Genomic DNA, 55779 nt, shown 5'->3' on the forward strand with positions numbered 1-55779 from the left:
TACTGGTCGGACGTGTGGATGAAGAAGCCCTTCAGCGCCGTCTACTGGGGCGGCCGTCCGGTCGAGGATCAGATGTTCTCCACCGCCTACCAGACGGGCGCGGCGTGGAACGATACCTTCTGGTCGAATGAGCGCTTCGACGAACTGCTGATCGCGGCCCGCGCCGAGCTGGACGAGGCGAAGCGCCGGGAGATGTATTACGAGATGCAGGCGATCTTGAATCAGGATGGCGGCGCCATCATCCCGATGTTCGCCTCCTATGTCTTCGCCACCTCCGACAAGGTCGGCCATGGCGACTTCGCCTCGAACTGGGACCTGGACGGCGAGCGCTGGATGGAGCGCTGGTGGTTCAAGTGATCTGACCGTCTCCGGACGACAGAGACACACGCGCGGGCCGCGCCGGTAACCGGGGCGGCCCGTTGGGTTCCGGCGCTTGACCTGCGTCAAGGCTGGCCTGCGCCATGTGTGTCACCTATCTGTCGGCACACAGGCATCCGGAGGGCCGCATTTCGTGTCGGAACCCGAAACGCAGGACGAGGCGCGCCGTCTCCTGGCCGACCCGGCGACCCACGGCGGCGGCACGGTCGAAGTCGTCGAAACCCACGCCAACCTGATCTTTCTGGGTCCCGAACTGGCCTTCAAGATGAAGAAGGCCGTCCGCTACCCCTATCTGGATTACGGCACGCCGGAACGGCGGCGGCGCTTCTGCGAAGCGGAGGTCGAGATCAACCGCCGCACCGCACCGGAGATCTATCTCGACGCCGTTCCGTTGACGCGGGAGCCCGGCGGGGCGCTGGCGCTGGACGGCGCCGGCGAACCGGTTGAGTGGGTCGTGCGCATGAAGCGCTTCGACGATGACATGCTGCTCGACCGCCTGGCGCGGCGGGGCGAACTGACCGACCGGATCTGCCGGGACACGGCGGATGTCATCTTTGACTTCCATCAGCAGACCGAGACGCGCGGCGGGCGCGACGCCGCCGCCGACATGACCGCGGTGGCGGACGGCAATATCGCCGAGCTCCGGCGTCACGGCGCGGCGGTATTCGAGGATCGCGCGATCGACCTGCTCGAAGAACGCACCCGGCAGGCCATCGAATCCGGGCGGAGCCTGCTGCATCAACGGGCAGCGGAGGATGCGGTGCGCCACGTCCATGGCGACCTGCACCTGCGCAACATCGTCCTGCTCGACGGACGCCCGACGCTGTTCGACGCCATCGAGTTCGACCCGGGCCTCAGCGACATCGACGTCCTCTACGACCTGGCCTTCCTGCTCATGGACCTGCTGCACCGCGATCTGAAACGGGAAGCCAATCTGGTGATGAACCGATACCTGGCGCGCAGCGGCGACTATCGCGGCGTGGGCCTGCTCCCCCTCTACCTGTCGCTCAGGGCCGGAATTCGGGCGCACACCACCGCCTCGGCGGCCAAGGGGCCCGGGGACCGGGAGAAGGCCGGGGAGGCGCAGGCCTATCTCGACCTCGCGCTGGCGATGCTGGCGCCCGACCGGCCGCGCGCGGTCGCCATCGGCGGGGCCAGCGGCACGGGCAAGTCGACGGCCGCGGCCATGCTCGCCCCGCTGCTGGGGAAGGCCGCGGGCGCGGTGCATCTGCGCAGCGACGTCATCCGCAAGCGCCTGAAAGGCCGAAGGCCCGAGGAGAAACTGGGCGAGAGCGCCTACAGCTCCGCCGTTTCGCGCCGCGTCTTCCACACCCTGGCCGAAGAGGCGCAGACAGTCGCCAGGGCGGGCCGACCGGTGGTCGTGGACGCGGTCTTCGGCCACGCCAGGAACATAGATCCCCTGCGCGCGGCTCTGGCGGTTGAGGGCGTGAGCCTGGAAGGCTTCTGGCTCGACGCGGACCCGGCGATCCTGCGCGAACGCGTCGGCGGTCGCCGCGACGATGCCTCCGACGCCGACGAACGGGTTCTGGCGAAGCAGCTGGGCAATCTGGAACGGCCTTCGGGCTGGCGGCTCATCGACGCGTCGGGAAGCCCGGAGGACACTGTCGCGCTGATCCGCGCCGCGCTGAACGAAGACAGTTCCGGCGCCCCACAGGGCCGAACCCGGCTATGACGCTCCGACCGGCGCGCCGATGCAGCGGGCGGCATGTATGGCCAGCATCTTCTCCTCGTCCGTCGGCAGGCGGAGCAGCCTGATCCGGCTGCCGTCGGCGTCGAAACGCTCCGCGCCTGCAGCGTTCGCGGCCTCGTCTGCGACGGCGCCAAGCAGGCCGAGCCGGCTGCAGATGTCGGCGCGAATCGCCGGCGCGTTCTCCCCCACCCCAGCGGTGAAGACCAGCCCGTCCAGACCGCCGAGGCTGACCGCCAGCGCGCCGATCTCGCGGGCGACGCGATAGCAGAAGTACTCGATCGCGAAGGCCGCCGCGGGCGTGCCGGCTGCCTGCAGTTCACGCATGTCGCCGCTCAGCCCCGACAGTCCCTTCAGGCCGCTGTCGCGGTAGAGCATGCGCTCCACCTCGGCCAGCGGGCGGCCTTCCCGCCACAGATGCAGGACCACGCCCGGATCGAGTTGGCCGGTGCGCGTCGCCATGGGCAGGCCGTCCAGGGCGGTGAAACCCATGGTGCTGTCGACGCTGCGTCCGTCGCGCATGGCGCAGAGGCTGGCGCCGGCGCCGAGATGGGCCACGATGACCCGTCCGGAGGCGAGTTCAGGATCCAGATTGCGGAGCCGCCGGGCGATGTATTCATAGGATAGGCCGTGAAAGCCGTAGCGACGGACACCGGCTTCGGTCATTTCGCGGGGCAGGGCATAGACCTCGGCCACCTTCGGATGGTCACGGTGAAACGCGGTATCGAAGCAGGCAACCTGCGGCGTTCCCGGCAGCGCCCGGGCCAGCGCCACCATGCCGGCCAGGTTATGCGGCTGGTGAAGCGGCGCCAGCGGAATGAAGGCCTCCAGTTCGCGCACCACCGCCCCGTCCGCCAGCAGCGGCCAGACATGGTCGGGTCCGCCGTGGACGATGCGGTGGGAACAGGCGGCGATCTTCGCCCCGCCCAGCGCCTCGCCGATCCAGGCCACCAGCGCAGCCATGGCGCGCTCGTGGTCCGCGCCCGGCAGTTCCTGCGAATGGGGCTCGCCCGCTGCTTCGGCGCGGAAGGCGCAATCGTCGGATCCCAGCGCATCGACATGGCCGAAGGCAACCCGCGCCAGCGACGGCAGGCGGAACGCCCCGAACTTGATCGTCGAGGAACCGGCATTGACCGCGAGGATCAGGTCGTCCGCCATCCGTCCTCCCCGATCACCGCCGCGGCCGCCGCGAGGCGCCGCGCATGGGCGATGACCGCTGCCACGGCGGCGGAGGCGAGGCGCGCGGTCGCGTCGTCGGAGCGGCTTGTCAGGATGATCGGCGCGCGTGCCCCCATCACCACGCCGGCAGCACGCGCTTTGGCGAAGAAGGTGAGCTGCTTGGCGATCATGTTGCCCGCCTCCATGTCCGGCGCGACCAGGATATCGGCGCGGCCCGCGACGGGCGAGCGGATGCCCTTGATCCTGGCTGCCTCCACGCTGACGGCGTTGTCGAAGGCCAGCGGCCCGTCCAGGTCCGCCCCCGTGATCTGACCGCGGTCGGCCATCTTGCAGAGCGCGGCGGCGTCCACCGTGGAGGGGATCTTCGGCGTGACCGTCTCGACGGCCGACAGGATCGCGACCTTGGGCCGTTCGATCCCCAGCGCGTGCACGCATTCGATGGCGTTCCGGACGATGTCGGCCTTGGCCAGTAGATCAGGATAGATGTTGATGGCCGCATCGGTGATGAAGTGCAGGCGGTCCTGACCCGGGATCTCCAGGGCGAAGACATGGCTGAGACGCTTTTCCGTGCGCAGGCCGGTCTCCTTGGCAAGCACCGCATGGAGCAGTTCGTCGGTGTGCAGACTGCCCTTCATCAGCGCCTCGGCACGGCCCTGACGGACGGCCGCAACCGCCATCTCCGCGGACTCGTGGCTGTGGCGGGTGTCGATCCGGGGCCAGGCCGAGATGTCGAGACCGAGCTCCGCGGCGGCGGCGTCGATGCGGTGCCGAGGCCCCACGAGCAGAGGCTCGATGAGGCCCGCACGGGCCGCGTCCGCGGCGCCCTGCAGCGAGGGCGCGTCACAGGGATGAACGACCGCCGTGGGCGCGGACGGATAGGCGGCGGCGCGCGCCACCAGTGCGGAGAAGATTTCGGTCATTGTTCCGGTTCGCCCGATCTGTTGCTGCCCTGGGCAGCCTGACCGCCACATGCTGCAACAGCATTGCGCCAGATCAAGACCGCCGGGGCCAGTGTGGTGCGCACAATTGAGCCAGATCAAGATCGCCGGGCGCCGCCGCCGCTATGCTCGCGTCATTCTGGGAACAACGCATGGAGGGGCGTCAATGGCCTCGATCTCGACCATCGTGAAGAAGCACGTCGAAGCCGCCGTCGCCGAGGCCGCGGAAACCGGCTATTCCCGCGAGGAAGTCGCGCGCTCGATGATGTCCTTCGTCATGCAGATCTACCGCGAGAACCGGCCGATCGAGGAGATCGCCGAGGAACTGCGCTACATCATCGACAATCTCGACCCCGACGAGCAATACGCCTTCATGCGGCCCTGACCGCGGCCTGCGCGGCGCAGAAGGTCTTCGTCGTCGACGGCTGAGGCTCTACGCTGGCGCCCGGAACGCCGCGAAAGGAGCCGCATCATGGAAGACCTGTTGCCGTCGGGCGTCCGCTCCGGGCGCGTGGACAATCTGAACGGGCTGGAGATGTTCTACCTGGAGGCCGGTTCACCCGACGCGCCGGTCCTGCTGCTGCTCCACGGCTTTCCGGAGCTCGCCTTCTCCTGGCGCAGGGTGATGACGCCGCTGGCCGCCGCCGGCTACCGGGTCATTGCGCCCGATCAGCGCGGCTATGGCCGGACCACAGGCTGGGACCCCGGTTTCGAGGACCCGGAGCGGGCCTGCCGCATGCTGAACCTGGCGACCGACGCGCTGGGGCTGCTCAAGGCCCTCGACATCGGAGAGGTCGCGGCCGTCGTCGGACACGATTTCGGCTCGCCGGTGGCGGCGCACTGCGCTCTGATCCGGCCAGACGTCTTCCGGCGCGCGGCGCTGATGAGCGCGCCGTTCGGCGGCCCGCCGCCGTTGGCGCCGAGGGCCGGCAGCGGCGATATCCACGCCGACCTCGCCGCTCTCGCCCGCCCGCGCAAGCATTACCAATGGTACTACGTCACGCTCGAAGCCAACCGCGACATGCTGAATGCGCCGCAGGGCCTGCACGACTTCCTGCGTGCCTACTACCACGCGAAGAGCGGCGACTGGCCGGGCAACCGGCCATATGAACTGGCGGCGTGGAGCGCGGAGGAACTGGCGAAACTGCCGACCTACTACGTCATGGACCGCGATGCCGGCATGGCGGAGACCGTGGCGCCCGACATGCCGACGCCGGAAGAAATCGCCGCCTGCGGCTGGCTGACCGACGCGGAGCTGGCGGTCTATGTGGAGGCCTACCGCAGCACGGGATTCCAGTGCGCGCTCAACTGGTACCGCAACATGACCGACCCCGCCTATCTGGCCGACATGCGGGTCTTCGCCGGCCGGCGGCTGGACGTGCCCGCCTGTTTCATCGCCGGGGCGCGGGACTGGGGCATCCATCAGCGCCCGGGCGCGCTGCAGGCGATGGCCGAGCGCGCCTGCGCCGACTGGCGCGGGACGACGCTGATCGACGGCGCAGGCCACTGGGTCCAGCAGGAACGGCCCGAGGCGGTTGTCGGTGCGCTTCTCGACTTCCTGGCGGACTAACCGTTGAGCACCAGCGCCATGATCACGGCGCCTGCGAGACCGCCCATCACGGCGGCGCCCGCCGTGAGCCAGGCCGTACGCTTGCGCCGCTTCGCGGTGACGTCGAGGGTCTCCGAGGCCAACACGGGCAACGCCGAAAGGCGATCGATGGCGATTTCCGTCCGCGCCAGCAGTCTGGGCACCCGGTCGATCATGTCCAGCGCCGTGCCGAGACCGTCGACGACGCGCGCCTCCAGCCCCAGATTCTCCTCGGCCCAGCCTTCCACGACCGGCTGCGCCGCCTCCCAGAAGTTGATCTCCGGGTCCAGATCACGGGCCACGCCTTCCACCGTGACCATCGTCTTCTGCAGCAGCAGCAGCTCAGTCCGGGTCTCCATGTCGAAGGTCTTTGTGATGCGGAAGAGCTGCGCCAGCAGCCGGCCGACGGAAATCTCGCTCACCGGCTTGCCGCGGATCGGCGCGCCGATGGAGCGGCAGGCCTGTGCGAAGGCGTCGACCGACTTGTGACGCGGCACGTAGCCGGCGGCGAAATGCACCTCCGCCGCCCGGCGGTAATCGCCGGCAATGAAGGCGCCCAGCATCTCCGCCATGAACATGCGGGTTGGCCGGTCCAACCGGCCCATGATGCCGAAATCGACCGCGACGATGACACCGTCGGGCTTCACGAACAGGTTCCCCTGATGCATGTCGGCGTGAAACAGCCCCTCGTTCATCGCCTGCCGCAGGAAGATGCGGATGACGCGGACCGCGACGTCCTTCAGGTCGATGCCCGCCGCCTCCAGCGCCGCGCGGTCGCCCATGGAGATGCCGCGCACCCGCTCCATGGTCAGCACCGACTCGCCGGTGCGTTCCCAATCGACCGCTGGCGCCTCGAAATCGGGATCGCTTTCGAACATCTCCCCGATTTCGTCGGCGGCCGCCGCCTCCAGCCGGAAGTCCATTTCCAGCTCGACGGTTTCCTGCAGGGTGCGCACGACCTCCGTCGGCTTCAGCCGCCGAAGCTCGGGCTCGGCCCGCTCGGCCATCGCGGCCAGCCAGTAGAACAGCCCCAGGTCGCGTTCCATCATTTCCGCGATGCCGGGCCGGACGACCTTGACCGCAACCTCCCGGATCGTCTCGCCGTCGCGCACGGTCGCGAAATGAACCTGGGCGATGGAAGCGGCCGCGACCGGTTCTTCGTCGAAGCTCTCGAACAGCTCTTCCAACGGGCGGCCGAGCTGATCCTCGATCTTTCCCTTCGCCTTCTCGAACGGGAAGGGCGGCAGCCGGTCGCGCAGACGGTCCAGATCGTGGGCAATGTCCTCGCCCAGCAGATCGGCGCGCACCGACAGCGCCTGCCCAAGCTTGATGAAGGAGGGGCCCAGATCCTCGAAGGCCGCGGCCAGCCGTTCGCCGGGGCGGCGTTCGCGGTTCTTCCGGCTGCGCAGCGCGAACAGCCGCGCCAGGCGAACGACCAATGGCGGGGCGTCGAACTGCTGCAGCGGGAACAGGGCGTCGTGACGCGCCAGGGTGCGCGCGATGACGATCAGCCGACCGAGATAGCGGAGCTTGCGGAACATGGCGACCGACCCGATCATGGCCGGCCGGCGCCGCGGGCGCGAAGCGATCGGTACCCGGAAGCCATCCGGGTCAGATCCGCCAGCCGTGGTGAATGGCGGCGACGCCGCCGGTCAGATCCTCGTGGGCCACGCGGCGGAAGCCGGCCTCCTCGATCATCGCGGCGAAGGCCCGCTGATCGGGAAAGCGGCGGATGCTCTCGGCAAGATAGCGGTAGGCGGCCTCGTCACCGGCCACGAGTCGGCCCAGGCGCGGCAGCACCTGGAAGGAATAGACGTCGTAGGCCGGACGCAACGCCGCACGCACACTGGAGAATTCGAGGCAGTAGAAACGCCCGCCCGGCTTCAGCACGCGCCGCATCTCCGTCAGCGCCTTCGGGATGCGGGTGACGTTGCGGATGCCGAAGGCGATGGTCACGGCGTCGAAGCGGTGATCGGGAAAGGGCAGCGCCTCGGCGTCGCCCACGACCCAGTCGATGCCGCGGACTACGCCCCGGTCGATAAGCCGGTCGCGCCCGGCCGCCACCATGGCCTCGTTGATGTCGCAGAGCGTGACCTTCGCCGCGCCGCCGGTGCGTTCCAGGATGCGCCGCGCGATATCCCCGGTCCCGCCGGCCAGGTCGAGGACCCGCTCCCCGGGCCGGGGCCGGAGGGAAGCGACAAAGCGTTCCTTCCAGAGGCGGTGGACGCCCCCGGACATCAGGTCGTTCATCAGGTCGTAGCGGCCGGCGACCGAGCGGAAGACCTCGCCCACGCGCGCGGATTTCTCCGCCGCGGGAACCTCCGAAAAGCCGAAGCTTGCCTTCTCTTCATCGCTGTCCGTCATGGCGGGATGGACCATAGCGGAGGCCCGAGGGCCGCGCTACATTGCGGCCCATGCCGGAACTGCCCGAAGTCGAGACCGTTCGTCGCGGACTGGAGCGCCGCCTGAAGGGGCGCGTGTTCTCGCGTGTCGAGGTGCGCCGGCCGGACCTGCGCTTCCCCCTGCCCGAGAACATGGCCGAACGCCTGACCGGCCGCCGTGTCGAGGCCCTGCGCCGCCGCGCCAAGTACCTGCTGTTCGATCTCGACGACCGCCAGACCCTGATCGGGCATTTGGGCATGTCGGGACGGATGCACATCCACGACGCCCTGCCGAACGCGCAACGCCCGCACGAGCACATCGTCTTCGTAGCCGACGACGGCACGGCGGTCATTTTTCAGGATCACCGCCGTTTCGGCTTCTTCGACCTGGCCAAGACCAGCGCGCTGGAAAGCCACCGCTTCTTCGCCTCGCTGGGTCCGGAACCGCTGGACGCCGCCTTCGACGGCGCCGAGCTGAGCCGTCGCCTCGCCGGCAAGCGGACGCCGATCAAGGCCGCGCTGCTGGATCAGCGGATCGTCGCCGGCCTCGGCAACATCTATGTCTGCGAAGCGCTGTTCCGCGCCGGCATCTCGCCGAAGCGGATCGCCGCCACCGTCGCCGGCCGGCGTGCGGAGCGGCTGGTCCCGGAAATCAAGGCGGTGCTGGAGGAAGCCATCGCCGCCGGCGGCTCGACGCTGCGCGATTATGTCCAGGCCTCCGGCGAACTGGGTTATTTCCAGCACGACTTCCGGGTCTATGGCCGGGAGGGCGAGCCGTGCCGGAAGCCCGGCTGCAAGGGCGCGGTGGGGCGACTGGTGCAGTCCGGCCGGTCGACGTTCCATTGCGGGGTCTGCCAGCGATGAGGCGCCTGGCCGCCATCGCCGCACTCTGCCTCGCGCCACTGCTGGCGCGGGCCGACGGCTGGATCGAGACCCTGGACATTCCGCTGATGCCGGGCCTGGTGGTCAACGCTGACAGCGAGACCGTGTTCGAGACTGCCGAGGGCCGTGTCGTCGTGGTACGCGCAGCCGGACCTGTTGCGCGCGAGGCCGTTGAAAGTTACTACGCCTCGGCCCTGCCCGGTCTCGGCTGGAACGCCGGACCGGGTGGCGAGCTCCTGCGCGACGGGGAGCGCATGGAACTGGAAATCAGGGGCCAGGGCGGCGAGACCGCCGTGACCTTCAGGCTGGCGCCGCGCTGAACAGCGGCGACCGACATACGGGGAGACCGGACATGGCCTATGAATGCATCCTCACCGACACGCGGGGACCCGTCGGGCTGATCACACTCAACCGACCGGACGCGCTCAATGCGCTGAACAAGCAGCTCATGGACGAGCTGACCGACGCACTGATGAAGTATGAGGCCGACGACGCCATCGGCGCCATGGTCATCACCGGCTCGTCCAAGGCCTTCGCGGCCGGCGCCGACATCAAGGAGATGCAGCCCAAGTCCTACATGGACGTCTACATGGAGGACTTCATCACCGCCAACTGGGAAACCGCGAGCAAGGTGCGCAAGCCGGTCATCGCCGCGGTGGCGGGCTATGCGCTGGGCGGCGGCTGCGAACTGGCCATGATGTGCGACTTCATTCTGGCCGGCGAGAACGCCAAGTTCGGCCAGCCCGAGATCAACCTGGGCGTCATTCCGGGCGCAGGCGGCACCCAGCGCCTGACCCGCTTCGTCGGCAAGTCCAAGGCGATGGAAATGGTGCTCACCGCGCGCATGATGGACGCCGAGGAGGCCGAGCGCTCCGGACTGGTGAGCCGCATCGTGCCCGTCGACGACCTGGTCGAGGAGGCCGTCAGCACGGCCACGAAGATCGCCGAGCTCTCGCGCCCGTCGGTGATGATCGCCAAGGAATCGGTCAACAAGGCCTACGAAACCATGCTGCGCGACGGCATCATGTTCGAGCGCCGCGTCTTCCACTCGCTGTTCGCGACCGAGGACCAGAACGAGGGCATGGCCGCCTTCGCCGAGAAGCGCAAGCCCGCCTTCAAGAACAGGTAGAAAGTAGCAGAATTCCGCCGATACGTTCTCCCTCCCCCATCGAAGGGGGAGGAAACATGGCGGCGCTTGAACTCAATCCAGGTAAGGCTGCAGGCGCTCCATGGCCTGGGACAGGGCGGCTTCGGAGCTGGCGAAGCAGAGCCTGAGATAGCCCTCGCCGCCCGGACCGAACGCGCTGCCGGGCGCGAGGCCGACGCCGGCCTCGTCGCGCAGCCTGCGGCAGAAGGCGAGGCTGCCCTCGGCCATCCCCTCGACGGCAAAGAAGGCGTAGAAGGCCGCGTCGGGCGGCGTGTAGCGCACGCGCGAGAAGCGGCCGAGAGACTGGGTGATCAGGTCCCGGCGGCGGTGCAGCCGCTCGGCCAGCCCGTCGACATAGGGATCGCCATCGTGCAGCGCGGCGACGCCGGCGTGCTGCACGAATGTCGTCGGCGCCGCCATGTTGTATTCGTTCAGCTTGGCCAGCGCCCCTCCGATGCTGGCTGGCGCCGTGATCCAGCCCAGCCGCCAGCCGGTCATCGACCAGCTCTTGGAGAAGCTGTTGATGGCGATCACCCGGTCATCGGGGTCCGCGACCTCGACGAAGGAGGGCGCGTGGTGGCGGTCATAGACCAGGCGGGCGTAGACGTCGTCCGCGATCAGCCAGATGCCTTTCCTGCGCGCCCATTCCATGATCGCGTCGCGCTCCGCCTCCGACATCATCCAGCCCGTCGGGTTGCCCGGCGAGTTGATGAAGACCGCCTTCGTGCGCTCGTCGGCGGCGTCGAACAACCGGTCGAGGTCCAGCGACCAGCGGCCGTCGCGCTCGTCCAGCAGCACGCGGCGCACCTCGCCGCTCAGGATCTTCACGGTCTCGGCGCAGTTGGGCCAGACCGGGCTGATCACCAGCACGTTGTCCCCCGGGTCCACCAGCGCCTGGAAGGCCAGCATGATCGCGTTCATGCCCGAGGCCGTGACCGTGAAGCGGTCGCGCGCGAAGTCGCGGCCGTAGATCCGCGTCATGTAGGCCTGGATCTCGGCGCGCAGCGGCCCGATGCCGGCATTGGGGGCGTAGAAGGTCTCCCCCGCGTCCAGCGCGGCCTTGGCGGCGTCGCGGATGAAGTCCGGCGTCTCCTCGTCCGACTCGCCGAACCAGAGCGCGATCAGGCCGGGCTTGCCGATATAATCCAGCGCCACCTCGCGGATCTGCGAATCGGGCAGGTCGCGGATCAGGTCGCGGACTTCGGGGGGCGTGCGGCTCATCGGTCGTCCTTCATGGCCAGTCGCAGGAGGTCGAGGGCCGCCTTTTCCACTGTCGCGTCCCCGGTCGTCAATGCCCTTGCCAGCCGCTCCACTTCGGCGCTGTCGACCGCCGAGAGACGCCGCGACGCCAGATCAAGCGCCGCACGCCGGAGCAGACGCCGGGCACGGGCCATGGGCGCGGCGTGGCGGCGCTCCCGCCCCAGCGCGTCCACCGCGGCAGCGAGTTCCGCCACCCCTTCCCCGTTCAGCGCCGTGGTCTTCAGCACTGCCGGCCGCGTCCCCTCGGGCCGCATGCTGGCCATCGTCTTCAGATGGCGGAGCGTCTGGGCCGCCAGCGGGTGGTCGCCCTTGTTGACCACAAGGATGTCGGCGATCTCGAGTATGCCGGCCTTGATCGCCTGCACGTCGTCGCCCAGGCCGGGCGCGGCGACCACCACCTTGACGTCCGCCACATCGGCGATCTCCACCTCCGACTGGCCGGCGCCGACCGTCTCGATGACGATGACGTCGCGGCCGCCGGCGTCCATGCAGTCCATCACGCGGACGGCGCTGCGCGACAGCCCGCCGAGGTGACCGCGGCTGGCCAGCGACCGCACGAACACCCCGTCATCGCCGGCATGGCCGGTCATGCGGATGCGGTCGCCCAGGATCGCGCCGCCGGAAATCGGACTGGAGGGGTCGACCGCGATGACGCCGACCGTGCGGCCGCGCTCGCGCTGTTCCCGGACGAAGGCGTTGACCAGGGTCGACTTGCCCGCGCCGGGCGGCCCGGTGAAGCCGACCGAAATGGCGCGGCCCAGGCGGCCCTGCATCGCCCGAAGCACCGCGGTCGCCTCGCGGTTCTCGTTCTCGACCGCCGTGATCGCGCGGCTCAGCGCGCGGCGCTCGCCAGCCAGCCAGTCGTCCAGCCAGTCGGGTGGCGCGTCGTCCGCGCCCGGCCTGTCAGCGGGGTTCTTCAAAACGGTCGGCGACCAGCCGGCCCAGCGCCGCCACCGCCTCCTCGGCGTCCTCGCCCTCGGCCGTGACCTGGATCGCGGTGCCCTTGGCCGCGGCCAGCAGCATCAGGCCCATGATGGAGTCGGCCTCGACGGCGACGCCGTCCTTTTCCACCGTGATACGGGCCCCCCACTGCTTGGCGCAGTGCACGAACTTGACCGCGGCGCGGGCGTGCAGGCCCTTTTCGTTGCAGATGGTGAGCGATTCCCGAATCACCGGCGGGGAGGACGCGCTCACTGGCTCCCGCTCGCCAGCACGGCGGACGCGATGTTGATGTATTTGCGCCCGTATTCCTGCGCCGTCTCGGCGGCCTCCTTCAGCGAACTGTGTTCGCGCACCGTCGCGAGCTTGATCAGCATGGGCAGGTTCATGCCGGCAATCACTTCCAGCCGCCCCTGGTCCATGATCGAAATCGCCAGGTTGGACGGCGTGCCGCCGAACATGTCCGTCAGAACGATCACGCCCTCGCCCTCGTCGACGTCGCCGACCGCATCCATGATGTCGGTCCGCCGCTGGTCCATGTCGTCATCGGGGCCGATGGAAATGGCGCGGACGTTCTGCTGGGCGCCGACGACGTGTTCGGTGGCGGCGATGAATTCCTCCGCCAGCCGGCCGTGGGTGACCAACACCATGCCGATCATTGTCGCGATGTCTCCGATTCCGTTTTCGTCAGGCCGGGGAGGGAATCACGCCCGGCCGGTCAAGGTCCCGGTGACGAACGGTCACATGATCGGCCAGTCCGCGCAAGCGTTGGCCGAACAGGCTCGCCGCATAGACGGAACGGTGCCGCCCGCCGGTGCAGCCGAAGGCGATCGTCAGGTAGGACTTCCCCTCCGAGCCGTATCGCGGCAACAGCAGCGCCAGCAGATCGGTGGTCTGTTGCAGAAAGGGCTCCCAGGCTTCGTCGGCGCGGATGTGGGCGCGGACGTCCTCGTCGAGGCCGGTTCCGGGCTTCAGCGCCGGCACATAGTGCGGGTTGCGCAGAAAGCGGACGTCGAACACCAGATCGGCGTCCCGCGGCAGGCCGTGGCGGTAGGAGAAGGACGTGACGAAGACCTGCAGCCCGGCCGGCCGTTCCGGGCTGTAGCGCGCGCCCAGCACCCGGCGCAGGTCAGGCAGGGCGAACTCCGAGGTGTCGATCATCTCGTCGGTCCGTTCCCGCAGCACCTCCAGCATGCGCCGCTCCATGCGGATGCCGTCCATCACGGCGCGGTCGGCGGCCAGCGGGTGGCGGCGGCGGGTCTCGGTGAAGCGCCGCTGCAGGACGTCCGGATCGGCATCCAGAAAGCAGAGTTCCACCGACCGGCGGGAACCGGTCCGCAGCGTCTTCAGCATGTCGACCAGATGGTCGGCGTCGAAGCCGCGGGTGCGGGTGTCAATCCCGACGGCGAGCGGCGGCGTCTCGTCTGCGGGAACATTCTCGGCCTCAAGCAGCCGCTCCAGCAGGTTGAGCGGCAGGTTGTCGACGACCTCCCAGCCCATGTCCTCGAGGATCTTCAGGGCCGAGCTCTTGCCCGCGCCGGACATGCCGCTCACCAGCAGCACCCGGCCGCTGTCGGCAATACGTTCTTCGTTCCCGTCGCTCATTCGATCAGCTTCTCCGGATCCGCGAGCGTGCGCAGGAACATGCGCAGCTTAGCGGTCGCCGATTCCTCGAATGGATATAGCTCCAGGAATGGCAGGTTGAAGCCGAGAACAGGCCTTTCGGCCGGATCGGGCATCCGTTTCACGAGAATGCGATTGGCGGTGAGTTCGACCAGCGCCCCCACAGGTGCTTCGGCGGCGCATTCGGATGGCTCCAGCCGCACTATTCCCAGGCCGCGCACCTCGAGAAATCCCCTGATAGGCTCCGGCGCACGCGCCGTCAGCCGTCCCCCGGCGGTCGACAGCGCCGTGCGGTCGTCCGCAACCAGCCGCGCCCCTTCCGCAACCAACCGCAGGGCGAGGTCGGACTTGCCACTGCCGGACGGCCCCTCGAACAGCACCCCGACACCATCCACCTCGACGCAGGTGGCGTGAAGGATCGAGACGCCGCTATCTTTTCGGGATGACGGCATAGACCACCGTGGCCTGGGCGGCGGGCTTCTCCGCTTGTCCGTCGGCGTGGAGCAGGCAGTCGCCGAACATGGTCGTCCGACCTTCCTTGACCACGCGCGCCTCGCAGATCAGGTCGGCGTCGGCCACCGCGCGGAAGAAACTGGTCGACTGCTGCACCGTGGCGATGTTCTCGCCGCCCGACAGGCAGGACCGAATGGCGAAGACCATGGCCGTGTCGGCGACGGCCATCATGGCCTGTCCCGACAGGATCCCGCCCACGCGGTTCAGCCGCTCGTTCTTCGGGATGCGCAGACGCACGCGGCCGCGCTCGATCTCCTCCACGACCAGGCCGAGATCCTTCACCCAGGGGGCGAACCACTCCTCGGCGCCACGGCGGGCTTCCGCCAGCGTCAGTTCCGATGCGCGCGCGTCCATGCCGGCTCCTCCCCCATTGCGGTTGCCTCCCGAACCCGGCGCACACATAAGCAGGGGGCGGCCGCCTTGCAAAGTCCTGAACGGCGAGCGGCCGCCGCCGCCCGCGCGCGCCGCTGGCCTCCAAAATACTTTAAGTATAAAATATCTCCCGCGATGGAGAATGGCCGATGAAGATCAACGTGATAGGCGGGGGGCCGGCCGGGCTCTATCTCGCGATCCTGCTGCGCAAGGCGCGCAGCGATCTGGACGTCACGGTGCATGAACGCAATCGTCCCGACGACACCTTCGGCTTCGGCGTCGTGTTTTCCGACGAGACGCTGGGCCATTTCCGCGACGCTGATCCTGTCAGCTACGAGCAGATCATCGAACGCTTCGCCTACTGGGAAGAGATCGACACCCACTATCGCGGCGAGGTCATCCGCTCGACCGGGCACGGTTTCTGCGGCATCAGCCGTCTGGAGCTGCTGACCATCCTGCGCCAGCGGGCCGAGGACCTGGGCGTCCGAACCATCTTCGAGTCCGATGTCACGGACGTGGAGGCTCTTCGCGACTGCGACCTGCTGGTCGGCGCCGACGGCGTCAACTCGACCGTGCGCTCGGCCTATGCCGGGAGCTTCCACCCGACGGTCGACCTGAAGCGCAACAGGTTCGCCTGGATGGGCTCCACCGCCCCGCTCAAGGCCTTCACCTTCCATTTCAAGGAGAACCGGCACGGCCACTGGATGATCCACGCCTACCGCTTCCGCGGCGAGGCGGCGACCTGGGTCGTCGAGACGACGCCGGAAACCTTCGAGGCAGCCGGTCTGCGCGAGGACGACGAGGAAGGCTCCGTCCGCTATCTGGAAACGCTGTTCCGCGAGGAACTGCAGGGCCACCCGCTGCTCACCAACCGTTCCGTCTGGCGCCGTTTCCCCGCCGTGAGCTGCGAGAGCTGGGTGCACGAGAACGTGGTCATACTGGGGGATGCGGCGCACACGGCGCATTTTTCCATCGGCTCCGGCACCAAGCTGGCCATGGAGGACGCCATCGCGCTGGCAGGATCGGTGCTCGGCCATGGCAATGACGTCAAGGCGGCGCTGGCCCACTACGACGCCACGCGCCGCGAGGAGGTGGAGAAGACCCAGCACGCCGCGAACGTCTCGCTGCAATGGTTCGAGAACGTGAAGCGGAACTTCCGTCTGCCGCCGCTGCAGTTCAACTTCTCCATGCTCTCGCGCTCCAAGCAGATCACCTACGACAACCTGATGATGCGCGACCCGGCCATGGTCGAGACCGCCGGGCGCTGGTTCGTCGACGACTGCCGCGCGAAGGGCCTGCCGGTGCCGGAAAACGAGACGCCGCCGCCGATGTTCACGCCCTTCCGGCTGCGCGGCATGACGCTCGCCAACCGGGTTGTCGTCTCGCCCATGTGCCAGTATTCGGCCAGCGACGGCGTGCCTGACGACTGGCATCTCGTGCATCTGGGCAGCCGCGCCATCGGCGGGGCCGGACTGATCTTCACGGAAATGACGGACGTCTCGGCGGACGCGCGAATCTCGCCCGGCTGCACCGGCCTGTGGAACGCCGAACAGGAGGCCGCGTGGAAGCGCGTCGTCGACTTCGTTCATGCGCGCTCGGCGGCGAAGATCGCCATGCAGCTGGGCCATGCGGGGCGCAAGGGTTCGACCCAGCTCGGCTGGGAGGAGATGGACCGGCCGCTCAGGGAAGGCAACTGGCCGATCGTCTCGGCCTCGCCCATCCCCTACTTCCCCGACAGCCAGGTGCCGAAGGAAATGACGGCCGGTGACATGGACCGGGTGGTCGAGGACTTCGCGGCGGCCGCACGACGGGCCGACCGTGCCGGCTTCGACATGCTGGAGATCCACATGGCGCACGGCTACCTGCTGGCGTCCTTTATCTCGCCGCTGACAAACAGGCGGACCGACGAACATGGCGGGTCCATCGAGAACCGCATGCGCTTTCCGCTGCAGGTGTTCCGCGCGGCCCGGGAGGCCTGGTCCGCGGACAAGCCCATGTCGGTACGCCTCTCGGCCACCGACTGGATGCCGGAGGGTCTGACCGAAGCGGATTTCCTCGCCGCGGCGGCGATGCTGAAGGACGCGGGCGTCGACCTGATCGACGTCTCGGCGGGCCAGACGACGCCTGACCAGCGGCCCGTCTACGGCCGCATGTTCCAGACGCCCTTCGCCGATGCGGTCCGCCAGGACCTCGGCATCCCCACCATGGCCGTCGGCAACATCACCACTGCCGATCAGGTGAACACGATCGTGCTCTCCGGGCGCGCCGATCTGGTGGCCCTGGCCCGCCCGCATCTCGCCGACCCGTACTTCACCCTCCATGCGGCGGCGCACTACGGCTACCGGCCGCAGGCATGGCCCAGCCCTTACCTCGCCGGGCGCGACCAGCTCTACGTCACCACCGCACGCGAGGGCGAGGAACTGGCGGAACTGCGGCGGCAGGCGCGGGCCACAAGGCCGGAAATGACCCGTCTGTCCGCCGACTGAAGCGAAAGGGCCGCTGCGGCTGAACCAGGAGGGTCCAACCGGCCCGGGCCGATGGTCACCGATTGGTCACCGCCCGGCGCGACGCAAGGCGAACGCGCGGCCACGCGACAACTCCCATGTAAAGACATTCATGTTTTCGCGCTACCATAATACTACATGAAGTATTTCTCTTCCCGATTCGACCTAGGCGTGGTACCAGCATGCTGGATCAACCTTGGATGGTAGCAAGATACTTCAAAAAATTACAGTGGGAGCGCAACAAGGAACAGTAATCGGCCTTGTCGGGAGAGCATAGAATTGTACTCTTCTCGCCCCATTTCAAACAAGAACCCATGGGAACAAGCGCGTTCACCGCGTCACCGCATCTACCCCAGTGCAGGAGCGAAGCATGCCGACCGGTTTGTTGACCAAGCAAGTGCGTTGAAAACTAAGTAACCTGCCAATATGTCGATATCAGCGCCAGGACGCATCGGAAAGACCACGCCATGAAAAGCAGAGTAGCGTTGTGAAAGAACATTCTCAGACACCGGGCGGGCGACGCCCCCGGGTGCCCGGCACGGCCGTCCACAAGAGGTCGGTCCGCATCGCCGGCCACCCGACCAGCATTTCCCTGGAAGACGCCTTCTGGGACGCGCTGCGCGAACTGGCGGAAGGCCGGCAGATCAAGTTGAGCGAACTGGTCGAGGAGATCGACGCGAACCGCGAAAGCCAGAACCTTTCGAGCGCCATCCGCGTCTATCTGCTGGAAACCTACAGGCAGGCCCAGGGCGCCGGTGGCAGCGCGCCGCGCACGGAAGCAGGCGGCAGCAGCGCCCACTGAGCGGACCCGCGTCCGGCCTCGCCGGTGTGGTCAGGGCGCGACGCTCAACCGGGGCGCATCCAGGGGCCCAGCAATGGACAGTGTCCCCGGGTCGGCCCCGCCCGCACCCTCCAGACCTCTCAACTCGAGATCGAGCCGCCAACGCGGCAGGTCGATGCTGCCGATTATCGTTGCCGCCCCCCCGGCGTCAGCGAACGGTCTGGTCGTGCGCAGCACCCCGCGGGTGGCCTCGAGCGTTCCTGCCAGGCCTTCCAGATCGGGCGAAGGCAACGTCTCGTCGACGGGATCGAAGGCCAGATCGGCGCGTGTGATCTCGATCCGTCCGGACAGCGCGCGGATCATGTCGAAGGCGGTCACGCCGCGCCCCTCAAGAGCGGCCTCGAAATCGGCATCGCCTTCCAGCGCGGGCAACTCGCCCAGCAGCGCCGCGAGCATCGGGGACAGTTGCACGCCGCGCCCCTGAACCTCGGCCTCGACGAAGGGCACGCCGTCGGCGCCGAACGTCATTCGGCCGCCGATTTCGCCTTCGCCGATGCCGCCGCGCAGGTCCTCCGCCACCATCCGGCCGTCGGAGATGGCGAGCGATGCATGGAACGGCGCCAGCGACAGGCCATCTGCCGTCAGCCGCTCCATGTCGACCGTGGCGTCCAGGCGGACGCCGCGCAGCCAGCTCGTGCCGATCGGAGAGAGCGACCACCGCCGTCCTCCGGTCTCGTTCTCCGCCGCGGATTTCGGCAGGTACGGGCCCAGATCCAGACGGCCGTCGGTCACGTTCGCGACCACTTCCGGCTTGCCGCGCCAGTCGATCCCGACCGCACCGCTCAGGCGATCGTCGCCGGCCCTCGCCTCCAGCTCCGCCAGGCGCAGGCCGAATGCCCCGCCCTCCGCCACAGCAGTCGCGTCCAGCGCCGCGCCGCCGGCCGCCGACGGCCTGTAGCCGCTCCAGAGGCTCTCCATCAGGGCGATGACATCACCATGACGCAGGCGGGCGTCGAAGCGGTAGGCCGTCTCGCCTTCCTCGTTCCCGCCGACCTCGCCGGTCAGGTCCAGCCGCGCCGCCATGGCGTCCATACGGCCTGCAATCCCCAGCCGCTCCGGCGATCCGGTCACCGTCCCTTCGACCGTTACCGGCCCCGCCAGCGCGAAAGGCAGCCGCCAATCCGGAAACGCCAGGCGGCGCAGCGCCGGCGCGCTGGGACTATCCAGACTCACCCTGAGGTCGAGTTGAGGCGCCGCCAACCAGTCGGCGACCGCACCCTCGATGCGTCCGTCCAGTTCCGCCGAACCGAACGCCACGGAGACCGCGGCCGAAGCGAAGCCGCCCTCCAGCCCGGCGTCCAGCGTCGCATCGCGCAAACGGCCGGCCATGCCGCCGCCTGTCGCGCCCAGCGCGCCCAGAAACGCGCCCATGTCCGGCGCCGTGACTTTCGCCTCCAGCGCGAACTGCGGGTTCTCCGGCGTGTCGACCCGGCCCGAAATCAGCACTTCCGCGCCCTGCAGCGCGCCGATACGCAGCGCCGTGAGAGTCAGGTTTCCGTCCAGCAGACCCGCCTCGAGCAGGACGTCCTCGGCCACCTCGGCGCCGGCGACCAGACGGTCGATGCGTATGATGGCGTTGGTATCGAAGCGGTCCAGCAGCGGCAGCCGGGGGGCCGCCGGATCCGGCGTCAGGACGCTCCATCGCCAGGCGCGCAGGCCGAACAGGCCCGCATAGGCGTCGGCATTGATCTGATCGACGGCGACGTCGAGGCTGAAGGACGGGCGCTCGACCAGGGCGATGGCGATCCCGCCGGTCAGCCGCGACTGGTCCAGACGCAGATCGATCCCGGTGATCTGGGCGACGTCGCTGGTAATGCCCACCGCAGCGGACAGGCTGAGATTGCGCAACCGGCCACGGGCATCCAGCGGCACCGTCGCCCCGCTCCATTCAAGCAGGCTGACCAGATTGTCGGAAACCATCTCGACCGAGCCCTCCAGCCGATAGGCGCCGGCCGCGAGACGCAGTTCGCCGGAGAACGCGAGATCCGAACCGCCCGGCAGCAGCGCCGAAACTCGGCCGATCGACAGCGCGCCATTGGCCAGCCGGGCGTCCAGAGTGAACTGGCGTACATAGCCGTCGCCGAACTCCACCAGGCCGACATCCAGACGGATGGCCGCGCCCAGTTCGGGCAGACGATCCAGCGCGCGCGCCGCCGTTGCGGCGCCGTCGGGCCAGTGCCGCAACGAGGCGAGCAGCGGCGGGCCGGCCAGCTTGTCGAAGGCCAGCGCCACATCCAGAGAGGGCGACGCGCCGAGGTCCGCGCTGAACCGGCCCCCGAAGGCGGCGTCGGCCAGCATGCCGCTGATACCGTCGAGCACCAGTTCCGATCCGTCCAGCCGCGCGCCGGCACGGAAGCGCAGCGGCACCGGTTCCTCGCCCGGCGGCACCAGCGCGAAGAGGTTCTCGAATGCGCGCAGATCGGCGATATCCGCCTCGAACTGGCCTTCGGCGACACCGGCGGCCGGATCGGCAAGGCGGCCCTGAAACCGCGCCATGGCGGTGTCGTCCAGATTCATTTCGACGAACAGCGACGGCCGCGCGCCCTGGCCGAGTCTGAAATTGACGTCGACGTCGCGGCCCTGCCAGACCCCGGCCAGATGACCGGTGACGCTTCCTGCGCTGCCGTCCAGGTTGATCTCGCCCGACAGGTCCGATGCGGACAGGGCGCGGCCGGCCGGCTGATCGCGGTAGTTCAGTACGCCGCCGGAAATGCCGAGTACGCTTATCGAGAGACCGTCCCCCTGGTCGGGAGCGCGAAGTCCGGCGTAGTTGGTGCGGCCGGTCAGGTCCGCGTGCAGCGTGATCACCGGCTCTACCAGTTCGATCCGCTCGGCCAGGAACTCGCCTGCCAGCAGACCGCCGAGCGACAGGCGCATCTCGGCGCGCCGCGCGGTCAGGATCGGATCGAGGTCGCGCGCCGAACCGCCCTCCACCACCACGCCGCCGGCGGTAAGCCGGGGCGTCGGCAGGATCCGGAACGCAAGCTCGCCCTCCAGCCGCACCGGCTGACCGAGCGCCCGCGACAGACCGGCCTGGACATCCCCGCGATAGTCCTCCGGATCGATCACCAGCGGCGCGGCGAACAGGACGCCGAAGACGAGCGCGACCAGGATCGCCAGAATGATCAGAAATGCACGCACCTGACGCCCTTGCCGGTTCCTCTGGATTGCCCTGTCGGGAAACGCGCGCCCGTTAAATCACGCACCGCCATGGGAGGCAATCGCAGTGACGGCGGACACCGCGGATGCCGCGGCGCTTGCGCCACCGCCATGATCGGCTAAGCTTCCCGGCATCAAGAGGGGTTGGGTCACGGTGGGCGATCTCTACGACATTGCATGGCCTGGGCGCGGCGCACGCCGTCGCCCGCTTCCCGCGAGGCGGTGAGCATGGCCGAGATCGTCAGCCTCAATCGCTTCCGGAAGACACGCGAACGCGCCAGGGCAGCAGCGCGCGCCGCCGAGAACCGCGTGCGTCACGGCCGTACCGGCGTCGAGAAGCGCCGCGACGCGGACGCGGCGGCAAGGCGTGAACGGCTGCTGGAGGGCGGCCGGTTGACGGACGACAGTGATGGGGACGGCGGCACCGCCGGCGCTCCGTCGAAGAAATAGGAAGCCTCGTCTCGAGGGGGGCAATGGAGGGAGTGCGATGAAAGCATCCGATCTTTTCGTGAAATGTCTGGAAGAAGAAGGCGTCGAAAGGATTTTCGGCGTTCCGGGCGAGGAAAACGCCGACACGATGATCTCGCTGATCGACAGCAAGATCGAATTCGTGCTCTGCCGTCATGAGCAGGCTGCGGCCTTCATGGCCGACGTCTATGGCCGCCTGACCGGCAAGTCGGGCGTCTGCCTGGCCACGCTGGGCCCGGGCGCGACCAATCTGGTCACCGGCATCGCCGACGCCAACATGGACCGCGCGCCGGTCGTCGGCATCATCGGGCAGGCCGGGACCTACCGACTGCACAAGGAAAGCCACCAGAACATGGACTCGATCGCCATGTTCCGCCCCATCACCAAGTGGGCGCAGACCATCTCCAATGCCGGCGCAATCCCCGAGATCGTGCGCAAGGCCTTCAAGACCGCCGAGGCCGAGAAGCCCGGCGCGGTGATGATCGAACTGCCCGAGGACCTGGCCAAGCACCAGGTCGAGGGACGCCCGCCGCTGAAGCCGGTCCGCACCCGACGCCCGGGCGCCGACCACAAGGCGGTCAAGGAAGCCGTCGACGTCATCCTGAAGGCCAAGCGGCCGATGATCCTCGCCGGCAACGGCGCCATCCGGAAGCGTGCCGCCAAGCAGCTCGAGATCATGGCCGAGAAGCTCGGCGTCGGCGTGATCAACACCTTCATGGGCAAGGGCGCGGTGCCGCGGTCGTCGAAGTACTGCCTGTTCACGATGGGCCTGCAGGGCAAGGACCACGCGAACGTCTACATCGACAAGTGCGACACCATCATTTCGGTCGGGTACGACCTGGTCGAGTACAGCCCCAGCCACTGGAACAAGACTCCCGGCAAGAAGATGGTCCATATCGACTTCTGGCCGGCGGAGATCGACAGCGACTACGACGTCACCGTCGACGTCCAGGGCGACATCGCCGACGCGCTCTGGCAGATCAACGAGGAGCTGGACTCCCGCGGCATCAAGGAGCCGCCGTTCAACATCGACGACGTGCAGCCGCTGCGCCAGACGATCCTGGACGACTTCGCCATGGAGAAGGACGACACATCCTTCCCGATGAAGCCGCAGAAGGTGCTGTGGGACGTGCGCGAGTTCCTCGGTCCCGATGACATCGTGCTTTCGGATGTCGGCGCCCACAAGATGTGGATCAGCCGCTACTACCAGTGCGACACGCCGAATACCTGTCTGATCTCCAACGGCTTCTGCACCATGGGCTTCGCGATGCCGGGCTCCATCGGCGCCAAGATCGCCAAGCCCGACAGCAAGGTTCTGGCGATCAACGGCGATGCCGGCTTCATGATGAACGTCCAGGACATGGAGACGGCGGCGCGGCTGGGCATCAACGTCGTCTGGATGGTCTGGTGCGACGGCGAGTACGGCCTGATCAAGTGGAAGCAGCAAAACCAGTTCGACGGCAAGCATTCGGCGCTGTCCTTCACCAACCCGGACTTCGCTGCCATGGCCGCCGCCTTCGGCATCTGGGGCAGGAACCTGAAATCCGCCGAGGAGCTGCCGGCGGCGCTGGAGGAGGCCTTCAAGCAGAAGGGTCCGGCACTGATCGCGCTGCCGATCGACTATGCGGAGAACGTGAAGATGACCCGGCGTCTGGGCGAGCTGGAAGCCGTCATCTGAAACTTCTCGGAACCGGTCAACGGAAGGGGCGGGCCCGCGCGGGTCCGCCCTTTTCCTTTGCGCGATGGACATTTGCGGACCCGCCGACCATCCTCGCCGGGCGCGATTCGGGGAGAAGCGAAACAGGTGCTGCGGCGTCTCTACAACTGGACGATGAGCCTCGCCGCCCATCGGCGGGCGAGCTGGGGCCTGGCGGGAGTGAGTTTCGCCGAATCCAGTTTCTTCCCCATCCCCCCCGATGTCGTTCTCATCCCCATGATCCTTGCGGACCGCCGCAAGGCCTTTCGCTACGCCGTCATCGCCACGGTCTTCTCCGTGCTGGGCGGGCTGCTGGGCTACGCCATCGGCGCCTTCCTGTTCGAGGCCGTGGGCAAGCCGCTGCTGGCGTTCTACGGCGCGCTCGACCAGTTCGCGGAGTTCAGCCTGCGCTACAACGAGGAGGGGGGCTGGATCGTCTTCTTCTTCGGCGTCACGCCCTTTCCCTACAAGGTGATCACCGTGGCTTCGGGCGCCACGGCGCTGAACCTGATTACCTTTGCCGCCGCCAGCATCGCCGCACGGGGCCTGCGGTTCTTCCTCGTCGCCGCCCTGCTGTGGTGGTTCGGCGAACCCATCCGCACCTTCATCGAGCGCTATCTCGGCATCCTCGTCCTGATCTTCACGGTCTGCCTGATCGGCGGCTTCGTCGCCGTGCGCTATTTTCTCTGATTGCCGGCGGGAAGCAGCCCGGCTAGAGGGTTGATCATGAGCCTTTTCGACCGCCTGGACGCCCGCCTGGGACTGGTGATCGCGGCGCTGGCGGCGCTGCCGTTGGCCGCGGCGTTGATCGCCCAGTACGTCTTCGGCCTGGCGCCCTGCCCGCTCTGCGTCTGGCAGCGCTGGCCCTATCTCGCCGCCCTCGTCCTGGGCGCAGCCGCCTGGGCGCTGGGCTGGCGGAGCGGCTGGCTGGCCGCGGCTGCGGCGCTCTGCTTCGCGGCCAGCGCGGGCGTCGGCGTGTTCCATGCCGGCGTCGAGGAAGGTCTCTGGCAGGGACTGGAGACCTGTACCGGCGCGGGCACGCCCGGCGACCTTGACGCCCTGCGCTCCCAGGTGCTGGGAACACAGCCGGCGCGCTGCGACCAGGTGCCCTTCGCGTTTCTCGGCCTTTCGATCGCGGGCTGGAACGTGGTCTATGGCGGGTTCGCGGCCATGCTTGCGCTGACCCTTGCGGTCCGGTCAAGCGGCAGGAGGAGCCGATGAGAAAACCGCTGCCCGGCGACACGCCGCTCGAGGAGCGCATCGCACGCATCATCCGCGTCGACCAGGCCGGCGAGTACGGCGCGAAACGCATCTATGACGGCCAGCTCGCCGTCCTCGGCGGTTCCAGGTCGGTCGAGACGATCCGGCAGATGGCGGACCAGGAACTCCACCACATGGAGACCTTCGACCGCATCATGAACGAGCGCCATGTCCGCCCCACCCTGCTGTCGCCGATCTGGCACGTGGCCGGTTTCGCGCTGGGCGCCGGCACCGCGTTGATGGGCGAGAAAGCGGCCATGGCCTGCACCGAGGCGGTGGAGGAAGTGATCGACGAGCACTACGCGGCCCAGGCCGCGGAGCTGGACGACGACGAGGCGGAATTGCGCGAGACCATCCAGCGGTTTCGCGCCGACGAACTGGAACACCGCGACACGGCGCGCGCCCACGACGCCGCCGGGGCGCCGGGCTACGATCTGCTGACCGCCGGTATCAAGGCCGGCTCGCGTCTCGCCATCTGGCTGTCGACCCGGATCTGAACCCGGAATCCGTGCGGTCCGGCGCACGCCATGTTTACCTTTTCGTTAACCCGCACCCCCTTAGGATGTAGGCTCCCTATGAAGCGGGATGCGTGATGGGTGAGGCGCTGGGTAGCATGACCCGACCGGACGACGCGATGTGGAGAGCGGCCTTCAAGCTGCTGGACGTACCGGCGGCGCTGACCGAGGGCAGCGGAGGCGGTATCCGCGTCGTGGTCGCCAACGCGATGTTCCGCGAACTTCTCCCCGATTCCGAGGCCGGGCGGCGCGATGTCCTCAGCGCAGCGGAAGGACGCAGGGACAGGAATCCCTTTCCCGGTCAGCCCGGCTGGCTGCTCCATGCCAAACCCGTTGGTGACGGACTGACCCTCTGGCAGGCCCAGCGCGAGACCGCCAAGACGGTGACCGACGGCGTCGCCGACTGGGTCGCCTCGGCCACGCTCGGCGACATGGCGATCCTGTTCTTCGACAGCGACGACCGGCTGCGCGCCTACAACGCCGCCATCCGCCACTATTTCCCGCCTTGCGCGGGCTTTCCGGCGCTCGGCGAGACCTTCGAGAGGCAGCTGGACGCGATCATCGAGAGCTACGGCTTCAGCCCGCCCGCCGGCACGGCCCAGGACTGGAAGAACGATCTGATGGCCGGCTTCCACGAACCCGGCAGGCCGAGGCTCGGCCTGACACCCTCGGGCCGCTGGGCGCTGTCCACGACCACTCGTATGGGCGACGGCTCATCGCTGCAGCTCCTGAACGACGTCACCGCCTTCCGCGAACGCGATCAGCAGATGAAGCTGTTCATGCGCAACGCCCGCGGGATCCTGTTCTCCCGCCGGGACCTGGAGAAGGGCGATCTGAAGGTCTGGGGCGATTCACGCGCGCTGGAACTGGCCGACAGCCGACCCTCCGGAAAAGGCGCGGGCGATCAGCTCTCCTGGTTCGATCTGATCGACGAACGCGACCGGGATCGCTATGTCGGCTTCATGAAGGCTCGACGGCCCGAGGACAAGCCCTACTCCATCGAGTTCCGCTTCCGTCACCCCGACAAGGACGAGTTCCGCTGGATCAGGGAGATCGGCTGGACGGTGGTCGACCGTGAAGGCCGGAACTACCTGGACGCCATCTATTTCGACATCACGGAGAACAAGCTGGCCTCCGAGGCGTTGAAGGAGAGCGAGAAGCGGTTCCGCGATCTGACCGAAATGGCCTCCGACTGGTATTTCGAAACCGACGCGGATCTGCGGCTGACCTATCTGTCGGGCCGCTACGAAAGCGTCGGCGGTGTGTCGCCGGAACAGTTCGTCGGCCGGCCCTGGGCGGAAATCGTGGAAATGCGCACGGCCGACCTGGAACCGGCGGACGCAGCCGCATGGTACGATCTGCTGGCGGTCTGGCGCCGTCACGAGGCCTACCGCGACTGGCAGATCAAGTTCTACAACGCCAATGGCGAGCTGAAATACGCGCGCATCAGCGCCGAACCCCAGTATGACGCGGACGGCGCCTTCAAGGGCTACCGCGGCATCGGCCGCGACGTGACCGCCCTGACCCAGGCGCAGAACCGGGCGCTGAAGTCGCTGGAGCGGGCCGAGCAGGCGAACGCCGCGAAGTCCGCCTTCATCGCCAATGTCAGCCACGAACTGCGGACGCCGCTCAACGCCATTCTCGGCTTTTCCGCCATCATGTCCGACCAGTTGCTCGGCCCCATCGGCAACGAGCGTTACCGCGGCTACGCCATCGACATCGCCGCCAGCGGCGAACACCTGCTGAGTCTGGTCAACGACCTGCTGGATATCTCCAAGGTCGAGGCCGGACGCTACACCATCGAGGACGAGAACGTCGACTTCAGGGCGGAGATCGAGCGCATCATCCATCTGCTGGGCGTCGATATCGAGAGCAAGGAACTGGTGCGCGCCTATGGCGAGGGGCCGTACATGGTCCGCGCCGACCGGCGGGCCGTGCGCCAGATGCTGATCAACCTGATCGGCAATGCGGTGAAATACACCGGCGACGACGGCCGCATCGCCATCGGCATCGGCGAGACCGACCGCGGACAGCCCTTTGTCGAGATCGCCGACAACGGCGTCGGCATTCCCCAGGACGATCTGCATCAGGTGCTCGAGCCTTTCGGCCGGGCGCGCTCGGAAATTGCGGCGGAAGGCACTGGCCTCGGCCTGCCGCTGACACGGCGGCTGATGGAACTGCATGGCGGTTCGCTGCTGATCGACAGCACCCAGGGCCGGGGCACGCGCGTACGCATGATCTTCCCCGCCGAACGCGCGACCGCCGTCGCGCTGCCCGACGCCGTTACGGGCTGATCACCTTTCCCGGATTCATGATGTTGTCCGGATCGAGCATGCGCTTGATCGAGGCCATCAGCTCCAGTTCGACCTCCGACTTGTAGCGCCGCACCTCGTCGCGTTTCAGCCGGCCCAGCCCGTGCTCGGCGCTGATCGAGCCGCCCATTTCGTGGACGATGCCGTGCACCACGTCGGCGACCTCCTGCCAGCGGGCGAGATAGGCCTCGGTGTCGGCGCCTTCGGGCTGCAGCGGATTGTAGTGGACATTGCCATCGCCGATATGGCCGAAGGCGAGCGAGCGGAAGCCCGGAATCACCTCTTCCAGCGCGCGGTCGGCGCGGTCGATGAAGGCCGGCATCTTCGGCACGGGGATCGAGACGTCGTGCTTGATGGAACCGCCGGCGAGTTTCTGGGATTCGGAGAGACCTTCGCGCAACGCCCAGAGCTGCTGCGCCTGCGCTTCGGACTCGGCGATCGTGGCGTCGGCCACCAGTTCCTTCTCGTAGCCGCGCGCCAGCGCCGTCTCCATGGCCTCGCGCAGGGCGCCCCCGCCCTCGCCCGAGGACATCTCGATCAGCACGTACCAGGGATGGACGTCACCGAAGGGATCGCGCGCGTCCGGCAGGGATTTCAGCACCAGTTCGAGCCCGAGCCGGGGCAGGATCTCGAAACCCGTGACCTGGCCCCCGGAAACGTCCTTGGCAAGCGACAGCAGTTCGACGGCGGCCTCGGGATTCGGGATCGCGGCGAACGCCACCTGCCGGTCCGCGGGCCTGGGGTAGAGCTTCAGCACCGCCGCCGTGATGACGCCCAGCGTCCCCTCCGCGCCAATGAAGAGATGCTTCAGGTCGTAGCCGGTATTGTCCTTGCGCAGGCCGCGCAGCCCGTTCCAGACACGGCCGTCGGGCAGCACCACTTCCAGGCCCAGCACCAGATCGCGCATGTTGCCGTAGCGCAGCACCGCCGTGCCGCCGGCGTTGGTCGAAAGGTTGCCGCCGATCTGGCAGGTGCCTTCGGAGGCGATGCGCATCGGGAACAGCCGTTCGGCCTCGTCCGCCGCCGCCTGCACGTCGGCCAGGATGCAGCCCGCCTCCACGGTGATGGTGTCGTTCAGCGGATCGACCGCGCGCACGCGGTTCATGCGGCCGAGCGAGAGAACGATCTCGTCGCCGCCCTCGAAGGGAATGGAGCCGCCCACCAGTCCGGTATTGCCGCCCTGGGGCACGATCGCGGTGCCCGTCTCGGCGCAGATGCGCACGATCTCCGCCACCTCCGCGGTCGACGACGGCCGCAGCACCAGCGCCGACTTGCCGCGCCACTTGTCGCGCCACTCGACCAGATAGGGCGCCATGTCGTCCGGATCGGTGATCGCGCCCTGCGGCCCGACGACCGCGATCAGCCTTTCAATCGTGCCGCGCGCAATCTCGTTCATGCAACCAATGTAATGCAGAACGCCTGTGGCCGCATCCGGCGCACCGCTCAGCCACGCTTCAGGATCAGGTTGTGCGCCCCGTCCACCGCGCCGGACCAGCCGCTGGCCAGCAGAATGGTCGAGGTGCCGTCCTCGATCAGCGCCGGCCCGGCCAGCGTGCTGCCGGCGGCGGGACGCGGACCGCAGGCCGCCTGCTGTTCCATGCCGCGCTCGAACAGGGTGACGGTCGCCGGCTCCGCGCCGCCGGCATCGCCTTCCAGTTCCGGCGGCGCGCCCGGCGAGGCCGCGGCGCGGGCCCGGAAGGCGACGATCTCGATAGCCGCGCCGCCGGCCTTGTCGAACTCGAAGACACGGTGATGCGCTTCCGCGAACAGCCGGCCGATGGTTTCCGCATCGATCCCGCGGCCCTCGCCGGGCAGATCGACGGCGATCTCGAAGGCCTGGCCGACATAGCGCATGTCCAGACTGATCCGCGTCTCGATGGGGCCGCCAAGTCCCAGTTCCTTCAACTGCTTCGCCGCCGCGGCGGAAACTTCGTCAATGGTCGCGCGGATTTCGTCCATCGCCTCGGCGGAGAGGCGCGTCTGCCGGGTCACGCTCTCGAAATGGACGAAATCAGAGGCCAGCAGGCCATATGCGGAGAGCACGCCCGCCGCCGGCGGCACCACCACGGTGGCGATGCCGAGATCCTCGGCCACCCGGCAGGCCAGCATGGGGCCGGCCCCGCCGAAGGGCGCTAGGGCGAAGTCGCGCGGATCGTGGCCGCGCTCGGTCGAAATGCGCTGGATGGCCCGAACGATATTGGCCTCGGCCACGCGGATCGCGGCGTCCGCGGCCTCCGTCAGCGACAGGCCCAGGCGTTCCGCCACCGGCTCCAGCGCCGACGCCGCGGCGGCGCGGTCCAGCATCATGTCGCCGCCGAGGAACGTCTCGGCGCGGATGGTCCCCCGCACCAGGTGGCAATCGGTGATGGTGGGCGTCGTCCCGCCGCGGCCATAGCAGGCCGGCCCCGGCTCGGCGCCCGCGGATTCCGGGCCGACGCGCAACAGACCGCCGTCGTCGATCCAGACCACGGAGCCGCCGCCCGCCCCGACCGTGGCGATGTCGATCACCGGCGTCTTCACGGGCAGCCCGTCGATCTCCGTGGACGGCGCGAGGTCGGGCTGGCCGTCGCGGACCAGGCAGACATCGGTCGATGTGCCGCCCATATCGAAGGTGATGATGTTGCCGATACCGGAACGGCCGGCCTGGCGCGCCGCGCCGACCACGCCAGCCGCGGGTCCGGAGAACAGGGCCGTGATCGCGGACTTCGCCATGCCCGCCGCCGGCAGCCTGCCGCCGTTCGACTGCATGACCGAGAACCGCCCGCGATGGCCGCGTGCCGCCAGCGCCTCGGAAAAGCGGCCGAGATAGGCGTCGATCACCGGCTGCACATAGGCCGCAAGCGCCGTCGTGGAGGCGCGCTCGTATTCGCGGAACTCCCGGCAGACGTCCGACGAGCAGGTCACCTTGAGTTGCTGGAAGCGCGCCCGGATGGCGTCCGCCAGTTGCTGTTCGTGGGCCGGGTCGACATAGGCGTTGAGCAGGCAGATGGCCACAGCGCCATAGCCGTCATCCTCGGCCATGCGCTCGGCGATGCGCTCCATGGTCGCCTCGAGATCGAGCGGCGTCGCCACCTTGCCGTCGGCGCCGATGCGCTCGGGCGCCTCGACCACATCGCGGCGGCGCACCACCGGCTCCGGCTTGGCGTAGGCGAGATCGTAGATGCGCCGGCGATTGTGGCGCTGCAGGAACAGGATGTCGCGCATCCCCTCCGTCGTCACCAGCATCACCCTGGCGCCCTTGCGCTCCAGAATGGCGTTGGTCGCCACCGTCGAGCCGTGAACGAGATCGTCGACCTGCGACAGATCCAGGCCTGCCGCCTCGATCGCCGCCAGAGCGCCCTCGTCCGGGCGCGACGGGGTCGAAGGCACCTTGGCCACCTTCAATCGTCCGTCCTCGCCGATGGCCACAAGGTCGGTGAACGTACCGCCGACTTCCACACCTACACGCATGCGCCCCAATCCTCCCCTGATCCGAGACCGTGAATCTCTACCACGGTTCGCCAGCTGGACGCAGTTCCACCATGAAGGAGCGCGCCGAAGCCGGCTGATGCGCGGTGCGGTAGATCTCTGCGGCGAGGTCGGCGGGCTTCGCCAGCTTCGATTCGTCGATGTCCGGCCAGCGCTTGCGGACGAAGGGCATGTCGATCAGCGCGTCGACCACGACATAGGCGACATGGACGCCCTGCGGCCCGAGATCCCGGGCCAGCGCCTCGGCGACGATCCGCCCGCCTGCCTTGGACGGCGACCAGCCGATGAAGTTCGGCTTGCCGCGCAGTGCGCCGGTGTTGCCGGTGACGATCAGCCGACCCGTTCCGCGCTCGACCATCGCGGGACAGAGTTCCTGCGCCGTGACCAGCGGCCCCGTCGCGTTGACGCGGAATGCGCCCTCGAACTGCTCGACGGTCACGTCTTCGTAGCCGCCGAAGGCCGCGATCGCCGCGTTGTAGATGACGACGTCCGGCAGGCCCTGCGCCTCGACCACGCGCTTCAGCGCGGCGCGGTAGCTCTCGATGTCGGCGATGTCGGCTGCGAATCCGGTCGCGCCCGGGTTCTCGCTTTCCCATGCCGCCAGCCGGCCTTCATGGCGCGCCATCATGGAGACGCGATAGCCGCCCGCAAGAAACGTCTGGACGACGTGCAGGCCGAGCCCCGGCCCGACGCCGACGACGAGACAGTGAGGCCGGCTCATCCGGCGCGACCCGCGGCAGCGTAATCCCTGGCTTCCATTCCCTGTCCTCCCTCTTTCTCCGCCTGTAACCTGTTGCCGGAATCAGGGGAGGCAAGCGCATGACGGAATTTCTGGAGGCGGCGGAAGCGGTGAAGCGCATTCCCGCCGGCGCCACGGTCTACATCCAGGGCTCGGCCGGGGAGCCGACGGATCTGGTTTCGGCGATCGCCGCCGACCCGGACGCGGGCCGCGGCTGCACCTTCGTCGGCGTCGCCGTACCGGGGATGAACCGCAACGACTATTCGGCGCTGCACGAGAGCGCGCGGGCCATCGCCTTCTTCGGCACGCCGGACAACCGCGACAGCATGGCGAGCGGGCAGACGGCGTTCATTCCGAAGCAGTATCACGCGCTCTATCGCTATCTGGAGCAGGACCTCGATATCGACGTCGCGCTGGTGTCGCTGCGCGAGGGGCCGGACGGGACCTACCGCCACGGCTTCGGCCTGGACAGCCAGTCCGCCGTCCTCGACAAGGCGAAGCTGGTGATCGCGGAGATCAATGCCGGCATGCCTGACGGCGGCAGCGCCCCGCCGGTGCCGGCGGACAGGATTGATATCGCCATCCGCACCGACCATCCCGGACCGACGCTCGGCATCGGCGAGATCACCCCGGACGTCCAGGCGGTCGCCGACAATGTCGCCGCCATGATCGCGGACGGCGACTGCATCCAGATCGGGATCGGGACGCTGCCCGTGGCGCTCCTGCGCGCGCTCAGGACCAAGAACGATCTCGGCATCCATTCGGGCATGCTGGCCGACGGCATGCCGGAGCTGATCGACAATGGCAACGCCAATGGCCGGCGGAAATCCATCGACACCGGGCTCCACGTGGCCGGCGTCCCCAACGGCTCCCAGGCGCTCTACGACTGGACAGACGGGCGCCGCGACATCGCCTGGCGGCCGATCTCCTACACCCATGATTCGGCGATCATCGGCCGGATCGACAATTTCATCTCGATCAATTCGGGGCTGGAGGTCGACCTGTTCGGCCAGCTCAACGCCGAGACTGTGAAAGGCCGCCAGATCTCGGGCACCGGCGGGTCGGTCGATTTCATGCGCGGCGCGCAGCGCAGCCGCGGCGGCAAGGCGATCCTGGCCATGACCGCCACCGCCGCGCGGGGCAAGGTCAGCCGCATCGTCGCCCGCCTCGATCCGCTGGGGATCACGACCGGACTCCGCACCGACATCGACTACGTCGTCACCGAACATGGCGCGGCCCATCTGAAGAACCTGCCCGTGCACCAGCGGCCCGAGGCGCTGATCGAGATCGCGGGACCCGATTTCCGCGAGGAATTGCGCGACGCCTGGCGCGACATGACAAAGGGCCTCTGGCCGGGCTGAGCCCACGGAGCCTCCGCCGTGCGGTGTGACATCTTGTTGGCCAACGGTGGCATGCGCACGCCCCGGACCCAAATGTCACGGAAGGAAGCGGTAGAGTATCAGGAGCGTATCCGTGTCACCCATTTCCAGATACCTGGCCCCTGCCCTGGCCATCGCCTGCCTGTCGGTGCTCCCGCTGGCGGCGGAACAGCATGCCGACCGGGCGACGGAGCCCAAGCCCGATTTCGAATCTCTCGACGCCAAGCGGCTGAGCGAGGACAAGGCAAGCTATCACTACACCGAACTGAAGGACGAGATGCGAGAAGGCTATGCCCGCTCGGAACTGGCGGCCGCGTCATCCTACCAGGACTGGAGGCGCTACAACGAGGCCCCGTATCTCTCGCAGATGCACGGCAGCCGCTATGTGAACAACTACGCCAACGAGGCAGCGCGCGGCTACGGGCAGGGCGAGGACGCCCCCGCCATGCCGCCGGGGGCCGTCATTGCCAAGGACAGCTTCGCCTTCACCAATGACGGCCGGGTCTATCCGGATTCCCTTTTCCTGATGGAGAAGCTGGAGGCAGGCGCCAATCCGGCGACCGCCGACTGGCGCTATGTCATGGTCTCGCCCGAAGGCGCCGTGATCGGCGACTCCACCGGCGCCAACCCGCGCCGGGTCGACTTCTGCCACGGCTGTCACCGGGCGATGGACGAGAACGACTATCTGTTCCACGTCCCCGACGACTACAGCACCATGCGCTGAACCACGCTGTCACCGGCGGGGTGATGCCACAGCCCCGGGGAGGGGCGGCCCCTAGGCCTCCGTCTCGATGTGGTCCATGTCGTCGTCGGAGAAGCCGAAGTGATGGCCGATCTCGTGGATCAGCACATGCTGGACGACATGCTCCAGGTCCTCGCCCGTTTCCCGGCAGTAATCGAGGATCGGCTGGCGGTAGAGCCAGACCATGTCCTGGTCGCCGCCGGGGTCGTTGACCGATTTCCAGGGCAGGCCGACGCCATGATAGAGACCCAGCAGGTCGAGCGGATGGTCGATGCCGAGGTCGTCCAGCACCTCGTCATCGGCGTACTCCGCGGCGCGGATCACCAGTCCCTCGCAGTGCTGCGCGAGTTCCGGCGGAATCTCCGACAGCGCCTTCTCGCCCAGCCGGGCGATGGTCTCGAGGTCTGCGTCTCGCATGAATGCGCGGTTCATGACTTCCTATTTGTCTCCGCGGGCACGGTTTGGCAATGCTCTGGCGCAGCGGCGCCCTTACCAGCCGGCACCATGTGTCCTACATGCGGTGGGACCGACAACGCAGGCAACGGAGGCCGAGATGAGCGAGAAGCTGAGCGACAAGGAACGCCAGGAGGCGCTCACCGAACTGAAGGGCTGGTCGATGGTGGAAGACCGGGACGCGATCAAGCGAACCTTCGAGTTCAGGGACTTCAACCAGGCCTTCGGCTTCATGAGCCGCGTCGCCCTGAAGGCGGAGAAGATGGACCACCATCCCGAGTGGTTCAATGTCTACAAGACCGTCGAGGTGACCCTGTCCACGCACGACGCCGGCGGGCTGACGGACAAGGACGTCAAGCTGGCGAAGTTCATGGACAAGGCGGCCGGTTAGGCGGCCCGGCGGCTACCCCGTCCACTCGCTGACGAACTGCCGCCAGTCGGCGCGGCGGGGACCGGCGAACTCGCGCTTGGGCCGGCCGACATAGATGAAGCCCAGAAGCTGCTCGTCCGGGCCGATGCCGAGCGCCTGCAGCACGTGCCGGTCATAGGCCGGCGCGCCGGAGAGCCAGATGGCGCCGAGGCCCTCCGCCTGCGCGGCCAGAACCATGTTGTAGCCGGCCATGCCCGCCGCCAGCACCTGCTCCACTGGCGGGGCCTTCGGATGATCGGGCGTGATACGGGCGATGACGGCGATCACGACGGGTGAGCGGAGCGGCTTCTTGCGGTCCTTCTCGACCGCCCCGGCGTCCTCCCCGCGCTTCTCCGCTGCTTCGGCAAAGATGTCCCCCAGCCGGCCGCGCGCCTCGCCGCGGATGGTGAGGAACCGCCACGGCGTCAGCTTGCCGTGGTCCGGCGCAGTCATCGCCGCCGCATAAAGCGTCTCCAGCTCCGCGTCTGTTATCTCCTCGTCGGTCTGCAGCTTCGGCCCTACGGAGGCGCGGTTGGTGACCAGTTCGATGGGCTTCATTCTCGGTTCTCCGCGTTTCGGTTCAGGCTGCCGGCATGGCGCGGTCGATCATCGGCTGCAGATCCAGGCCGTCGGGGAGCGTCCCGAAGGCCCGGCCCCAGTCTCCGTCGAGACGGCTGGCCAGGAAGGCGTCGGCGACGGCCGTCGGCGCAGCGGCGGTCAGCAACGCGCCCTGCCAGGTCATGGCCATCTTCTCGACGATGCGCCGCGCACGCAGCTCGATCCCCTCCGGGCGGCCGAACTCGGCGGCGAGATCGTCGACGGCGGCGTCCAGTCTGGCGTCCTGCCCCCTGGCGTCGTTGAGGCTCTTCAGGAACAGCTCCAGCGCATGGGGCTCGCGCTGCATGGCGCGCAGGACGTCCAGGCAGATGACGTTGCCCGAGCCTTCCCAGATGCCGTTGAGCGGCGCCTCCTTGAAAAGCCGCGGCATGATCGTCTCCTCGACATAGCCGGCGCCGCCGAGGCACTCCATGGCCTCCACGATAAGCGGGGTGACCCGCTTGTTGGCCCAGTATTTGGAGACCGAGACGGCGATCCTGGCGAATGCCGCTGCCTCCTCGTCCGCCATGCCGTCGTCATAGGCCTGGGCAACGGCCATGAACATCGCCGTCGCGGCCTCCTGCTCGACCGAGAGGTCGGCGATGACGTTGCGCATCAGCGGCTGCTGGCTGAGCTTCTTCTGGAAGGCGACGCGGTGTTCGACGTGATGCGCGGCCTGCGCCACGGCCTGGCGCATCAGCGCCGTCGGCCCGGCGGTGCAGTCCAGGCGGGTGTGCATCACCATGTCGATGATGGTGCGGACGCCACGCCCCTCCTCGCCGATCATCACTGCCCAGGCCCCGTGATACTCGATCTCCGAGGAGGCGTTGGACTTGTTGCCCAGCTTGTCCTTCAGCCGCTGGAGCTGGAAGGCGTTGCGGGTCCCGTCCGGCCGCCAGCGCGGCAACAGGAAGCACGACAGCCCCTCGTCCGTGTAGGCCAGGGTCAGGAAGGCGTCGCACATGGGCGCCGAGCAGAACCACTTGTGGCCGGTCAGTTCGTACTCGCCGCCCGGCCCGCCCGCACCGAGCGGTTTCGCCCGTGTGGTGTTGGCGCGCACGTCGGAGCCGCCCTGCTTCTCGGTCATGGCCATGCCGATGGTGAGCCCCGTCTTCTGCTCCGGCGGAATCGAGCGCGGATCGTATTCGCGGCTCATGATCCCCTTCCGCCAGATCTCCGTCGCTTCCGGCTGGCGCTGCAGCGCCGGCATCGCCGCATAGGTCATGGTCAGCGGGCAGCAGACGCCGCCCTCGACCTGGTAGGTCATGTAGAGCATCGCCGCGTGCGCCGCGTGCCCGCCCTTGCGCCCCTCCCAGGCGATCGAATGCTGCCCGTGGCGCATGCCGAGCGCCATCATGTGGTGGTAGCTGGGGTGGAACTCGGCTTCGTCGATGCGGTGGCCGTAGCGGTCATGGGTCTTCAGCACCGGGGGAAAGACATTGGCGAGCCGGCCATGCTCGAAGGTTTCGGCCCGGCCCAGCTCCTCGCCCATGGCGTCGACATGCGCCTCGGCCCAGCCCGCGCCGTGGCGGTTCAGCGCCTCCCTCAACGCCGCATCGGAGCGGTAGAGATTGTAGTCCTCCAGCGGCGGCGGCTGGTTGCTGACTTCATGGGTCGTGAGTTCGGCGCGGGGGCGAAGATGGGACATTCGGATCGGACCTCCCTGTTGCCGTCGAAGATAGTGCGGATCGGCGCGCTTGTCCTAGCGCAGCGCGAGCGTCGGATCGACGCCCCGGGGCAGCAGCAGCCACATGGCGAGCGGCCGGTTGAGCCGGCCGGCCCTCTCGCCGGCCTCGTCGCCGGGACCCAGGAACAGATCCGCCCGCACCGGGCCGCGGATGGCGCCGCCGGTGTCCTGGCCCATGACCAGCCGCCGGATCGCCGCCTCGCTTTCGACGCCCGGCGCCTCGATCCAGAAGGGCAGGCCGAAATACCAGAGCCGGCGGTCGATGGCGATCGAACGCTCCGGCGTGACGACGACGCCCTCGGCGCCGATCGCGCCTTCCGTCTCGCGCTCGGTGAAGAAGACATAGGACGGATTGAGATCCAGCAGTTCGTGGACGCGGCCGGGATTGTCCTCCAGCCATTGCCGGATCGCCTGCATCGACATGTCCGCCGCAGCCACTTCGCCCCAGGCGATCAGATCCCGGCCGATGGCGCGGTAGGCGCGGCCGTTCTGCCCGGCATAGCCGACATAGGCGACCTCGCCGTCGGGTAGCGCGACGCGTCCCGAACCCTGTATCTGCAGGAAGAAGGCGTCGACCGGATCGGCGAGCCAGAGGAGGTCCAGCCCGCGGCCGTCCAGCGCGCCCTGCCGGATCGCCTTGCGGTCGTGATAGGGCACCAGCCGGTCGCCATCGACACGGCCGCGGATCGTGCCGTCGAGGTCATCGCTGAAGTCGGTGAGACGCGCGGTCACCAGATCGCCGGGCACGCGGTGCAGCGGCACATCGTAGCGCGCCGAAGGTTCGCGGCTGCCGGGATAGACGGGCTCGTAATAGCCGGTGAGCCGGCCTTCGCCTTCGGCCACGCGCCAGGCTGTCCAGTCATCGGTCAGATGCGCCTTCAGGGCCGCGTCGTCCTCGGGGACCGCAGCACACGCGGCGGCCAGATGCGGCCCCAGCGGATTGGCGCGCCGCGGCCAGTGGGCGCAGCTTCGCATCATCGCAGCGCGAAAGCCCTCGAGGTTGTCGTCTCCCCAGCCGGGCAGCGCGGCGACGCCGGTCTGTTCGAAGGCGATTGCGGGCGGCTTCTCGGGCGGGCGCTCGGCCAGTTCGCGGAACAACAGCCACCAGAACCCGGCCAGCGCCGCCACCATCAGCGCCAGCGCCAGGGCGACGGGCGCGGCGTGCTTCACGGGCCGGGCCTCAATGCGCGGAGCGGGTGGAAATCAGCTCCCAGTTCGGATCGCGGGAGCGGGCATCCTTGGCAAAGGTCCAGATGTCGGTAACCACCGAAATGTCCTCGGCGTCGCCGGCGACGATCTCGCCGTCCTTGTCGCGGGTGACGGAGATCATCTCGGAGACGAACCTGACCGTGACCTCGGCCTTGCGGTCGACGACGCGCGCCTCGACGATCTCGACGCTGTCGAAGCCGACGAGCTCGGTTTCCTGGGTCTGGCCCTCGGCCTTCCGCCGGTCGATGGCGTCGGTGAAATTCTTGTAGACCTTGCCGGCCAGCAGCGGCTTCAGGGCCTGTTTGTCGCCCTTGGCGTAGGACGTCACGATCAGTTCGTAGGCCGCCTTCGCGCCCTCGACGAAGCTGGAGCGGTCGAACCCGCCGCCGCTCGCCCGGCCGATCTCGTTGAGCGCGCGGTCGAGAGGCGTGGCGTCGTGGTCGGGTTCGATGTCGAAATCGGTATCCCGCGGCGCATCCTGACCCGGCAGGCGGATCACGTTATCGTCCTGGCGGCCGTTCTTGGCGGGCTCTTCGCCGCGCCGGTCGACATGCGAACGCGGCTCTTCCTGCTCATGACCGGTCCTTCGCCCGAGCGTGTTCTTCAGCCGCAGGAAGAAGAACGCGGCGATCATGCCGAAGATTACGACCTCGAAAAACGGAAAGTCAGATCCCATATCACTCGCTCCGGCGTCTGGCGCCGGTCTTGGTTCCTGGCGCGCAATGTCTGCGTCGCCTGCTCTCGTAACATAGGCTTCGGAGGTTGCCCGAACAAGCCATGCCGCTACTGCTGCTCGCCTTATTCATCGGAATGCCGATCCTGGAGATCGCCGTCTTCATCGAAGCCGGCGGCTGGATCGGACTCTGGCCCACGCTCGCCATCGTGCTGCTGACCGGCATCGCCGGCACGGCGCTGCTCAGGATCCAGGGATATGGCGTGGTCCGCCGCATCCGCGAACAGATGGATCAGGGCCGCCCGCCGGTCTTCGAGATGTTCGAGGGACTGTGCCTGTTCGCCGCAGGGCTGCTGCTGCTGACGCCGGGCTTCGTGACCGACACGATCGGGTTCCTGCTGTTCCTGCCGCCGCTGCGCAAGGCCATCGCGAGGCTGATCGGACGGCGCATCCAGGTGCAGGTGAATGCGCGCGGATTCGGGCCGGGCGAACCGCCCCACGGTCCCCATGGTCCGGGCGGCCCCCGGCGCGATCCGGGCGGCCCGGTGATCGACGGCGAATACGAGACCGTGGAGCCCGACCGGGACCGTCTCAGGTCCTGAATTTCGCTGTGACAAGCGGGGCCGGCCATGCTAGCGGACAGGCCCCGAGACGTACCGAGCGGAGCCGAGAGACATGGCCGAGGAAACAGGCGACAACCAGCAGCCCCCGCAACAGAACCAGCAGCCGCAGATCCGGCTGAACGTGCAGTATGTCAAGGATCTGAGCTTCGAGGCGCCGAACGCGCCGGAGGTCTTCCTGAAGCAGAACGAACAGCCGAAGATCTCGGTCAGCGTCGACATCGACGCCCGCCGCATCGAAGGCAATGTCTTCGAGGTCCTGCTGAAACTGGACGTCAATGCGAAGCGCGACGACCAGCCCGTCTTCATCGTCGATCTGGCCTATGGCGCAGTCTGCACCTTGGTGAACCTGCCCGACGAACAGATCGAGCCGGCCTGCCTGATCGAGGTGCCGCGGATGATCTTCCCCTTCGCGCGCCGCGTGATCGGCGATGTCACCCAGGACGGCGGCTTCCCGCCGCTGCTGCTCGACCCGATCGACTTCGTCCGCCTCTACCAGCAGAACAAGCAGCGCCAGCAGGCCGCCCAGCAGCAGCAGGGCGACACGGAGAACTAGGCTTCGGACGCAGACCGGCCTGCGCGCAATGCGGCGTGCGCCGGCGCCGGTGGACCGCTAGGCTCCTCCGGTTTCGCGCCACGGAGACCCTCCATGCATATCGCCAGCGCCTGGCCGGTGCTTGCACCGTTCGTCCTGCTGTCCCTGTCGAACATCTTCATGACCTTCGCCTGGTACGGGCATCTGAAGTACCAGGGCTCCGCGCTCTGGATCGCCGTCCTCGCGAGCTGGGGCATCGCCTTCTTCGAATACTGCCTGGCCGTGCCGGCCAACCGCATCGGCTATGCGGTCTGGAGCGCCGCCGAACTCAAGACAATTCAGGAAGTGATCACGCTTGTCGTCTTTGCCGGCTTCGCGGTCCTCTATCTCGATGAGAAGATCACCTGGAACCACGGCGCCGGATTTTCCCTGATCGCGCTGGGCGCATTCTTCGTTTTCGCCAAGCCGATCTGATCGCGGCTGCGGCTACCGCGAAATCGAACGGCTCTTCGCTTGCGATACGCAGCCCGATCGTCGGAAGATCGCCCGCAGAGGACCGGAAGCATGGCCGCAATGACGGAATCGATCGAGTGAAGCAGGTGACGCGCCGCCGGGTCGCCATCGCCGGCGGCGGCTATTCCGGTGCAGCGGCGGCGATCCAGCTAGCGAAGACCGCGCCTTCGCCGCTGGAGATCATGGTGATCGAGCCCCGGGCGCGGGTCGGCTGCGGCGCGGCCTATGACGTCCACGATCCCGCGGTACGCCTCAACGTCGAAGACAGCCTGATGGTGGTGGAGCGCGAGGACCTGCCCCGGTTCGCGCGCTGGCTGGACGAGAGCGGCGCCCGGACGGCCGATCCGGGCGGCGTCACCGACGAGGGCGAGTTCTTCGCCCGGCGCGAGGCCTTCGGCCGCTTCATGATGGGTCAGTTCGCCGCCGCCGTCGAAAGCAACGCATCCGGTTCGACGCTCCGCCACTGCCGCGACAGGGTGACGGCGCTGCGCCCGCTGTCCACCGGGTTCCGCCTGGAACTCGCCGGCGGCGCCCCGCTCGACGCGGATCTCGTGGTGCTGGCGGTCGGCAATGAGCGGCCGGCCCGGCCCCCGGTTCTGCCGGACGCGTTTCTCGAGGCCCCGGGCTATTCCGGCGATCCCTGGGGCGACGGCGCGCTGGAAGCCGTCGGAGCGGACGACCGCGTACTGCTGATCGGCAGCGGCCTGACCGCGGTCGACATGATCGCCTCCCTGACCCTGCGGGGACACCGGGGGCGGATCGACGCCGTCTCCCGGCGCGGGCTGCTGCCCCGCGAACAGGGCGAGTTCCCCGGCATCGCCGAACTGCTCCGCCGTATCGCCGCGCCCGTGCCGGCCCTGATCGAGAAACATGGCGAACCGCGCACGGTGGGCGAGGTGCTGCGCTGGATCCGCGCCGATGTCAGGGCGGACGCCGCCCGGGGCGTCAGCTGGCGGGACGCCTTCGATTCCATCCGGGATGCCGCCCGCCACATCTGGCCGCGTCTGCCGCTGGAGGAGAAGCGGCGCTTCTTCCGCCATCTGAAACCCTGGTACGACTGCCACCGCTTCCGGGTCGCGCCGCAGATCAACCGCATCGTGCGGGAACGTATGGCCGACGGGTCGCTGACGCTGGCCGCCGGCCGCCGGCCGCATCGTCGCAGCGCGGGTCGCCGGGGATGGCCTGGAGGTCACGCTGCGCGAACGGGGCGGCGAAGCGGCACGAACCGCCATCTACGACCGGGTGATCAACTGCACCGGGCCGAACCCCGATCCGGGCCGGTCCGGCATCGGTTTCGTCCGCGACGCGCTGGCGGCCGGCCTGCTGGCGCGGAACCCGACAGGCGTGGGCCTGGCCGTCAACGACCGCTGCGAGACCCTCGGCCCCGACGGCGCGGCGCACGCGAACCTGCTCGCCATCGGCCCCATGACCCGGGGCCATTTCGGCGAGTCCGTGGCGGTGCCGCAGATCACGCTGCAGCTCGCCACCCTGACCGCCCGCCTGACGGAGGAAGAATGGCTGTAGCGCGAGCGCCGCCCCGTCTCAGGAATGCGCGTCGAGGAACTGCCGGATCGTGGTGGCCGCCGCCTCGATGTGCTCGGGCTCCTTCCACTCCTCCACCAGCATGGCGTCGGGGGCGAGCTGGGCCACGCGCCGCGAGGTGGCCTCCGGGTGGTAGGCGTCGTTGCCCATCATGACGAGCAGCGGGACCGGACATTTCGCGATGAAGGCCTCGCCCTGGCTGAACAGGAAGTCCTCGCCGCCGAACAGGTTCTGCCGGAAGGCTGCGAAATCGTCATCGCTGGCCTCCGGGTGCCCGGCCTTCGCCTCCCCGGCCCAGCCGTCGAACATGTCGAAGAAGATCCGGCGGTCGCCGTCCAGGCCGATGGGCTGCAGCATCACGGCCGAGGCCACGCGCTCGGGCGCATGCCGCGCCAGCTCGGCGATGAAGGAGCCGCCGATGCACATGCCGACGACGTGGAAGCGCTCGATCCCCAGATGGTCCATCAGGCCGAGCTGGTCGTCGCGGTATTCGGCCCAGCCGTCGGTGGGACGGATCGGGGCTTTCGACTGCCCGGCATTGCGCTGGTCCATGGCGACGACCCGGTAGCCATCGGCCAGGCGCGCCATCGGATCCCAGGGCATCTTCGGCCAGTAGGACACGGCCGAGCGCATGCCGCCCGGCGCCAGCGCCAGCACCGCCGCCGGCCCGTCGCCGTGCACCTCGTAATGGATCTCCGCATCCCCGCGCGTGAATGTCGGCATGCTACGCCTCCCCTGCCTGTTCTGGGCGATCCTGCATCATGATGGCTCCGAAGGTCGTTGCGAACCCGTCTTGCGGCCTAGATCCGGTCCTGCAGCCGGGCCAACAGGTCCATCCGTTCATGCAGAAACCCAAGGACGATCGGACGGCCGCCAGTCGGATCGAGGAAAAAGATCACGTGACGACGGCATCGCGTCGATTTCAGGCGCGCATGAATCTCTGACCATATGCGGACCGGGCGGCCGGCCAAACCGGCGCAGCAATCCTCCAGGTCGCCAAGATAGCGGTCGGCCTGATCCGGCCCCCAGTTCTCCGCCGTGTAGAGCCATATCTCGCGGAGATCACCCTCGGCTTCGACGGTCAGATCGAAGCCAGCCATGCTCAGGCTTTCAGATTGCCTCTGGCCTGTTCCGCAATCTCGCCGAACGAGCACTCCGACAGGCGCCCATTCTCGGCGCTTTCGATCCGCGGCGACAACACTGCCTTCAGCGCGTCCAGCGCCTCGGACGTCTCCATACCTGCCAGATCGGGAGAACCCCCAAGGGCGCGCTCGATCACGTAGTCCTTGATGCTCTGGCCGTTCAGAGCGGCGGTCGCCTTCAGCTTCTGGTGCTGCTCGCGCGTTATGTCGATGGAAAGCCGTGGCATGCAGCAAAGCTAGGGGCACAAACTGTAAAAGACAACATCTGTGCTATCAGCCGAGTGATCTAACTGCCCTCTCCCCGCTCCGCCTTCGCGGCGCTTTCGGCCGAGACGGTATTGAAGATGCCCCTGGCCATCAGGGAGCGTTCGGCGTCGCGGCGGGCGGCGTAGACCTTCGCGCGGGCCGCGTGCACGGCCTTTGCATCGGGCGAGGCCTGCACCGCGATCTCGGCCAGGTGGCAGGCGAGACGGTGTTTGCCGGCCTCCGACAGTTCCCGCGCCCGAAAGCTGAGCGCCGCGGCCCCGCCCGCCAGGCGGCAGAGCTCGTCCGCCAGTTCCTGCTCCTTCGCCGGTTTCAGATTGGCCGGGTTGCCGTCGTACCAGCCGCCATAGAGCCGCCAGATGTTGCGGACGACGAACTCCGGCTCGTCATAGACCGGTTTCAGATACGGCTTCTCCAGCAGGTCGGCCGGCGCCGAGACGGTGTGGATGATGTCGTTCAGCCGCGCGCCCTGGTTCATCAGCTCCAGCGTGTCGCGCACCAGCCCCTCCAGCGCGCGGGCCATGCTGTCCAGCACGCCGGCGATCCGCTCCCGCCCGGCGATCGGCAGGCCGTGCGCGGGCAGCAGCAGTTCCGGTTCCATCGCCTGCATCTGGCGCAACGCATGCGCCCATTCCAGCGGATAGCGCTGCGCCTTCTGCGGGTTGCCCGCATTGGGGAAGGCCCAGATCAGGAAATCGCCGGCGCAGATGGCCCTGTGCTTCGGCAGCCAGGCCCAGAGATGGTCGTCGGTCTCGCCCCTGTCGTGGCGCATCTCGACGGTCTCGTCGCCGACCCGGACAGTCAGGCGGTTCTGAAAGGTGGTGTCGGGGCGGACCCATTCGGCGGGGCCGAAGGGCCGGTCCTCCCGCCCCGCGCCGCCCATGCGTCCGCGCGAGAACTGGCGCTGGTTGACGATCCTGTTGTAGCCGCTGGTGAGCTGATAGCGGTCGATGCGGGCGTCGACGTTCTCGTGTGCGATGAAGCGCGGGCGCGGATTGCCGGCGTCCGCCGCCTCGTCGACGAAGGCCTTGGCGCCGCCGACATGGTCGATATGGCCGTGGGTGAAGGCGATGCTGTGGACCGGGTCCTTCGTCCACTTGCGCATGTTCTCGATGATCGGGCGCGCATGGGCCTCGTGGCTGGTGTCGAACAGCACCAGCCCCTCGTCGGTGCGGAAGGCGAGCACATGGCTGAAGGCCTCGATCACCGCGACGCCGTCGGCGATCTCCGACAGCTCCCGGCTGCGCCGGTCCAGCGGCGAGGTGTCGCCCTCCGGTATCGCGCCCTCGTCGATGTAGCGCGCGCTCATGCCCAGCAGATCGGCCATGGTTCTCTCCCCCTCCCTGCAATGTCAGCTGTACTGACAGTGACACAGCGCCGTCTACTTGTCGTAGGGGTAATCCCCGTCGCGACAATACTCGAAATCGGCGACCTTCTTGGAGTAGGGTGCCGGAAACTCACTCAGGACATCACACATGCGCTTTGGGTGAAGCGGAACAAGGCCGAACTGCAAAGCATGGCTTTCCACCTGTCGTTTCATCAGGTCCATCACGGGCTGAACTTCATTCTCATCAAGTCGCGTTGCCAGACTGAGTGCATACGCGAGTTCATACAGCCGATGCTTTGTTGGCCAGGGGATAGGCTCCGATTCTTGCGCGGACGATAGATAAGTCCTCATTAATTCAACGGTTTTTCCAATTGCTTCAGGGTGCCCACCAGCCACTGCAATCTGTGCTGCGCCGGTGCCCATGGCGCCTGGTTGTGGGATGAGTTCGAATGCCTGCTCTGCGTATGCCTCCGCTGCGCTAGGGAGACTGGCCAATACAGTTCTGGCAAATGGCTTCAACGATACCTGATACACCCCGTCGTCAATCATCCGGTATTGAGTAAAGGCGACATACGCGACTCCCTCGACAATACGAGGTCGGGCTTCACCGATTCTTGCCGCCAATCGAAGGTCCAGACGGTCGAACCGATGGTTCCAGCCGCTGACCGCGTCGATCACGTCTGCAAAGCGTGAATAGAAGCCCTTCGGGATGCAGACCGGAAGCCTCTCCTCTCCCACTTTTCTGCGCAACCCCCAAGAGAAGAACTCCATGACGCCTCGTCGAATGCTCCATGCGTCATCGCCCAGCACCTCGACCGCCTTGATCGCGGTCTCCAACTTTTCTCGTTCTTCCGACGTCGCTGTCACGCATGAGGCCTGCCGCCAATCAGGGAACGCCAACAGAATGTCTGCTTCGCCCTCGCGCGCCTCTTCGAGCTGCTCTGGTTGATCGAGCCGACCGATCAGATAGCCAAGTGCCAACCCAATGGAGATCAGCAGCAAGAGCGACAACAGTCGTCGTCTGCGTTCCGAGACAGAATTGTCGTCCTTGTCTTTCACTTGGATCTCCAGGGAAGTTCATTGAGGAAGCGAATCTACATCAGCGTGCCGCCATCCAGCGCATGCCGGCAGAGTTTCTTGGCGGCGGTGGGCAGGGCGAGATCGCCGAAGTCTTCCGGCTTCGACCAGATGCCCTCGGGGCCGCTGCCGACAGCCTGACCGGTCCAGACGGTCATGTCGAAGTGGAAATGCGTGAAGCCGTGTCGGACCACGCCGTTGAGTTCGGTCCATTGGGCCGGCGCCGGCGCGTGGGAGAGCGCCTCCCCCTCTCCCCAGGCCTCCCCCTCCCGCCATGGCGTCGAGGGCGGCATCGCCATCCCGCCCAGCAGGCCTTCGTCGGGGCGGCGCTCGAACAGCACCGCGCCGTCCTCGCGGACCAGCCAGAAGAACACCGCCCGGCGGGTCGGCTTCGTCTTCTTCGGCGCGCGCCGAGGCAGTTCGGCGGCGATGCCGCGTTCGGCGGCGGCGCAGTGAGCGCGGATCGGGCAGCGCCCGCAGGCAGGCGACTTCGGCGTGCAGATCGTCGCGCCCAGATCCATCAGCGCCTGGGCGAAGTCGCCGGGCCGGCTGTCGGGCGTCAGCGTGGCGGCGAGGCGACGGAGTTCCGGCTTGACGCCCGGCATCTCGTCCTCGACCGCGAACAGCCGCGCGGTGACCCGTTCGATATTGCCGTCGACGGGCATGGCCGGCCGGTCGAAGGCGATCGCCGCGATGGCGGCGGCCGTGTAGGGACCGATTCCGGGCAGTTGCAGCAGCCCGGCCTCCGTCTCCGGGAAGCGCCCGCCATGTTCGCCCGCCACCGCTATCGCGCATTTCAGCAGGTTCCGCGCCCGGCTGTAATAGCCGAGCCCCTGCCAGGCGTGCATCACCTCGTCCTGGTCGGCGGCGGCCAGCGCCCCGACGGTCGGCCAGCGTTCGATGAAGGCGCGGAAATAGGGCCCGACGGTCGCCACCGTCGTCTGCTGAAGCATGATCTCGCTCAGCCAGACGCGGTAGGGATCGGGCGTCTCGCCCGGCCCCGCGCGCCAGGGCAGCACCCGGCGGTGGCGGTCGTAGTGAGCGAGCAGATCGGCTACGATCCGCCCGCGTTGATCGGCGTTCATGGGGCCTCAGGGTGGCGGCGGAAAATTCGGGCGGCAAGAGACGACGCGGCGGCGGATTCCGCAAGGCCTCGGAGGAGGCGCGGGCTATCCTCTCGCCCGTCTTCCGCAAGCGCGGCTTCGCCCAGACCGACATCATCACCCAGTGGCCGCAGATCGTCGGCCCCACCATGGCCGACCAGTGCCGGCCGGAACGGCTGATGTGGCCGCGCGACGAGGCGAACGCCGACGGCGCGACGCTGCACATGGTCGTCGCCCATGGCTGGGCCACCGAGGTGCAGCACCTCGAGCCCGTGATCGTGGAGCGGGTCAACCGCTTCTTCGGCTGGCGCGCGGTGACGCGACTGAAGCTCCGCCAGGCCAATATCGAACCCTGGCGGCGGAAGGAGACGCCGAAGCGCCGCCCGCTGACCGAGGCCGAGCGGGCGGAACTGGAGCGCCTGGTCGCGGGCGTCTCCGATCCCCGGCTGAAGGAATCGCTCCGCCAACTGGGGGAGACGATCTTCACGACCGAGGGTCCGGCAACCTAGAACAGGAAGCTGCGGTCCAGGCCCATCTGTTCTGCGAAGGGCGCCTCGGCGGTCAGCGCCTGCGCCACCGGCGCCCAGGACAGCATGGCCGAGAACTGCGCCGCCAGCTTCGGATGGCGCGCCCGATCGAGCCGGAAGCCCAGATAGTGGTAGTTGAGGAGGTTCGACATGATCGCGATATCGGCGATGCACGGATGCGACCCGCCGAAGAAGGCCCCTTTCAGCTGCGCCTCCGGATAATCGAAGACCGGCGGCGCCGCCTGCTCGACGATGCGGGCAACCTCGCCCTCGTCCACCGGTCCCTGCTGCAGGATGTTCGGCCCGATCACCTTCTGGAAGAACAGCGGGTGGATGACCTCGCGGAACAGCACGGTGGTGGCGAACTGCTCCAGCCAGAGGGCTTCGCCGAGGGCCTTCGCATCCGCCGGATAGAGCGCCGGCTCCGGGGCCAGCCGTTCGAGAAAGGCGCAGATGGCATTGGAATCGGCGATGCGGTAGTCGCCGTCTTCCAGCGCAGGCACCGTGCCTGCCGGACTCAGATCGCGCCAGCCCTCGGGCGGATCGAAGGGAATGACCGGCGGATTCTCGAAAGGGACACCCTTGGTGAGGGCGGTGACGATCGCCTTGCGGGCATGAACCGAAATCGGGACGCCATGGATCTTCAGCATGTCTTGCTCCTGTGCTGAGGGGAAATCGAGTCGCCGGACAGACTCCGCCTGTCGCCGGCAGCGATGGCGCGGCGGGAAGAGGGTCCGGCGGTGGCAGGATTGGCGGTCTCTACGGCTCCGTGGCCGCGGTCACCGGGAACTGCACGTCGACCACGACGTCGGTCCGCCCGGGGATCTCGCCCGGCATTTCGAGGAACACCTCGCGACAAGGGCCGGCGATGCGGAAACGGTTGGCTTCCATCCAGACACCGAGTGCGCCGAACGCCCTGTGGATTTCGTGGGGCGGGCCGCTGCGCGCCAGGGAGGCGACGGCGGACGCTGCTTCCAGTTCCCGCATCTCCAGCAGGCCGCCGCCGGGCAGTTCGACCCGGGTGTTGGTGGGACGCGACAGGGTGAAGCCGAACTCGAGGTCCAGCACATCGCCGTCGAACTCGGAATGAGCGACGACCACCAGGTTCTCGCGCTCCGCCGGGCGCAGCCGCCGACGGCCCGCGCGGCTCACCGCTCCGAGCATCTCGACGGCCGCGTCCATGTCCTCGCATGGGCGGCGCACCGCGAGATAGGGTCTGGCCGGCGCTGGCCTCAGCACGATGTCGGGCAACACCGCCCGGCCCTGTTCCTCGATCTGTTCGATGCGCGATTCGATCTGGCGGAGGCGAGCCTGTTCCTCGGCCAGGTCCCGCTCCACCTGCGCCTTGCGGATGGCGAGCATGCCGCGCATCTCGTCGGCCGGCACGTCGTCGTCCAGCAGACGGCCGATCTGATCCAGCGAGAAGCCCAGATCCTTCAGCGCCAGCAGCCGGTTGAGACGCGGCAACTGCCCGGCGCTGTAGTAACGGTAGCCGGTCTGCGGATCGATCCGGTCCGGCTGCAGCAGGCCGAGACGGTCATAATGGCGCAACTGACGGCCCGACACGCGGCCGATCTGTGCAAACTCGCCGATCCTGAACATTTCGCCTCTCCGCCATCACCTCGCCGGCAGCTTTCGTTCCGGCACGGGAAGGACGGTACGGTTTGACACAATGTCAAAGTCAAACCGCTTTTTCGCAGTCCTGCGGTTTTATTGCGGGAGACCGTCTGCGAGGCAGTCAGTCGTCCCGCGCGCGCTCCAGGATCGTGACCGCGCAGGCCGCCTCCTCGAAGCCCATGACGCCGCCGCCGTTCTCGGCCAGCGCAATGCGGGCGTCGGGGACCTGCCGCTCGCCGGCCTCGCCGCGGAGTTGGGTGGTGAGTTCGTAGATCATCGACAGGCCGGTGGCCCCCACCGGATGGCCCTTGGAGACCAGCCCGCCCGAGGTGTTCACCGGCACCTTGCCGCCCGGCCCGGTCTCGCCGGCCTCGATGAAACGGCCGCCCTCGCCGATGTCGCAGAAGCCCATCATCTCCACCTGCAGCACTTCGCAGAAGCTGGTGGCGTCGTGGACCTCGGCGACCTGGATGTCGTCGGGCTTCAGGTCCGCCATCGAGTAGGCCTTCTTCGCCGCCGTCATCGAGAGCGACGGCTCGTCGAGCTTCTTGTACTTGCCGCCCGAGAGCGCGTTGGCGCGAATCTTCACCGCCCGGTCCTTCACCGCCTGCGGCAGGCCCTGGAAATAATCCTCCGAGACCACGACCGCCGCCGCCGCGCCGTCGCCGATGGGTGAGCACATGGCGCGGGTCAGGGGATAGCTGACCGGCCGGTCCTGCATCACCTGGTCGACCGACATCTGGAACTGGTACTGCGCGTTCGGATTCATGGCGCCGTAATTGTGGTTCTTCGCCGCGCCGGCGGCGATCTGGCGCTGCGTCGTGCCGTGCTTCTTCATGTGATAGCAGGCCTGCATGGCGTAGGTGTCCATGAAGACCGTGCGGTTCGGCCCGGTCTCGAATTCCTTGCCGGCCTCTTCGCCCGCCGCCTTGTAGTATTCCATCCACTCGTCAGGATCGAAATTGTCGATGCCGGCGTAGAAGCTGCGCTGGATCTTCTCCGGCTCGTCGGGGATCCAGATCTTCTCCACGCCCAGCGCCAGGCTGACGTCGGTCTGGCCCGACAGAATGTCCTTCCAGGCGCCGTGCAGCGCCATGGACGCGGTGGCGCAGGCGCCCTCCACATTGATCATCGGGACGCGGGCGGGGAACAGTCCCTCGTTGACCAGCGGCGTGAAGCAGACCTGGCCGCGAATCGAGCCCTGATCGTTGTGCAGCCACATGCCGCAATTGCCGAACCAGCCGAACTCGATGTCGTCGCCGTTCTCCATGCCGGCGTCGGCCAGGGCGCCCAGATAGGCCTCCCGCGTCAGATCCTTGAAGGACTTGTCGGGCCATTTCTGAAAGCGTGTGGAAAAACTACCGATGATGTAGGCGTCGCGCATCTGATCCTCCCCGTCACAGAATAATCACCGGATATACAGCAATTTCCTCGATCCGCCCAATTGTCGCCGCCTTCGCCGCGGACTATGGATAACGTCAGATGTGGTGAACGGCAGACATGGGGGCGCCCAGCCGATGTTCAGCAAGAAGCAGAGTGGCCAGAACGGCAACACCGAAACCGGCGAGGCGAAGGAGGACGCGCCGCGCTTGCCCAAGACGAGCACACCGCGTCCCGCCGAGGACCTGCTCGCCCGGCGGCCGCGGCCCGACATCCCGCGCACGCCGGCCGCACCGGCGGCCGCGAGCGCGGCATCCGAACCCCGTGCGCCGGCGCACAGGGATGAGACGGCGAAGGAAGAGCAGAGCCGGCTGCTGGTCGGCGAGGGGATCAAGCTGAAGGGCGAGATCACGAACTGCGCCGAACTGGTGATCGAGGGGGCCGTCGACGCCCGCGTCGAGGCCAGCCGCTTCCAGGTCAGCAACAACGGCACCTTCTCCGGCGAATGTAATGTCGAGGAAGCCGATATCGCGGGACAGTTCGACGGCACGCTGAACTGCCGCGGCAAGCTGATCGTGCGCAGCACCGGCAAGCTGAAGGGCACGCTGCGCTATGGCGACGTGGAGATCGAGGGCGGTGGCCGCGTCGCCGGCGAGATCCAGGAATTCGGCGCCGAGGAAAGCCGCAAACCCGTCGAGCAGCCGCAGCTCAAGGCCGCCGGCGAGTAGCCCGGGCACAACCACCGGAGATCTTTCGCGAGCGCGCGTCGTCCCCCGGGGCGGCGCGCGTTCCGCTTTTGCAGCGCAGCCCTGCGCAAGAAACGGGATAACAGCCCTTCCGGCGCTGGCATAAGATCGCGCCATGTTCAGCCGCCTGCCCTTTTTCTACGGCTGGGTCATCGTCGCGGTGGCATTCGTCACCATGGCGGTGTCCGTCAGCGCCCGGACCTCCTTCTCGCTGCTGCTGCCACCCATCCTGGATGAGTACGGCTGGGAGCGCGCGGTCGTCGCCGGAGCCTTCTCGACAGGCTTCCTGATGTCGGCGTTGTTCAGCCCCATCGCGGGCCGGCTTGTCGACCGGAAGGGACCACGGCTGGTGATCCAGATGGGCGCCCTGTCGGTCGGCGCCGGCATGATCCTGGCGACGCAGGTCGCCGAACCCTGGCAGCTCTACCTGACGGTCGGCGTGCTGGTCGGCGTCGGCGCGAACCTGATGAGCTACACCGTGCAGTCGATGTACCTGCCGAACTGGTTCCAGCGCCGCCGGGGACTGGCCATCAGCCTGGCCTTCAGCGGCGTTGGCGTCGGCGCGATTCTGGTCCTGCCGGCCTTCCAGCAAATCATCGTGGCCGAGGGCTGGCGCGAGGCCTGCTACACGCTCGGCATCCTGACCCTGGTGTTGCTGGTGCCGATCAATCTGCTGGTGCGCAAGCGCCCGCAGGATCTCGGCCTGCAGCCCGACGGGCGCAAGCCCGCGCCCGGCGAGACCGACGATGGCGGCCAGCGCTATCGCATCGTGGATCCCGAATGGGTGGCGGTGGAGTGGACGCTGGGCCGCGCCGTCCGGACGGCGCGGTTCTGGTGGGTCGCGCTCGGCTTCTTCACCGCCCTCGTCGCCTGGTACGCGGTGCAGGTGCACCAGACAAAGTACCTGCTGGAGATCGGCTTCAACCCCATCGACGCGGCCTGGGCGCTCGGCTTCGTCGCGGTCGTCGCCATTCCCGGCCAGATCGCGCTGGGCGCGCTGTCGGACCGGATCGGCCGCGAAGGCGTCTGGGCGCTCGCCAGCCTGGGCTTTGCCATCACATATGCCGCTCTGCTGGCGCTGAAAGTGTGGCCGACCGAACTGCTGCTCTACGTCATGGTCTTCGGCCAGGGCTTTCTGGGCTACGCCTATACGTCCGTGCTGGGACCGATCATGGCCGAGATCTTCGAGGGCCCGCATTTCGGCACGATCTTCGGGGCCATGAACGTGGCCGCGATCGGCGGCGGCGCAGCGGGACCGTTCATCGCAGGCGTGATCTTCGACGCCACCGGCAGCTACGATCCGGCCTGGATATTCGCGCTGGTCTGCTGCTTCGTCAGCGCCTTCGCCATCTGGCGCGCCGCCCCGCGCAAGGTCCGCTCGGTCGTTACCGCCCCCTGAAGTCGGGCTTGCGCTTCTCGACGAAGGCGCGCGTGCCTTCGCGCCGGTCCTCGCTGTCGAAACAGCGGCCATAGGCGTCCAGCTCGAACTCGCGCGCGGTGGCGAAGTCCATCTCCAGCGACGCGTTGAGCACGGTCTTGAGCTCGCGCATGGCGACGGGACTGTAGTTTGCGAGGGTCTCGACGACCTCGGCGGTTTCCTTCTCCAGATCATCCGGTTCGGCGAGCCGGTTGACCAGGCCGAGCTGGAAGGCGCGCTCGGCTGAGAAGCGGTCGCCCAGCAGGCAGATCGCCCGCGCCGTGGCCGGGCCGATCAGCCGGTCGATCAGCACCGTGCCGCCGGTGCCGGGAAAGATGCCCAGCCTGATCTCCGGATAGCCGAAGCTGGCCGCCGTGGAGGCGACGCGGATGTCGCAGGCCATGGCGATCAGCATGCCGCCGCCCAGGGCGTAGCCCTGGATCGAGGCCACCAGAGGCTGCGGCATGCGCCGCATCTGGTCGTAGAGCCGCATGCCCGTCCAGCTCCGCGTCTCCGCCTCGCGGCGGGACATGCCGACCATCTCCTTGATGTCGGCGCCGGCCACGAAGGCCTTGTTTCCCGCGCCCTTCAGCACGATGACGCGGATCGCCGGATCGACCGCGACCTCCGCCAGCAGTTCGCTCATCTCCCGGAAGACGGTCGAGTTCAGCGCGTTGAGCTGGTCGGGGCGATTGATGGTGATCGTACCGACGCGGCCCGCCGGCTCGTAGAGCAGTGTCTCCCAGGCCATGGCGATCAGGCGGCGGCGGCGATGTCGCGGGTCGGACGGTGGCCGATGATCGAGACCCGCTCGCCATAGCGGCTGTAGGGCCAGTAGTCCCAAGACGCCTGGTGCTGCAGACAGCGGTTGTCCCAGAACATCAGCGTGTTGGGCCGGTAGCTCATGCGGACCTGCAGATCGAGGCGCTTCTCGACATGGCGGTAGAGCATTTCGAGGATGTGCTGGCTCTCGTAGCGGCTCAGGCCCTTGATGTGGGAGGTGAAACCGGGATTGACGTAGAGCACTTCGCGTCCGGTGTCGGGATGGCGCACCACGACGGGGTGCTCGTTGCGCGGATAGCCGCCCTCCGGCGGAACGGTGTTGTAGGCGCCGACATAGGGAATGGCGCCGTCGTGCACCGCGGTCAGGGGGCGCAGGAATTCCTTCATCGGCTCCGACAGGGTGTCGAAGGCGCGGTACATGTTGGCGAAACAGGTATCGCCGCCGCAGCCCACATCCGGCACCTGCTTGATCAGCAGCATGGAGCCCATGGGCGGGCGCTCATCGCAGGTCACGTCGGCGTGCCACGCCCCGCCGGCGGTGTATTTGGAGTTCTGGGTCGTCTTGATCTCCAGGATCGCCGGATCGCTCTCGCCGCCGGTATCCCCCTGCATCAGCGGATGGTCGCTCTTGCCCTCGCCTTCGGCGAAGGGGTTGTCCTTGTGCGTCGTCTTCATCCGGTCGTGCTTCAGCGGATGGACATGCAGCTCACCGAAATGCGACGCGAACGCCTTGTGGGCGTCCCGGCCGATACTCTGATCGTGGAACGCCAGCACGTGATGGGTCACGAATGCCCGCCGGATCTCCTCGAGTTGCTTCGGCTCCAGCGGTTTCGAGAGATCGACGCCATGGACCTCGGCCCCCACCACCGGCGTGACCGGCCGGACATCGATGGTGTCATAGCCCTCGGTCTTCCAGTGATCCTGATAGGTGACGGTCGGCCTCTGCAGCGTCATTTCGGCATCCTCCCGATTAATTTGATTGCATTATTCATACACCATTCGCCGCCGCGAATCAGCAGCAAAAGCCATGCGGATGGCGTGCTCACACGGCATGGCGCAGCCGGCATGCGCACAGCGGACGGGGGGTGATATGCTTGCGGCATGACCGGACGCCATCACGCCTCGTTCGACCGCCATCCCGACCAGGTCCGCCCCGCCGCGCACTGGGTGGAAGAGACGTCTGCCGAACTGGGACTGCGCGACGGCGACCGGAAGCGCCTGGCGCTCGCTCTGGAGGAACTGTTCGCCAACACGCTGGAGCACGGCAGATCGCGCGATGGCGACGTCATAGAAGTCCGCCTCGACCGCGAGGACGACAGTGTACGGATGGACTACCGCGACCCGGGTGCGGCCTTCAATCCGCTGGCGATCGATGTCTCCGGGCCGCCGGACCTGGAAAACTGGCCCGTCGGCGGCATGGGCCTGCGTCTGATCCAGCGGCTGGCCACCCGCACCGCCTACAGCTTCGAGAACGGGGTCAACGTGATCAGCCTGTGGCTGCGTTCCACCTGACCGGAGCGGAATATCCCCTCAGCGGCACCGCGCCGTCGCGCCCAGCGCAGCCTCAGGATCGCTGGCAGGGCATTTGACTGCGATCCGGCCGAATGAAAGCGCCGGGCGCAAGCGGGGGAGCGGCGATGAAATCTCATGCGCGGGCCGTGGTCATCGGCGGAGGCGTCGTCGGCGTTTCCACCCTCTACCATCTGGCGAAGAAGGGCTGGTCGGACGTGGTGCTGCTGGAGCGCAACGAACTGACCTCCGGCTCCACCTGGCATGCCGCCGGGCTGCTGCCGCTGTTCAACATGTCCTATTCGGTTGGCCAGATTCACAAGTACTCGGTCAGGCTCTACGGCGAACTGGAGGCCGAGACCGGTCAGGACGTCGGCCTGCGGCGCGTCGGCAATGTCCGGCTGGCCCAGACCCGCGAGCGCTGGGACGAGTACATGCAGTACGCCGGCGTGGCCGAGACCATCGGCGTTCACGTCGAGATGATGACGCCGGAAGACGTGAAGCAGATCTGGCCGCTGTGCCATACCGATGACCTGGTCGGCGCCATCCGCCACCCCGATGACGGCTATGTCCAGCCCGCCGACCTGACCCAGGCGCTGGCAACCGGCGCGCGCCGGCTGGGCGCCACGATCCACCGCCAGACCCGGGTGACCGTGAT

Annotated in this window: 59 protein-coding genes (2 of these 59 only partly in view); 27 read left to right on the plus strand and 32 right to left on the minus strand. The window is 67.8% G+C overall.

Annotated elements, in window-relative coordinates; all coding sequences use genetic code 11:
* Both TEF_16470 and TEF_16475 read left to right on the plus strand, forming a co-directional pair.
* On the plus strand, positions 1-357 hold the end of the coding sequence (locus tag TEF_16470; GenBank protein ID ANK82206.1) for a peptide ABC transporter substrate-binding protein. Its footprint begins 1221 nt before the window's first position; only the last 357 of its 1578 coding nucleotides appear in the window; the start codon falls outside the window, past its left edge; the stop codon is at positions 355-357.
* 154 nt (positions 358-511) lie between these two features.
* The gene (locus TEF_16475) at positions 512-2071 is read left to right on the plus strand and encodes a hypothetical protein (GenBank protein ID ANK82207.1); all 1560 of its coding nucleotides are present in this window, start codon (positions 512-514) and stop codon (positions 2069-2071) included.
* On the opposite strand, the gene TEF_16480 is transcribed toward TEF_16475, so the two are convergent.
* Positions 2066-3244, minus strand: a complete 1179-nt coding sequence (locus TEF_16480) for an acetate kinase (protein ANK82208.1) — start codon at positions 3242-3244, stop codon at positions 2066-2068. The genes TEF_16475 and TEF_16480 overlap by 6 nt on opposite strands.
* Positions 3229-4185: a phosphate acetyltransferase gene (locus tag TEF_16485; protein ID ANK82209.1), complete on the minus strand. Its 957-nt coding sequence runs from the start codon at positions 4183-4185 to the stop codon at positions 3229-3231. The genes TEF_16480 and TEF_16485 overlap by 16 nt, the downstream gene beginning before the upstream one ends.
* Before the next feature lie 184 nt (positions 4186-4369).
* Here TEF_16485 and TEF_16490 point away from each other — a divergent pair, with 184 nt between their 5' ends.
* Both TEF_16490 and TEF_16495 read left to right on the plus strand, forming a co-directional pair.
* The gene (locus tag TEF_16490; protein ID ANK82210.1) at positions 4370-4588 is read left to right on the plus strand and encodes a hypothetical protein; all 219 of its coding nucleotides are present in this window, start codon (positions 4370-4372) and stop codon (positions 4586-4588) included.
* Positions 4589-4675: 87 nt separating this feature from the next.
* Positions 4676-5773: an alpha/beta hydrolase gene (locus TEF_16495; GenBank protein ANK82211.1), complete on the plus strand. Its 1098-nt coding sequence runs from the start codon at positions 4676-4678 to the stop codon at positions 5771-5773.
* On the opposite strand, the gene TEF_16500 is transcribed toward TEF_16495, so the two are convergent.
* Both TEF_16500 and TEF_16505 read right to left on the minus strand, forming a co-directional pair.
* On the minus strand, positions 5770-7332 hold the full coding sequence (locus TEF_16500) for a 2-polyprenylphenol 6-hydroxylase (protein ID ANK83554.1): 1563 nt from the start codon (positions 7330-7332) through the stop codon (positions 5770-5772). The genes TEF_16495 and TEF_16500 overlap by 4 nt on opposite strands.
* A 70-nt stretch (positions 7333-7402) precedes the next feature.
* Complete coding sequence (locus TEF_16505; protein ID ANK83555.1) at positions 7403-8155, minus strand: bifunctional demethylmenaquinone methyltransferase/2-methoxy-6-polyprenyl-1,4-benzoquinol methylase; 753 nt, start codon at positions 8153-8155, stop codon at positions 7403-7405.
* Between the two features lie 50 nt (positions 8156-8205).
* Here TEF_16505 and TEF_16510 point away from each other — a divergent pair, with 50 nt between their 5' ends.
* The 3 genes from TEF_16510 to TEF_16520 are packed head-to-tail and all read left to right on the plus strand — an operon-like array spanning position 8206 to position 10183.
* The gene (locus tag TEF_16510; protein ANK82212.1) at positions 8206-9036 is read left to right on the plus strand and encodes a DNA-formamidopyrimidine glycosylase; all 831 of its coding nucleotides are present in this window, start codon (positions 8206-8208) and stop codon (positions 9034-9036) included.
* A complete protein-coding gene (locus TEF_16515) occupies positions 9033-9374 on the plus strand; it encodes a hypothetical protein (protein ANK82213.1) in 342 nt (113 codons plus the stop codon). Before TEF_16510 ends, TEF_16515 begins: the two co-directional genes overlap by 4 nt.
* Positions 9375-9406: 32 nt before the next feature.
* The gene (locus TEF_16520) at positions 9407-10183 is read left to right on the plus strand and encodes an enoyl-CoA hydratase (protein ANK82214.1); all 777 of its coding nucleotides are present in this window, start codon (positions 9407-9409) and stop codon (positions 10181-10183) included.
* 72 nt (positions 10184-10255) lie between these two features.
* Here the strand turns inward: TEF_16520 and TEF_16525 are convergent, their stop codons facing one another.
* Genes TEF_16525 through TEF_16555 form a run of 7 tightly spaced genes read right to left on the minus strand, consistent with a single transcriptional unit; the run spans position 10256 to position 14890 of the window.
* Positions 10256-11422 carry an aspartate aminotransferase gene (locus TEF_16525; protein ANK82215.1) on the minus strand — a complete coding sequence of 389 codons (1167 nt, stop codon included), beginning with the start codon at positions 11420-11422 and terminating at the stop codon, positions 10256-10258.
* Positions 11419-12381 (minus strand): hypothetical protein, encoded by a 963-nt coding sequence (locus tag TEF_16530; GenBank protein ANK82216.1) that lies wholly within the window; start codon positions 12379-12381, stop codon positions 11419-11421. The genes TEF_16525 and TEF_16530 overlap by 4 nt, the downstream gene beginning before the upstream one ends.
* Complete coding sequence (locus TEF_16535; protein ANK83556.1) at positions 12365-12634, minus strand: hypothetical protein; 270 nt, start codon at positions 12632-12634, stop codon at positions 12365-12367. Before TEF_16535 ends, TEF_16530 begins: the two co-directional genes overlap by 17 nt.
* A gap of 17 nt (positions 12635-12651) precedes the next feature.
* On the minus strand, positions 12652-13059 hold the full coding sequence (locus TEF_16540; protein ID ANK82217.1) for a PTS fructose transporter subunit IIA: 408 nt from the start codon (positions 13057-13059) through the stop codon (positions 12652-12654).
* 28 nt (positions 13060-13087) lie between these two features.
* On the minus strand, positions 13088-14005 hold the full coding sequence (locus tag TEF_16545) for an RNase adaptor protein RapZ (protein ID ANK82218.1): 918 nt from the start codon (positions 14003-14005) through the stop codon (positions 13088-13090).
* Positions 14002-14442 (minus strand): hypothetical protein, encoded by a 441-nt coding sequence (locus TEF_16550; GenBank protein ANK83557.1) that lies wholly within the window; start codon positions 14440-14442, stop codon positions 14002-14004. The genes TEF_16545 and TEF_16550 overlap by 4 nt, the downstream gene beginning before the upstream one ends.
* A gap of 10 nt (positions 14443-14452) precedes the next feature.
* Complete coding sequence (locus TEF_16555) at positions 14453-14890, minus strand: hypothetical protein (protein ID ANK82219.1); 438 nt, start codon at positions 14888-14890, stop codon at positions 14453-14455.
* Between the two features lie 167 nt (positions 14891-15057).
* Between TEF_16555 and TEF_16560 the strand changes: the two genes are divergently transcribed.
* Together TEF_16560 and TEF_16565 are read left to right on the plus strand one after the other, a co-directional pair.
* Positions 15058-17394, plus strand: a complete 2337-nt coding sequence (locus TEF_16560; GenBank protein ANK82220.1) for a salicylyl-CoA 5-hydroxylase — start codon at positions 15058-15060, stop codon at positions 17392-17394.
* Between the two features lie 547 nt (positions 17395-17941).
* On the plus strand, positions 17942-18214 hold the full coding sequence (locus TEF_16565; GenBank protein ID ANK82221.1) for a hypothetical protein: 273 nt from the start codon (positions 17942-17944) through the stop codon (positions 18212-18214).
* A 30-nt stretch (positions 18215-18244) separates the two neighbouring features.
* Here TEF_16565 and TEF_16570 read toward each other — a convergent pair whose 3' ends face one another.
* Entirely contained in the window at positions 18245-21394 is a 3150-nt protein-coding gene (locus tag TEF_16570; protein ID ANK82222.1) for a hypothetical protein, read from the minus strand.
* A gap of 246 nt (positions 21395-21640) precedes the next feature.
* Between TEF_16570 and TEF_16575 the strand changes: the two genes are divergently transcribed.
* From TEF_16575 to TEF_16600, 6 genes are all read left to right on the plus strand, one after another.
* Entirely contained in the window at positions 21641-21862 is a 222-nt protein-coding gene (locus tag TEF_16575) for a hypothetical protein (GenBank protein ANK83558.1), read from the plus strand.
* A 37-nt stretch (positions 21863-21899) separates the two neighbouring features.
* Positions 21900-23558, plus strand: coding sequence for an acetolactate synthase (locus TEF_16580; protein ID ANK82223.1), 1659 nt, complete (start codon positions 21900-21902; stop codon positions 23556-23558).
* Positions 23559-23684: 126 nt separating this feature from the next.
* Positions 23685-24266 (plus strand): cytochrome B, encoded by a 582-nt coding sequence (locus TEF_16585; protein ID ANK82224.1) that lies wholly within the window; start codon positions 23685-23687, stop codon positions 24264-24266.
* A 36-nt stretch (positions 24267-24302) separates the two neighbouring features.
* Positions 24303-24797, plus strand: a complete 495-nt coding sequence (locus TEF_16590) for a hypothetical protein (GenBank protein ID ANK83559.1) — start codon at positions 24303-24305, stop codon at positions 24795-24797.
* Positions 24794-25333: a ubiquinone biosynthesis protein UbiB gene (locus TEF_16595; protein ID ANK82225.1), complete on the plus strand. Its 540-nt coding sequence runs from the start codon at positions 24794-24796 to the stop codon at positions 25331-25333. The genes TEF_16590 and TEF_16595 overlap by 4 nt, the downstream gene beginning before the upstream one ends.
* Before the next feature lie 116 nt (positions 25334-25449).
* Positions 25450-27645, plus strand: coding sequence for a hypothetical protein (locus TEF_16600; GenBank protein ID ANK82226.1), 2196 nt, complete (start codon positions 25450-25452; stop codon positions 27643-27645).
* Here the strand turns inward: TEF_16600 and TEF_16605 are convergent.
* The 3 genes from TEF_16605 to TEF_16615 are packed head-to-tail and all read right to left on the minus strand — an operon-like array spanning position 27635 to position 31852.
* Complete coding sequence (locus TEF_16605; protein ID ANK82227.1) at positions 27635-29059, minus strand: hydroxyacid dehydrogenase; 1425 nt, start codon at positions 29057-29059, stop codon at positions 27635-27637. The two genes, TEF_16600 and TEF_16605, sit on opposite strands and share 11 nt — an antisense overlap.
* Positions 29060-29106: 47 nt before the next feature.
* Positions 29107-31113, minus strand: a complete 2007-nt coding sequence (locus TEF_16610) for a hydantoinase (protein ANK82228.1) — start codon at positions 31111-31113, stop codon at positions 29107-29109.
* A gap of 37 nt (positions 31114-31150) precedes the next feature.
* Entirely contained in the window at positions 31151-31852 is a 702-nt protein-coding gene (locus TEF_16615) for a hypothetical protein (GenBank protein ID ANK82229.1), read from the minus strand.
* 98 nt (positions 31853-31950) lie between these two features.
* Between TEF_16615 and TEF_16620 the strand changes: the two genes are divergently transcribed.
* Together TEF_16620 and TEF_16625 are read left to right on the plus strand one after the other, a co-directional pair.
* On the plus strand, positions 31951-33231 hold the full coding sequence (locus TEF_16620; protein ANK82230.1) for a hypothetical protein: 1281 nt from the start codon (positions 31951-31953) through the stop codon (positions 33229-33231).
* A gap of 121 nt (positions 33232-33352) precedes the next feature.
* Positions 33353-33973 (plus strand): hypothetical protein, encoded by a 621-nt coding sequence (locus tag TEF_16625; protein ANK83560.1) that lies wholly within the window; start codon positions 33353-33355, stop codon positions 33971-33973.
* Between the two features lie 51 nt (positions 33974-34024).
* Here TEF_16625 and TEF_16630 read toward each other — a convergent pair whose 3' ends face one another.
* Entirely contained in the window at positions 34025-34423 is a 399-nt protein-coding gene (locus tag TEF_16630) for a hypothetical protein (GenBank protein ANK82231.1), read from the minus strand.
* Positions 34424-34544: 121 nt separating this feature from the next.
* Here TEF_16630 and TEF_16635 point away from each other — a divergent pair, with 121 nt between their 5' ends.
* The gene (locus TEF_16635) at positions 34545-34835 is read left to right on the plus strand and encodes a 4a-hydroxytetrahydrobiopterin dehydratase (protein ANK82232.1); all 291 of its coding nucleotides are present in this window, start codon (positions 34545-34547) and stop codon (positions 34833-34835) included.
* A 12-nt stretch (positions 34836-34847) separates the two neighbouring features.
* Here the strand turns inward: TEF_16635 and TEF_16640 are convergent, their stop codons facing one another.
* Genes TEF_16640 through TEF_16655 form a run of 4 tightly spaced genes read right to left on the minus strand, consistent with a single transcriptional unit; the run spans position 34848 to position 39022 of the window.
* Positions 34848-35411 (minus strand): hypothetical protein, encoded by a 564-nt coding sequence (locus TEF_16640; protein ID ANK82233.1) that lies wholly within the window; start codon positions 35409-35411, stop codon positions 34848-34850.
* A gap of 22 nt (positions 35412-35433) precedes the next feature.
* Positions 35434-37098, minus strand: coding sequence for a DNA alkylation response protein (locus TEF_16645; GenBank protein ID ANK82234.1), 1665 nt, complete (start codon positions 37096-37098; stop codon positions 35434-35436).
* A 54-nt stretch (positions 37099-37152) separates the two neighbouring features.
* Positions 37153-38322, minus strand: a complete 1170-nt coding sequence (locus tag TEF_16650; GenBank protein ANK82235.1) for a hypothetical protein — start codon at positions 38320-38322, stop codon at positions 37153-37155.
* On the minus strand, positions 38318-39022 hold the full coding sequence (locus TEF_16655; GenBank protein ID ANK82236.1) for a hypothetical protein: 705 nt from the start codon (positions 39020-39022) through the stop codon (positions 38318-38320). The genes TEF_16650 and TEF_16655 overlap by 5 nt, the downstream gene beginning before the upstream one ends.
* A 101-nt stretch (positions 39023-39123) precedes the next feature.
* Between TEF_16655 and TEF_16660 the strand changes: the two genes are divergently transcribed.
* The 3 genes from TEF_16660 to TEF_16670 all read left to right on the plus strand — a co-directional run bounded on the left by TEF_16660 (position 39124) and on the right by TEF_16670 (position 40648).
* On the plus strand, positions 39124-39621 hold the full coding sequence (locus TEF_16660; GenBank protein ANK82237.1) for a hypothetical protein: 498 nt from the start codon (positions 39124-39126) through the stop codon (positions 39619-39621).
* Between the two features lie 73 nt (positions 39622-39694).
* Complete coding sequence (locus TEF_16665; protein ANK82238.1) at positions 39695-40195, plus strand: protein-export chaperone SecB; 501 nt, start codon at positions 39695-39697, stop codon at positions 40193-40195.
* A gap of 93 nt (positions 40196-40288) precedes the next feature.
* Positions 40289-40648 (plus strand): hypothetical protein, encoded by a 360-nt coding sequence (locus TEF_16670; GenBank protein ANK82239.1) that lies wholly within the window; start codon positions 40289-40291, stop codon positions 40646-40648.
* 188 nt (positions 40649-40836) lie between these two features.
* Here the strand turns inward: TEF_16670 and TEF_16675 are convergent, their stop codons facing one another.
* Positions 40837-41841 (minus strand): hypothetical protein, encoded by a 1005-nt coding sequence (locus tag TEF_16675; GenBank protein ANK82240.1) that lies wholly within the window; start codon positions 41839-41841, stop codon positions 40837-40839.
* Positions 41842-41929: 88 nt separating this feature from the next.
* On the opposite strand from TEF_16675, the gene TEF_16680 reads away from it, so the two are divergent.
* Complete coding sequence (locus tag TEF_16680; GenBank protein ID ANK82241.1) at positions 41930-42211, plus strand: hypothetical protein; 282 nt, start codon at positions 41930-41932, stop codon at positions 42209-42211.
* Between the two features lie 18 nt (positions 42212-42229).
* Here the strand turns inward: TEF_16680 and TEF_16685 are convergent, their stop codons facing one another.
* The 6 genes from TEF_16685 to TEF_16710 all read right to left on the minus strand — a co-directional run bounded on the left by TEF_16685 (position 42230) and on the right by TEF_16710 (position 47124).
* Positions 42230-42952 carry an alpha/beta hydrolase gene (locus TEF_16685; GenBank protein ANK82242.1) on the minus strand — a complete coding sequence of 241 codons (723 nt, stop codon included), beginning with the start codon at positions 42950-42952 and terminating at the stop codon, positions 42230-42232.
* A gap of 77 nt (positions 42953-43029) precedes the next feature.
* Positions 43030-43329 carry a hypothetical protein gene (locus tag TEF_16690; GenBank protein ID ANK82243.1) on the minus strand — a complete coding sequence of 100 codons (300 nt, stop codon included), beginning with the start codon at positions 43327-43329 and terminating at the stop codon, positions 43030-43032.
* Positions 43330-43331: 2 nt separating this feature from the next.
* Positions 43332-43598, minus strand: a complete 267-nt coding sequence (locus TEF_16695; GenBank protein ID ANK82244.1) for a hypothetical protein — start codon at positions 43596-43598, stop codon at positions 43332-43334.
* 59 nt (positions 43599-43657) lie between these two features.
* Positions 43658-44962, minus strand: coding sequence for an MBL fold metallo-hydrolase (locus TEF_16700; protein ANK82245.1), 1305 nt, complete (start codon positions 44960-44962; stop codon positions 43658-43660).
* Positions 44963-45016: 54 nt separating this feature from the next.
* A complete protein-coding gene (locus TEF_16705) occupies positions 45017-45973 on the minus strand; it encodes a hypothetical protein (GenBank protein ANK82246.1) in 957 nt (318 codons plus the stop codon).
* Positions 45974-46056: 83 nt separating this feature from the next.
* A complete protein-coding gene (locus TEF_16710) occupies positions 46057-47124 on the minus strand; it encodes an A/G-specific adenine glycosylase (GenBank protein ID ANK82247.1) in 1068 nt (355 codons plus the stop codon).
* A gap of 86 nt (positions 47125-47210) precedes the next feature.
* On the opposite strand from TEF_16710, the gene TEF_16715 reads away from it, so the two are divergent.
* Complete coding sequence (locus TEF_16715) at positions 47211-47651, plus strand: hypothetical protein (protein ANK83561.1); 441 nt, start codon at positions 47211-47213, stop codon at positions 47649-47651.
* On the opposite strand, the gene TEF_16720 is transcribed toward TEF_16715, so the two are convergent.
* The 3 genes from TEF_16720 to TEF_16730 form a co-directional block, all read right to left on the minus strand.
* Complete coding sequence (locus TEF_16720) at positions 47648-48319, minus strand: hypothetical protein (protein ANK82248.1); 672 nt, start codon at positions 48317-48319, stop codon at positions 47648-47650. The genes TEF_16715 and TEF_16720 overlap by 4 nt on opposite strands.
* Before the next feature lie 109 nt (positions 48320-48428).
* Entirely contained in the window at positions 48429-49271 is an 843-nt protein-coding gene (locus TEF_16725; GenBank protein ID ANK82249.1) for a hypothetical protein, read from the minus strand.
* Positions 49272-49407: 136 nt separating this feature from the next.
* A complete protein-coding gene (locus TEF_16730) occupies positions 49408-50670 on the minus strand; it encodes a thiolase (GenBank protein ANK82250.1) in 1263 nt (420 codons plus the stop codon).
* Positions 50671-50803: 133 nt separating this feature from the next.
* Here TEF_16730 and TEF_16735 point away from each other — a divergent pair, with 133 nt between their 5' ends.
* Positions 50804-51394 carry a hypothetical protein gene (locus TEF_16735; GenBank protein ID ANK82251.1) on the plus strand — a complete coding sequence of 197 codons (591 nt, stop codon included), beginning with the start codon at positions 50804-50806 and terminating at the stop codon, positions 51392-51394.
* A 133-nt stretch (positions 51395-51527) separates the two neighbouring features.
* The gene (locus tag TEF_16740; protein ID ANK82252.1) at positions 51528-52811 is read left to right on the plus strand and encodes an MFS transporter; all 1284 of its coding nucleotides are present in this window, start codon (positions 51528-51530) and stop codon (positions 52809-52811) included.
* On the opposite strand, the gene TEF_16745 is transcribed toward TEF_16740, so the two are convergent.
* Together TEF_16745 and TEF_16750 are read right to left on the minus strand one after the other, a co-directional pair.
* Complete coding sequence (locus tag TEF_16745) at positions 52798-53586, minus strand: hypothetical protein (GenBank protein ANK83562.1); 789 nt, start codon at positions 53584-53586, stop codon at positions 52798-52800. The genes TEF_16740 and TEF_16745 overlap by 14 nt on opposite strands.
* A complete protein-coding gene (locus TEF_16750; protein ID ANK82253.1) occupies positions 53586-54566 on the minus strand; it encodes a hypothetical protein in 981 nt (326 codons plus the stop codon). Before TEF_16750 ends, TEF_16745 begins: the two co-directional genes overlap by 1 nt.
* A gap of 147 nt (positions 54567-54713) precedes the next feature.
* On the opposite strand from TEF_16750, the gene TEF_16755 reads away from it, so the two are divergent.
* On the plus strand, positions 54714-55124 hold the full coding sequence (locus TEF_16755; protein ANK82254.1) for a hypothetical protein: 411 nt from the start codon (positions 54714-54716) through the stop codon (positions 55122-55124).
* Positions 55125-55249: 125 nt separating this feature from the next.
* Positions 55250-55779, plus strand: the 5' end (the start) of a protein-coding gene (locus TEF_16760) for a dimethylglycine dehydrogenase (protein ID ANK82255.1). The gene runs 1903 nt beyond the window's last position; only the first 530 of its 2433 coding nucleotides appear in the window; the start codon lies at positions 55250-55252; its stop codon lies beyond the right edge, outside the window.

The sequence above is a fragment of the Rhizobiales bacterium NRL2 genome (assembly GCA_001664005.1).
In the GTDB taxonomy this organism is placed as follows: Bacteria; Pseudomonadota; Alphaproteobacteria; order Minwuiales; family Minwuiaceae; genus Minwuia.

What these genes read in the sequence shown, in the direction of transcription:
- TEF_16675 (ANK82240.1), bottom strand. Translation starts at nt 41,841, where the DNA reads ATGCGGCCGGCGGCCGGCGGCCAGCGTCAGCGACCCGTCGGCCATACG.
- TEF_16610 (ANK82228.1), bottom strand. Translation starts at nt 31,113, where the DNA reads ATGCGTGTAGGTGTGGAAGTCGGCGGTACGTTCACCGACCTTGTGGCC.
- TEF_16740 (ANK82252.1), top strand. Translation starts at nt 51,528, where the DNA reads ATGTTCAGCCGCCTGCCCTTTTTCTACGGCTGGGTCATCGTCGCGGTG.
- TEF_16485 (ANK82209.1), bottom strand. Translation starts at nt 4,185, where the DNA reads ATGACCGAAATCTTCTCCGCACTGGTGGCGCGCGCCGCCGCCTATCCG.
- TEF_16600 (ANK82226.1), top strand. Translation starts at nt 25,450, where the DNA reads ATGACCCGACCGGACGACGCGATGTGGAGAGCGGCCTTCAAGCTGCTG.
- TEF_16505 (ANK83555.1), bottom strand. Translation starts at nt 8,155, where the DNA reads ATGACGGACAGCGATGAAGAGAAGGCAAGCTTCGGCTTTTCGGAGGTT.
- TEF_16725 (ANK82249.1), bottom strand. Translation starts at nt 49,271, where the DNA reads ATGTTCAGGATCGGCGAGTTTGCACAGATCGGCCGCGTGTCGGGCCGT.
- TEF_16695 (ANK82244.1), bottom strand. Translation starts at nt 43,598, where the DNA reads ATGCCACGGCTTTCCATCGACATAACGCGCGAGCAGCACCAGAAGCTG.
- TEF_16730 (ANK82250.1), bottom strand. Translation starts at nt 50,670, where the DNA reads ATGCGCGACGCCTACATCATCGGTAGTTTTTCCACACGCTTTCAGAAA.
- TEF_16755 (ANK82254.1), top strand. Translation starts at nt 54,714, where the DNA reads ATGACCGGACGCCATCACGCCTCGTTCGACCGCCATCCCGACCAGGTC.
- TEF_16500 (ANK83554.1), bottom strand. Translation starts at nt 7,332, where the DNA reads ATGTTCCGCAAGCTCCGCTATCTCGGTCGGCTGATCGTCATCGCGCGC.
- TEF_16640 (ANK82233.1), bottom strand. Translation starts at nt 35,411, where the DNA reads ATGAAGCCCATCGAACTGGTCACCAACCGCGCCTCCGTAGGGCCGAAG.
- TEF_16685 (ANK82242.1), bottom strand. Translation starts at nt 42,952, where the DNA reads ATGCCGACATTCACGCGCGGGGATGCGGAGATCCATTACGAGGTGCAC.
- TEF_16545 (ANK82218.1), bottom strand. Translation starts at nt 14,005, where the DNA reads ATGAGCGACGGGAACGAAGAACGTATTGCCGACAGCGGCCGGGTGCTG.
- TEF_16635 (ANK82232.1), top strand. Translation starts at nt 34,545, where the DNA reads ATGAGCGAGAAGCTGAGCGACAAGGAACGCCAGGAGGCGCTCACCGAA.
- TEF_16595 (ANK82225.1), top strand. Translation starts at nt 24,794, where the DNA reads ATGAGAAAACCGCTGCCCGGCGACACGCCGCTCGAGGAGCGCATCGCA.
- TEF_16700 (ANK82245.1), bottom strand. Translation starts at nt 44,962, where the DNA reads ATGGCCGATCTGCTGGGCATGAGCGCGCGCTACATCGACGAGGGCGCG.
- TEF_16575 (ANK83558.1), top strand. Translation starts at nt 21,641, where the DNA reads ATGGCCGAGATCGTCAGCCTCAATCGCTTCCGGAAGACACGCGAACGC.
- TEF_16735 (ANK82251.1), top strand. Translation starts at nt 50,804, where the DNA reads ATGTTCAGCAAGAAGCAGAGTGGCCAGAACGGCAACACCGAAACCGGC.
- TEF_16540 (ANK82217.1), bottom strand. Translation starts at nt 13,059, where the DNA reads ATGATCGGCATGGTGTTGGTCACCCACGGCCGGCTGGCGGAGGAATTC.
- TEF_16645 (ANK82234.1), bottom strand. Translation starts at nt 37,098, where the DNA reads ATGTCCCATCTTCGCCCCCGCGCCGAACTCACGACCCATGAAGTCAGC.
- TEF_16490 (ANK82210.1), top strand. Translation starts at nt 4,370, where the DNA reads ATGGCCTCGATCTCGACCATCGTGAAGAAGCACGTCGAAGCCGCCGTC.
- TEF_16555 (ANK82219.1), bottom strand. Translation starts at nt 14,890, where the DNA reads ATGGACGCGCGCGCATCGGAACTGACGCTGGCGGAAGCCCGCCGTGGC.
- TEF_16480 (ANK82208.1), bottom strand. Translation starts at nt 3,244, where the DNA reads ATGGCGGACGACCTGATCCTCGCGGTCAATGCCGGTTCCTCGACGATC.
- TEF_16560 (ANK82220.1), top strand. Translation starts at nt 15,058, where the DNA reads ATGAAGATCAACGTGATAGGCGGGGGGCCGGCCGGGCTCTATCTCGCG.
- TEF_16580 (ANK82223.1), top strand. Translation starts at nt 21,900, where the DNA reads ATGAAAGCATCCGATCTTTTCGTGAAATGTCTGGAAGAAGAAGGCGTC.
- TEF_16605 (ANK82227.1), bottom strand. Translation starts at nt 29,059, where the DNA reads ATGAACGAGATTGCGCGCGGCACGATTGAAAGGCTGATCGCGGTCGTC.
- TEF_16750 (ANK82253.1), bottom strand. Translation starts at nt 54,566, where the DNA reads ATGACGCTGCAGAGGCCGACCGTCACCTATCAGGATCACTGGAAGACC.
- TEF_16515 (ANK82213.1), top strand. Translation starts at nt 9,033, where the DNA reads ATGAGGCGCCTGGCCGCCATCGCCGCACTCTGCCTCGCGCCACTGCTG.
- TEF_16630 (ANK82231.1), bottom strand. Translation starts at nt 34,423, where the DNA reads ATGAACCGCGCATTCATGCGAGACGCAGACCTCGAGACCATCGCCCGG.
- TEF_16690 (ANK82243.1), bottom strand. Translation starts at nt 43,329, where the DNA reads ATGGCTGGCTTCGATCTGACCGTCGAAGCCGAGGGTGATCTCCGCGAG.
- TEF_16590 (ANK83559.1), top strand. Translation starts at nt 24,303, where the DNA reads ATGAGCCTTTTCGACCGCCTGGACGCCCGCCTGGGACTGGTGATCGCG.
- TEF_16525 (ANK82215.1), bottom strand. Translation starts at nt 11,422, where the DNA reads ATGAGCCGCACGCCCCCCGAAGTCCGCGACCTGATCCGCGACCTGCCC.
- TEF_16520 (ANK82214.1), top strand. Translation starts at nt 9,407, where the DNA reads ATGGCCTATGAATGCATCCTCACCGACACGCGGGGACCCGTCGGGCTG.
- TEF_16720 (ANK82248.1), bottom strand. Translation starts at nt 48,319, where the DNA reads ATGCTGAAGATCCATGGCGTCCCGATTTCGGTTCATGCCCGCAAGGCG.
- TEF_16495 (ANK82211.1), top strand. Translation starts at nt 4,676, where the DNA reads ATGGAAGACCTGTTGCCGTCGGGCGTCCGCTCCGGGCGCGTGGACAAT.
- TEF_16660 (ANK82237.1), top strand. Translation starts at nt 39,124, where the DNA reads ATGCCGCTACTGCTGCTCGCCTTATTCATCGGAATGCCGATCCTGGAG.
- TEF_16670 (ANK82239.1), top strand. Translation starts at nt 40,289, where the DNA reads ATGCATATCGCCAGCGCCTGGCCGGTGCTTGCACCGTTCGTCCTGCTG.
- TEF_16620 (ANK82230.1), top strand. Translation starts at nt 31,951, where the DNA reads ATGACGGAATTTCTGGAGGCGGCGGAAGCGGTGAAGCGCATTCCCGCC.
- TEF_16710 (ANK82247.1), bottom strand. Translation starts at nt 47,124, where the DNA reads ATGAACGCCGATCAACGCGGGCGGATCGTAGCCGATCTGCTCGCTCAC.
- TEF_16510 (ANK82212.1), top strand. Translation starts at nt 8,206, where the DNA reads ATGCCGGAACTGCCCGAAGTCGAGACCGTTCGTCGCGGACTGGAGCGC.
- TEF_16665 (ANK82238.1), top strand. Translation starts at nt 39,695, where the DNA reads ATGGCCGAGGAAACAGGCGACAACCAGCAGCCCCCGCAACAGAACCAG.
- TEF_16615 (ANK82229.1), bottom strand. Translation starts at nt 31,852, where the DNA reads ATGAGCCGGCCTCACTGTCTCGTCGTCGGCGTCGGGCCGGGGCTCGGC.
- TEF_16655 (ANK82236.1), bottom strand. Translation starts at nt 39,022, where the DNA reads ATGGGATCTGACTTTCCGTTTTTCGAGGTCGTAATCTTCGGCATGATC.